41 protein-coding genes, 1 tRNA gene and 1 pseudogene are annotated in these 44,790 nt (G+C 73.0%); 28 read left to right on the forward strand and 15 right to left on the reverse strand.

Annotation, left to right across the window (positions count from 1 at the left end; all coding sequences use genetic code 11):
- Positions 1 to 89 precede the first annotated feature (89 nt).
- On the reverse strand, positions 90 to 800 hold the full coding sequence (locus tag ACFWP2_RS26950; RefSeq protein WP_380455961.1) for a helix-turn-helix domain-containing protein: 711 nt from the start codon (positions 798 to 800) through the stop codon (positions 90 to 92).
- Between the two features lie 196 nt (positions 801 to 996).
- Positions 997 to 2,511 (reverse strand): MFS transporter, encoded by a 1,515-nt coding sequence (locus ACFWP2_RS26955; protein ID WP_380455964.1) that lies wholly within the window; start codon positions 2,509 to 2,511, stop codon positions 997 to 999.
- Between the two features lie 281 nt (positions 2,512 to 2,792).
- On the opposite strand from ACFWP2_RS26955, the gene ACFWP2_RS26960 reads away from it, so the two are divergent.
- Entirely contained in the window at positions 2,793 to 3,557 is a 765-nt protein-coding gene (locus ACFWP2_RS26960) for a TetR/AcrR family transcriptional regulator (RefSeq protein WP_380455966.1), read from the forward strand.
- 51 nt (positions 3,558 to 3,608) lie between these two features.
- Here ACFWP2_RS26960 and ACFWP2_RS26965 read toward each other — a convergent pair whose 3' ends face one another.
- Both ACFWP2_RS26965 and ACFWP2_RS26970 read right to left on the reverse strand, forming a co-directional pair.
- Positions 3,609 to 4,382 carry an isocitrate lyase/phosphoenolpyruvate mutase family protein gene (locus tag ACFWP2_RS26965; RefSeq protein WP_380455968.1) on the reverse strand — a complete coding sequence of 258 codons (774 nt, stop codon included), beginning with the start codon at positions 4,380 to 4,382 and terminating at the stop codon, positions 3,609 to 3,611.
- Positions 4,379 to 5,962, reverse strand: coding sequence for a hypothetical protein (locus tag ACFWP2_RS26970; protein ID WP_380455971.1), 1,584 nt, complete (start codon positions 5,960 to 5,962; stop codon positions 4,379 to 4,381). The genes ACFWP2_RS26965 and ACFWP2_RS26970 overlap by 4 nt, the downstream gene beginning before the upstream one ends.
- 187 nt (positions 5,963 to 6,149) lie before the next feature.
- On the opposite strand from ACFWP2_RS26970, the gene ACFWP2_RS26975 reads away from it, so the two are divergent.
- On the forward strand, positions 6,150 to 6,845 hold the full coding sequence (locus ACFWP2_RS26975; protein ID WP_380455973.1) for an ArsR/SmtB family transcription factor: 696 nt from the start codon (positions 6,150 to 6,152) through the stop codon (positions 6,843 to 6,845).
- Positions 6,846 to 6,911: 66 nt separating this feature from the next.
- On the opposite strand, the gene ACFWP2_RS26980 is transcribed toward ACFWP2_RS26975, so the two are convergent.
- The 4 genes from ACFWP2_RS26980 to ACFWP2_RS26995 all read right to left on the reverse strand — a co-directional run bounded on the left by ACFWP2_RS26980 (position 6,912) and on the right by ACFWP2_RS26995 (position 11,417).
- Positions 6,912 to 7,421, reverse strand: coding sequence for a DinB family protein (locus ACFWP2_RS26980; RefSeq protein ID WP_380455976.1), 510 nt, complete (start codon positions 7,419 to 7,421; stop codon positions 6,912 to 6,914).
- A 51-nt stretch (positions 7,422 to 7,472) separates the two neighbouring features.
- Entirely contained in the window at positions 7,473 to 8,270 is a 798-nt protein-coding gene (locus tag ACFWP2_RS26985) for a VOC family protein (protein ID WP_380455978.1), read from the reverse strand.
- A gap of 153 nt (positions 8,271 to 8,423) precedes the next feature.
- Entirely contained in the window at positions 8,424 to 10,886 is a 2,463-nt protein-coding gene (locus ACFWP2_RS26990; protein ID WP_380455981.1) for a germacradienol/geosmin synthase, read from the reverse strand.
- A 183-nt stretch (positions 10,887 to 11,069) separates the two neighbouring features.
- Positions 11,070 to 11,417: a DoxX family protein gene (locus ACFWP2_RS26995; RefSeq protein ID WP_380455983.1), complete on the reverse strand. Its 348-nt coding sequence runs from the start codon at positions 11,415 to 11,417 to the stop codon at positions 11,070 to 11,072.
- A gap of 263 nt (positions 11,418 to 11,680) precedes the next feature.
- Between ACFWP2_RS26995 and ACFWP2_RS27000 the strand changes: the two genes are divergently transcribed.
- The gene (locus ACFWP2_RS27000) at positions 11,681 to 12,325 is read left to right on the forward strand and encodes an HhH-GPD-type base excision DNA repair protein (protein ID WP_380455986.1); all 645 of its coding nucleotides are present in this window, start codon (positions 11,681 to 11,683) and stop codon (positions 12,323 to 12,325) included.
- 247 nt (positions 12,326 to 12,572) lie between these two features.
- Here the strand turns inward: ACFWP2_RS27000 and ACFWP2_RS27005 are convergent, their stop codons facing one another.
- Positions 12,573 to 14,051, reverse strand: coding sequence for an MFS transporter (locus ACFWP2_RS27005; RefSeq protein ID WP_380455988.1), 1,479 nt, complete (start codon positions 14,049 to 14,051; stop codon positions 12,573 to 12,575).
- Positions 14,052 to 14,147: 96 nt separating this feature from the next.
- Between ACFWP2_RS27005 and ACFWP2_RS27010 the strand changes: the two genes are divergently transcribed.
- Positions 14,148 to 15,113 carry a helix-turn-helix transcriptional regulator gene (locus tag ACFWP2_RS27010; RefSeq protein WP_380455990.1) on the forward strand — a complete coding sequence of 322 codons (966 nt, stop codon included), beginning with the start codon at positions 14,148 to 14,150 and terminating at the stop codon, positions 15,111 to 15,113.
- On the opposite strand, the gene ACFWP2_RS27015 is transcribed toward ACFWP2_RS27010, so the two are convergent.
- On the reverse strand, positions 15,110 to 16,000 hold the full coding sequence (locus ACFWP2_RS27015) for a hypothetical protein (protein WP_380455992.1): 891 nt from the start codon (positions 15,998 to 16,000) through the stop codon (positions 15,110 to 15,112). The two genes, ACFWP2_RS27010 and ACFWP2_RS27015, sit on opposite strands and share 4 nt — an antisense overlap.
- Before the next feature lie 3 nt (positions 16,001 to 16,003).
- On the reverse strand, positions 16,004 to 16,522 hold the full coding sequence (locus ACFWP2_RS27020; protein ID WP_380455994.1) for a YbhB/YbcL family Raf kinase inhibitor-like protein: 519 nt from the start codon (positions 16,520 to 16,522) through the stop codon (positions 16,004 to 16,006).
- A gap of 85 nt (positions 16,523 to 16,607) precedes the next feature.
- On the opposite strand from ACFWP2_RS27020, the gene ACFWP2_RS27025 reads away from it, so the two are divergent.
- Together ACFWP2_RS27025 and ACFWP2_RS27030 are read left to right on the forward strand one after the other, a co-directional pair.
- Positions 16,608 to 17,279 (forward strand): rhomboid family intramembrane serine protease, encoded by a 672-nt coding sequence (locus ACFWP2_RS27025; RefSeq protein WP_380455996.1) that lies wholly within the window; start codon positions 16,608 to 16,610, stop codon positions 17,277 to 17,279.
- Between the two features lie 100 nt (positions 17,280 to 17,379).
- The gene (locus ACFWP2_RS27030) at positions 17,380 to 18,546 is read left to right on the forward strand and encodes a hypothetical protein (protein ID WP_380456000.1); all 1,167 of its coding nucleotides are present in this window, start codon (positions 17,380 to 17,382) and stop codon (positions 18,544 to 18,546) included.
- Positions 18,547 to 18,645: 99 nt separating this feature from the next.
- Here the strand turns inward: ACFWP2_RS27030 and ACFWP2_RS27035 are convergent, their stop codons facing one another.
- Positions 18,646 to 20,238, reverse strand: a complete 1,593-nt coding sequence (locus ACFWP2_RS27035; RefSeq protein WP_380456003.1) for a helicase HerA-like domain-containing protein — start codon at positions 20,236 to 20,238, stop codon at positions 18,646 to 18,648.
- Positions 20,239 to 20,430: 192 nt separating this feature from the next.
- Between ACFWP2_RS27035 and ACFWP2_RS27040 the strand changes: the two genes are divergently transcribed.
- Positions 20,431 to 20,727 (forward strand): type II toxin-antitoxin system VapB family antitoxin, encoded by a 297-nt coding sequence (locus ACFWP2_RS27040; protein ID WP_030061387.1) that lies wholly within the window; start codon positions 20,431 to 20,433, stop codon positions 20,725 to 20,727.
- A 289-nt stretch (positions 20,728 to 21,016) separates the two neighbouring features.
- A complete protein-coding gene (locus ACFWP2_RS27045) occupies positions 21,017 to 21,697 on the forward strand; it encodes a LytR C-terminal domain-containing protein (protein WP_380456219.1) in 681 nt (226 codons plus the stop codon).
- Positions 21,698 to 21,773: 76 nt separating this feature from the next.
- Here the strand turns inward: ACFWP2_RS27045 and upp are convergent, their stop codons facing one another.
- Positions 21,774 to 22,409, reverse strand: a complete 636-nt coding sequence (gene upp, locus ACFWP2_RS27050; protein WP_049650159.1) for a uracil phosphoribosyltransferase — start codon at positions 22,407 to 22,409, stop codon at positions 21,774 to 21,776.
- Between the two features lie 196 nt (positions 22,410 to 22,605).
- Here upp and ACFWP2_RS27055 point away from each other — a divergent pair, with 196 nt between their 5' ends.
- The 16 genes and pseudogenes from ACFWP2_RS27055 to ACFWP2_RS27130 all read left to right on the forward strand — a co-directional run bounded on the left by ACFWP2_RS27055 (position 22,606) and on the right by ACFWP2_RS27130 (position 38,766).
- A complete protein-coding gene (locus ACFWP2_RS27055) occupies positions 22,606 to 22,809 on the forward strand; it encodes a hypothetical protein (RefSeq protein ID WP_359913963.1) in 204 nt (67 codons plus the stop codon).
- 399 nt (positions 22,810 to 23,208) lie between these two features.
- Entirely contained in the window at positions 23,209 to 23,766 is a 558-nt protein-coding gene (locus tag ACFWP2_RS27060; protein ID WP_380456007.1) for a tRNA adenosine deaminase-associated protein, read from the forward strand.
- A 50-nt stretch (positions 23,767 to 23,816) separates the two neighbouring features.
- Positions 23,817 to 24,344, forward strand: coding sequence for a tRNA adenosine(34) deaminase TadA (tadA, locus tag ACFWP2_RS27065; protein ID WP_380456010.1), 528 nt, complete (start codon positions 23,817 to 23,819; stop codon positions 24,342 to 24,344).
- 67 nt (positions 24,345 to 24,411) lie between these two features.
- Positions 24,412 to 24,498 (forward strand) — tRNA-Ser (locus tag ACFWP2_RS27070).
- Between the two features lie 468 nt (positions 24,499 to 24,966).
- The gene (locus tag ACFWP2_RS27075; RefSeq protein WP_360351613.1) at positions 24,967 to 25,167 is read left to right on the forward strand and encodes a hypothetical protein; all 201 of its coding nucleotides are present in this window, start codon (positions 24,967 to 24,969) and stop codon (positions 25,165 to 25,167) included.
- 94 nt (positions 25,168 to 25,261) lie between these two features.
- Positions 25,262 to 25,555: a Dabb family protein gene (locus ACFWP2_RS27080; RefSeq protein ID WP_360351558.1), complete on the forward strand. Its 294-nt coding sequence runs from the start codon at positions 25,262 to 25,264 to the stop codon at positions 25,553 to 25,555.
- A gap of 354 nt (positions 25,556 to 25,909) precedes the next feature.
- Positions 25,910 to 26,749, forward strand: a complete 840-nt coding sequence (locus ACFWP2_RS27085) for an RNA polymerase sigma factor SigF (RefSeq protein ID WP_079272046.1) — start codon at positions 25,910 to 25,912, stop codon at positions 26,747 to 26,749.
- A gap of 145 nt (positions 26,750 to 26,894) precedes the next feature.
- Positions 26,895 to 27,800, forward strand: coding sequence for an RNA polymerase sigma factor SigF (locus ACFWP2_RS27090; protein ID WP_380456015.1), 906 nt, complete (start codon positions 26,895 to 26,897; stop codon positions 27,798 to 27,800).
- A 777-nt stretch (positions 27,801 to 28,577) separates the two neighbouring features.
- Positions 28,578 to 30,944 (forward strand): hypothetical protein, encoded by a 2,367-nt coding sequence (locus ACFWP2_RS27095; protein ID WP_380456018.1) that lies wholly within the window; start codon positions 28,578 to 28,580, stop codon positions 30,942 to 30,944.
- Positions 30,945 to 31,057: 113 nt separating this feature from the next.
- Positions 31,058 to 32,572, forward strand: coding sequence for a GT4 family glycosyltransferase PelF (pelF, locus tag ACFWP2_RS27100; RefSeq protein ID WP_380456021.1), 1,515 nt, complete (start codon positions 31,058 to 31,060; stop codon positions 32,570 to 32,572).
- Positions 32,569 to 34,089: a hypothetical protein gene (locus tag ACFWP2_RS27105; protein WP_380456024.1), complete on the forward strand. Its 1,521-nt coding sequence runs from the start codon at positions 32,569 to 32,571 to the stop codon at positions 34,087 to 34,089. Before pelF ends, ACFWP2_RS27105 begins: the two co-directional genes overlap by 4 nt.
- A gap of 136 nt (positions 34,090 to 34,225) precedes the next feature.
- Entirely contained in the window at positions 34,226 to 35,218 is a 993-nt protein-coding gene (locus ACFWP2_RS27110) for an SDR family NAD(P)-dependent oxidoreductase (RefSeq protein WP_380456027.1), read from the forward strand.
- 75 nt (positions 35,219 to 35,293) lie between these two features.
- A pseudogene (locus ACFWP2_RS27115) lies at positions 35,294 to 35,995 on the forward strand (NDP-sugar synthase); the annotation flags it as partial.
- A 125-nt stretch (positions 35,996 to 36,120) separates the two neighbouring features.
- Positions 36,121 to 37,038, forward strand: coding sequence for an NAD-dependent epimerase/dehydratase family protein (locus ACFWP2_RS27120; protein WP_380456030.1), 918 nt, complete (start codon positions 36,121 to 36,123; stop codon positions 37,036 to 37,038).
- On the forward strand, positions 37,035 to 37,730 hold the full coding sequence (locus ACFWP2_RS27125; protein WP_380456034.1) for a spherulation-specific family 4 protein: 696 nt from the start codon (positions 37,035 to 37,037) through the stop codon (positions 37,728 to 37,730). Before ACFWP2_RS27120 ends, ACFWP2_RS27125 begins: the two co-directional genes overlap by 4 nt.
- Before the next feature lie 22 nt (positions 37,731 to 37,752).
- Positions 37,753 to 38,766 carry an endo alpha-1,4 polygalactosaminidase gene (locus ACFWP2_RS27130; RefSeq protein ID WP_380456037.1) on the forward strand — a complete coding sequence of 338 codons (1,014 nt, stop codon included), beginning with the start codon at positions 37,753 to 37,755 and terminating at the stop codon, positions 38,764 to 38,766.
- A 54-nt stretch (positions 38,767 to 38,820) separates the two neighbouring features.
- Here ACFWP2_RS27130 and ACFWP2_RS27135 read toward each other — a convergent pair whose 3' ends face one another.
- Complete coding sequence (locus ACFWP2_RS27135; protein WP_380456040.1) at positions 38,821 to 39,021, reverse strand: hypothetical protein; 201 nt, start codon at positions 39,019 to 39,021, stop codon at positions 38,821 to 38,823.
- A 153-nt stretch (positions 39,022 to 39,174) separates the two neighbouring features.
- Here ACFWP2_RS27135 and ACFWP2_RS27140 point away from each other — a divergent pair, with 153 nt between their 5' ends.
- The 4 genes from ACFWP2_RS27140 (at position 39,175) to ACFWP2_RS27155 (ending at position 43,986) form a co-directional block, all read left to right on the forward strand.
- Positions 39,175 to 40,128: an aldo/keto reductase gene (locus tag ACFWP2_RS27140; RefSeq protein WP_380456043.1), complete on the forward strand. Its 954-nt coding sequence runs from the start codon at positions 39,175 to 39,177 to the stop codon at positions 40,126 to 40,128.
- 186 nt (positions 40,129 to 40,314) lie between these two features.
- Positions 40,315 to 40,722 carry a WXG100 family type VII secretion target gene (locus ACFWP2_RS27145; protein WP_380456046.1) on the forward strand — a complete coding sequence of 136 codons (408 nt, stop codon included), beginning with the start codon at positions 40,315 to 40,317 and terminating at the stop codon, positions 40,720 to 40,722.
- 13 nt (positions 40,723 to 40,735) lie between these two features.
- Positions 40,736 to 42,949: a WXG100 family type VII secretion target gene (locus ACFWP2_RS27150; protein WP_380456049.1), complete on the forward strand. Its 2,214-nt coding sequence runs from the start codon at positions 40,736 to 40,738 to the stop codon at positions 42,947 to 42,949.
- Positions 42,946 to 43,986, forward strand: coding sequence for a hypothetical protein (locus ACFWP2_RS27155; protein ID WP_380456052.1), 1,041 nt, complete (start codon positions 42,946 to 42,948; stop codon positions 43,984 to 43,986). Before ACFWP2_RS27150 ends, ACFWP2_RS27155 begins: the two co-directional genes overlap by 4 nt.
- Before the next feature lie 63 nt (positions 43,987 to 44,049).
- On the opposite strand, the gene ACFWP2_RS27160 is transcribed toward ACFWP2_RS27155, so the two are convergent.
- Positions 44,050 to 44,790: C40 family peptidase (locus ACFWP2_RS27160; protein WP_380456055.1), on the reverse strand; the 741-nt coding region annotated here is incomplete at its 5' end.

The following is a 44,790-nucleotide window of genomic DNA, read 5'->3' on the forward strand; positions in this document are numbered from 1 at the left end:
TCGGCACGCCAGGCTCAACGACCGGCACCCCATCGGGATACCGGTCGCATCACCACATCATCCGAACTCGTTATGTGCGAAGGACGGGTCTAGGCGGAGAGCAGGGCGGTCACCGGCACGCCCGCCAACTCCCGTACGTCGCGCGCGAGGTGGGGCTGGTCCGCGTAGCCGGTCCGGGCCGCCGCATCGGCCAGCGGGACGCCGGTGCGGGCGAGCGCCAGGGCGCGTTGCATGCGCAGGATCCGGGCGAGGGTCTTGGGGCCGTAGCCGAAGGCGGCCAGGGAGCGGCGGTGGAGCTGGCGGGCGCCGAGGCCGACCGTCCCGGCCGTCGCGGCGACGGACCGCCCGGCGGCGAGCGAGTCGGCCACCGCGCGGATCAGCGGGTCCTCGGGTTGTGCCTCGGCCGCCAGGCGCAGGGCCAGGGCTTCCAGGGCGGCGGCCGGGTCGGCGGCCGCGTCGATCCGCTCGGTGAGGCGACGGACCTCGGCGGCGGGCCGCAGGTCGGCCAACTCGACGCGGCGGTCCAGCAGTTCGTGGGCGGGGACGCCGATCAGGGCGGGGGCGGCGCCGGGGCGGAAGCGCACGCCGGCCCACGGGCCGCGCAGTCCGGGGCCGGGGCGGAAGGCACGGGTGTCCGGTCCGGCGACCAGCAGCCGGCCTTCCGTCCACAGCAGGTCCATGCAGCCGTCGGGGAGGACCGGCCCGGCGTCGCTCATGGGCCGCAGGGCCCGCTTCGTCCACACGACCGCACCGGGCAGCCGGGACGCGCGTTCCAGGTACGCGGAGGACGACGACTCCATGACGTGAGGTTACGCGGCCCGGGAGGAGTGGGCACGGACGCCGATGGTCCCGGGAGGAGTGGGCACGGACGCCGATGGCCCCCGGGAGGAGTGAGCACGGACGCCGATGGCCCCCGGGAGGAGTGAGCACGGACGCCGATGGCCCCGACCGCGTGGAACGGTCGGGGCCATCGGGCCGGACGGGGGAGGGCCGGGCTCAGCCGACCGGCTCGACCTCCGGCTCCTCCGGAGCGTCGGCCCCCGCGCCGGCGGCCTTCCGGCCGTCGCGCATCAGCACCAGGGTGAGCGCCGCGGCCGCGACGACCGCGATGCCGCCCACCGTGAAGGTGGTGGAGGTGGCGGTGTTGAACGCCTCCCGGGCCGTCGCGACCAGTCCGCCGTCCCCGGTGGAGCCAGCCGTCGCGAGCGCGCCGGTGATGTCGTGGCGGGCGGCGGCGGGGGCGGCGGCGGGCATCGCCCCGGTGTAGGTGCTGGAGAGCACGGTGCCGAGGATGGCCACGCCGAGCGCCGCGCCGGACTGCTGGATGGTGTCGTTGAGCGCGGAGCCGACGCCGGCGTGCTCGCTCGGGATGGCGCCCATCAGCGCGTTGGCGGCGGCCGGCATGCCGAGGCCGGAGCCGATGCCGAGGACCAGCATGGCCAGGGCGACCTTGGTGAAGCCGTCGCCGACCGAGAGGGTGGCCAGCAGCCCGAAGCCGCCCGCGATGATCAGCATGCCGATCGAGGTGAGTACCCGCGCCGGGACCTTCTTGCCGAGCACCGCGCCGAGCGCGTTGAACACCAGCGAGGCGATGGCCAGCGGGATGAAGGCGAGGCCGGTGTCGGTGGGCGAGAACTCCAGCACGAACTGGAGGTGCTGGGTGAGGACCAGCATCAGCCCGCCGGTGGCGAAGGTGAGCAGGACGAGCGAGAAGCTGGCGCCGGTGAAGACCCGGTTGCGGAACAGGTTGAGCGGGACCATCGGCGAGTCGGTGCGGACCTGCCGGACGGCGAAGCCGGTCAGCGAGGCCACCGCGAGCAGGATCGCGCCGAGGGTGCTCGCACTGGTGATGCCGTCCCTGGGCAGCACGATGATCGACCAGACCAGCGCCGTCATGCCGACCATCGACAGCGCCATGCCCGGCAGGTCGGGGCGGCGCCACGGTCCCTTGGACTCCGGCATCAGCAGCAGTGCGGCGATGATGGCGACCGCCGCGATCGGCACGTTGAGCAGGAAGACCGCGCCCCACCAGAAGTGCGCGATCAGCGCGCCGCCGAGCACCGGACCGCCGACCAGGCCGATCATGGCCACCGCGGTCCAGGCGGCGATCGCCTTCGGGCGCTCCTCGTCGTCGAAGACGGTGATCAGGATGGAGAGCGTGCTCGGCATGACCAGCGCGCCGCCGACGCCCATCAGGACGCGCCCGGCGATCAGCTCCCCGGGGCTGTCGGCGTACGCCGCGACCAGTGAGGCCGCGCCGAACAGCGCCAGTCCGACGATCATCACCTTCCGCCGTCCGAAGCGGTCGGAGAGGCTGCCCGAGGTGAGCAGCAGGCCGGCGAAGACCAGGATGTAGGAGTCGATGATCCACTGGATGTCCTGCGCCCCGGCCTTGAGGTCCTCCGCGATCGGCGGGATGGACACCGTGAGCACCATGTTGTCGATCACCAGCACCAGGCTGCTGAGGCAGAGCACGATCAGAATGAGCCAGCGCTGCGGATGACGTTGCACGGCGTTTTTCCCCCTCTGGACTTCTCGCTCCGAGCCTCGGGCTTCGGGCCCCGGGCTTCGGACTGCGGGCTTTGGCGCGGGCACACCGTCCTCCGTCCCCAGGGGTACGGTGTGCGCCGCTCCGAACACTGTACGGACAGCCGCACACTGTTCGCAACGCCGTACACCGTTCGATCTCCGCACGCTGTTCGTTGCGCCGTACACTGTTCGAAGCAAAATGTGACAAGCAGCGCCGGACCGGATCGGATCCGGGCCGGTCGGCGAATGGCGAGGAGGGCCCGATGGCGGCCAAATCAGAGGACGGCACGACCCCGGGCATCCCCATGCCGTGGAACCGCCCCCAGCGACGGCGGGAACAGCCCCCCCTCAGCCGCGAGCAGATCGTCGCCGAGGCCCTCGCGCTGCTCGACTCCGACGGCATCGAGGCGCTGAGCATGCGCAAGCTCGCCGCCCGGCTGAACGCCGGCGCGACCTCGCTCTACACCCACGTCGCCAACAAGGACGAACTGCTCGCGCTGGTCGTCGACCAGGTCTTCGGCACCCTCCCGCAGCCCGAGGCCGAGGGCTCCGAGGACCCGAAGGTCTGGCGCGCGAAGGTCATGGAGTGCGCCGAGAGCATGCGCGCGACCATCATGCGCTACCCGTGGATGGTCTCGGTGGTCGGCGACGTCGGGATGATCTACTTCGGCCCCAACTGGATGCGGCTCTCCGAGTCCCTGCTGGCCGTACTGGACACGGCCGGTTTCGAGCTCGGCGAGGCCAACGACGCGATGAGCGCGGTGATGGGCTACACGATCGGGACCGCCTGCGTGGAGGCCTCCTGGGTGACCGCGCTGGCCCGCAGCGGCCACGACGAGCAGGAGTGGATGAACCAACTCCTGCCCGTCGTCATCGAGTCCACCAAGGAGTTCCCGCTGCTGCACCGGCTGTACACGTCCGAGGTTCCGGACGAGGTCGCGGCGGGCCGGGACAGCAGCTTCGCCCGGGGCGTCAACGTCATCCTGGACGGGATCGAGGCGGCCCAGGCCGGCCGCCGCCGGAGCTGATGCGGCCCGGGTGGGCCGCCGCCAGAACCGAGGCGGCTCACCCGGAGGTGCTCAACTCCCGCTGAGCGCCTGCACCTCCGCGTACCCTGGCACCGGACCGACCGGCTCGCCCGCCGCGACGGCCGCCGCCGTGGCCACCGCCGCCGCCAGTGCCGCGCGGTACAGCAGCGAGCCCAGGCTGACCCGGGCCACCCCGAGCCCGGCCAGCTCGGCCAGGCCCGGGCCGCCCGGCGTGAAGAGGATGTTGAGCGGGACGGCGAGCGCGCCGACCAGCCGCCCGATGACCGCCGGATCGGACAACCCGGGGACGAACACGCCGTCCGCGCCCGCCTGCTGGTAGGCGTCCAGGCGCCGGAGCGCCTCCGACTCGGGGTCGTCCTGCCCGCACCAGTAGGTGTCGGTGCGGGCGTTGACGAACAGCTCCGGCACGGCCGCCTTCACCGCCGCGACCTTCGCGGCGTGGCGGTCGGCCGGGGCCAGCACGCCGTCCACCCGGCCGTCCTCCAGGTTGATGCCGACCACTCCGGCCTTCGCCAACTCCACGGCCAGCTCGGCGACTTCGTCCGGGTCGTCACTGAACCCGGACTCCACGTCGACGCTGAGCAGGAAGCCTCCACGTCCGAGCCGGTGCGCCAGCCGTACGGTCTCCGCGCGGGTGGCGGCGGCACCGTCGGGCAGGCCGGCGACGGCCGCCACGCCCAGACTGGTGGTGCCGATCGCGGAGTGGCCCTGGGCGGCGAGGGCGACGGCCGAGGCGTGGTCCCAGGCGTTGGGGAGCAGCAGCGGGTGGCCGGGGCGGTGGTGCAGGGCGGCGAAGGGGGTCATCGGGCGTTCTCCATCGGGTCGTTGGTGAGGTTTCCGGTCGTGTTCGCCGGGCCGGCGGTCGGGTCGGCCGGGCTGGTGGTCGGGTCGGCCGGACCGGTGGCCGTGTTCGCCAGGTCGGCGGTCGGGTCGGCCGGGCCGTGGGCCGTGTTCGCCGGGCCGTCGGCCACGTCCGCAGGGCTCCCGGCCGGATCCGCCGGGTTCCCGACCGAGTCCGCGTAGTAGTACCCGGCCCCGGAGACGTGGTGGACGATCCGCCGGAAGCTCCAGCCCGTCCCCGGCGAGTCGTCCAGCCGTTCGTCCGGCAGTGCGGCGACCCGCCGGGACCAGATCCCGGCCAGCCGGGTCAGTCGGCTGCGGGCCTCGTCCAGGTCGGCGGCGGTGAACGGGGCGAGGTCGGCCGGGGTGGTGACGTTGGAGGCGTGCCAGCGGTCGGGCTCGGTCGGCTCGCCGGCCACCCGGGCCTCCAACTCGGCCAGGTGGTCGAGGAGATGGTCGGCAATACGGCGAACCGCCTTGTGCGGCGTGTAGGTTCGGCCGTCGGCGTTGACGATCGGGTGACCGCCCCAGGCCGTCCAGCCGGCCGCCAGGGCGAGCACGTGATCGACCATCTCGGGTACCAGGGCGGCGAGTTCGAACTTTCCGAGCTCCGGCCCGGGCGGACCGGGCGGACCGGGCGGACCGGAATCCGCATCCGACGTACCCGCGTCCGGCGCGCCCGCGTCCGCCGGATCGGAGGCGCCGTACAGGATGCCCTCGGCGATGACCAGCGCCTGCGCGCGGCCCGGGCAGCTCCGGGGCGGGGCGCCGAAGGTGAGCGCGACGCCCTCCGGCGCCCCGGACTGGGCCGCCGCGATGTCGAGCAGGATCCGCGTCCCGGCCGGTACGGCAAGGCCGCCGACCTCGGTCGCCCGGGCGGCGAGCCGACGCATCGTCCGGACCGGCGGGTCCTCGCGCACCACGCCGGGAAGACCGTCCGCGTGCCGGCGGGCGCCCTCGACCAGCGCGGCCGTGGCGTCGCAGGCCTGGACGAGCAGGCCGATCCGGTTCGCGGCCGTCTCCTCGTCCCGGTCCCCCATCGCGGGCAGCAGCCGGGCCACCGCCGCGTCCGCCGCCGGATCGTGCGGCGCGTCGGCGAAGTACGCCCGGGACACCGTCGCGACGTCCCGCGCCACGGTCTCCGGGTCGGCCAGGCCGAGCTCCGCCGCGAGCACCCGGACCACCCGCAGCCGCACGTCGGGCTCGAAGCCGCCGGCCGCGGCCACCCGCAGTCGGTCCTGGTCCAGCCGCTCCAGGTCGGCCAGCACCAGCGCCCGGCGGCGGGCGTGCGGTTCGCCGAAGCTGAACCGGGCGACGGCGGACCGCAGCCAGGCCACGGTGCCGGGGGCGGCGCCGGTCGGCCCGGACGGACCGGTCGGCCCGGTCGGACCGGGCGGACCGGGCGCCACCGGCCCGGTGGCCGGCCCGGGGAGCGGCCCGGCGGGCAACGGGACCAACGCCGGGTCGGCCAGCGCCGCCGTCACGTCGTCGTAGCGGGAGAAGGTCATCGTCGCGGGGCCGGAGACCACCGTGGTTTCGGTCATGCCGTCATCGTGGCCCCGGGTCGTTTCGGCCCCGGCCGAAACGTGCGGGCGCGACCCTGGAGGCATGTCCCCGGCTCCGCTCCCCCAGGCGGTCCCGCCGCTGCGGCCGCCCCGGCCCCCGTACGCGGCCCCGCCCCCGCACCCGACCCTGCGCCGGTACGCACCCCCGTGCCCCGACCATGGAGGCATGACGCTCGCCGCCCTCGCCGCCCTGCTCGCCGACCCCACCCGCGCCGCCATCTGCACGGCGCTGCTCGACGGCCGCGCCTGGACCTCCGGCGAGCTGGCCCGCCACGCGCGCGTGGCGCCGTCCACGGCCAGCGAGCACCTGTCCCGGCTGATCGCGGGCGGGCTGCTGGCCGAGGAGCGGCAGGGCCGGCACCGGTACGTCCGGCTGGCCACGCCCACGGTGGCCACGCTGATCGAGGACCTCACCGTCTTCGCCGAGTCCGGCCCCGGCGCCGCGACCGCGCCCCGCAACCTGGCCGAGGCCACCCGGCTGAGTGCCGAGGCCCGTGCCCGTACCTGCTACGACCACCTGGCCGGACGCCTCGGCGTGGCCGTGTCGGACGCGCTGCTCGCCCGCGGCCTGGTCACCGAGGAGGCCGGGCTGGCCGTCACCGAACGCGGCCGGGAGTGGCTGGCCGCGCAGTCGATCGAGCTGCCGCCGCGCGCGGGCCGCCGGGGCGGGCGCCCGGTGGTGCGCGGCTGCCTGGACTGGACGGAGCGCCGCACCCACCTGGGCGGGGCGCTGGGCGCGGCGCTCTGCCGGGCTGCCCTGGACCGCGCCTGGGTGGAGCGGATCGGCTCAGGCCGGGCCCTTCGGGTCACCCCGGACGGCGGCCGGGCGCTGCGCGAACTCCTCGGCGTGGAGCTGCCCTGACCGGCGATCCCGGCAGCCCATCGACCGCGCTCAGCCCAACGAGTCCGCTCAGCCCGACGACTCCGCTCAGCCCATCGACTTCGCCCCGTCCAGCGACTCCCGGATGATGTCCGCGTGCCCGGCGTGCTGCGCGGTCTCGGCGATGACGTGCAGCAGCACCCGCCGGACCGACCAGGCCGTGCCCGGCGGGAACCAGGGCGCCGGCGGCAGCTCATGGGCGAGGTCGAGGTCGGGCAGGGTCCGGATCAGCTCGTCCGTCCCGCGCGCCACCCGCTCGTACTCGGCGAGCAGCCCGGCCAGCGTGTCGCCCTCCACCATCCGGAACTGGGCCGCCCAGGCGTCCGCGTCGTCGGGCCCGTGCTGCCCCTGCCGGCCCCGCATGGCCTCCGCGCCGCCGGTCATGAACCGCGCCCAGCGCGCCTCGACCGCCGCCACGTGCTTGATCAGGCCGCCGAGGCACAGCTCGCTGACCGTGGTCCGCTCGGCCGCCTGCGCGTCGGTGAGGTCCTGGACGGTACGCCGCAGCAGGCCGCGGTGCTTGTCCAGCGTCTCGACGAGATCCTCGCGCTCACCCATGGGCTTGCCTCGCCCGGTCCGGCCCCGCAGCCCCTTGCGCCCAGCACGCCATCAGACGTCCTCCGTCTTCGGTTGCTCTCCGACCGTCCGCCCGAGGTCGATCAGCCCGAAGGCCGCACCCTGCGGGTCGCCGACCGCCGCGAACCGGCCGAACGGGCTGTCCATCGGCCCGAAGTACACCTTGCCGCCGCGCGCCGTCAGCCGGCCGATCGCGGCGTCGGTGTCGTCCACCGCGAAGTAGACGCTGATGTACGAGGGCGCCTCGGGCGGCAGGAAGTCGCCCTCCGCTCCCATCCGGCCCAGCACGATCCGCTCGCCGACCTGGAACATCCGGTAGTCGAACTCCCCGCCCTCCATCTTCTTCACCCCGTACGGGAAGACCGCGGGGAAGAAGGCGTCGGCCTTCGCGGGCTCGCGGGTCACCAGCTCGGCCCAGGTGTAGGCGCCGGGCTCGCCCTGCTTCTCGAAGCCTTCGTGCCGGTCGGCCTGCCAGACGCCGAACACCACCCCGCCGGGGTCCTTGGCGATCACCATCGTGCCGAAGTCGCCGATCTGCATCGGCCCCATGACCACCTCGCCGCCGTTGGCGCGGATCCGCTCCGCGGTGGCGGCGGCGTCCGGTGAGGCCAGGTACAGGCACCAGGCGGACTGGGCCTCCGCGCCCGGCATCGGCGGCACGATCGCGGCGACGGCCTTCCCGCCCGAGTACGCCTGGGTGTAGTTGCCGAACTGCGACGAGCTCTCGCCGAAGGTCCAGCCCAACACGTCGCCGTAGAAGGCCTTGGCGCCCTCCAGGTCGGTGAACATCGCGTCGGCCCAGCAGGGTGTGCCCTCAGGTAGCGCAGCCATCTCTCTGCCCTCGTGTGTGGCGAAGTGCGCGCGCCGGAGGGCGCACGCCGGCCCCCGGTTCGCCAGCCTAGCCACGACGCGGCGCACCCGCACGGGATGGCCCGCGCGGGTGCGCCCCTTCGACGCCAGCCACCTGACATCAGGCGCCCGGCATCAGCCGCCCGACGTCAGGCGCAGCGAGGCCGTCCCCAGGCCGGTCGGGCCGGTCGGCACCGTACCGGTCGGCACCGTACCGACCGGTGCCGCGGCGGCCACGGGTGCCGGCGCCTCGGCAGCCGCCGCCGTGGCCGCCCGCCGGGCCTGCGAGGCCTCCGCCAGGTCCCGTTCGGCACCGAAGTGCCGCTCCAGGTCGGCCGGGCCGTACCGGAGACAGCCCTCGTGCCAGCCCAGGATGCCCGCGAGCCAGTTCTCCAGCTCCACCACGTACCCGTCGAGCAGTTCCCTGGCCGCCTGTTCCAGCCCGAAGTCCTCGTACATGACCGGGAGTTCCTTCTGCGCGACGTGCTGGAACTGGTCCAGTCGCGAGTGCATCAGGTCGTCGACGATCCGGACCGCCGCGTCGTAGCCGCAGTTGAAGAAGTTCTGCACCACCAGGACGGCGTTGTGCAGCTCACCCTCGTACTCGATCTCCTTCTGGTACGAGAAGAGGTCGTTCATCATGCACGCGTAGTCCATCGCGGAGTTCTCCAGCGCGCGCATCGAGCCGTGGCCGTACACCTCCTGCGGCACGGTCTTCCCGTGGCCGAGGCGGGAGAGGCTCGTGGTGAGCTCGGAGCCGAAGGTGGAACGGCGCATCTCCAGGTAGTCCACCGGGTCCGGGATCCGGTTCTGGATCTGGTTGCTCAGCTCCCAGATCCAGCTGTCCAGCATCGTCTCGACCGCCACCCGGAAACGGCCCTTGGCCTCGACGTCCATCGGACGGGTGGTGCGCTCCCAGATGTCGGCGAGGCCGCGCTCCAGTGCGTTGGCGGGCTCCGGCACGGGGGCGCCGTCCACCGGCATGAAGAGCGACAGCCGGGCGTTGGCGGCCTTGGCGCCGCCCAGGTCACGGGTGTGCCCGAAGGCCCGGGGGTAGTAGTCGTCGGCCCAGGTGCCCCAGGCCAACCAGGCGGAGGCGATGTCGAGTTGGTCGGCGGTGGCGTCCGGATGGATGCCGGCCGCGCAGAGCGGGAGGTCGTAGTCGCGCATCGACTCGGCGTCCCAGATGCCGGATGCGAGGACGCCGGGCTCCTGCGCCAGCAGTCCCATCCGTTCCGCCCACTCGATCACCCGTTCCCGGGCCCCGTCCAGGTGCGGGCTCAGCCTGCGGTCGTACGGCAGCCGGAACTCGGGCAGCAGGGAGGGCCCGACGGCCTGGTACGGCACGTGGCCGTGCGACCGCGCCCGCCGCGCGGCCGGGCTCACCGCCCCCTCGGCCTCCGGTGGCGCGGTCGGCTCCGCACCGACCGCTCCCTTGCGCAGGATGTCGAGTGCCGAGGTGCCGATGCCGCCGATCGCGTACTGGTCCCACCAGTTGCCGCCCCCGGACGCACCCGACAGCCCCGGCAGGCCCGCCGCTTCACCGCCCGAGCCCGGCGCCACCGTGCCGCCCGTGCCGCCCGCGCGGCCCGAACCCGCCGCCGCGCCACCACCGTTCATGTACCGGCTGGACCGCAGGTGCCACTCGTGCCCGCCGGCCTGCCAGTCCTGCAGTCCCTTGACGTACGCCATGACCCGGGCGCGGCCCGCCGGGTCGAGCCCGGTCTCCGCGAACAGCACCGGCAGTTCGGTGAACACGGTGTTCTCGAACTGCTGGAGCCGCGAGGTGAGCAGGTCGTTGACCGCCTCCGCGGCCTCCTGGGTGGAGCACTCCAGGAACCGCTCCAACACCAGGATGCCGTTGCTCAGTTCGCCCTCGTCCTCCACCTCCCGCTGGTACGAGAAGATGTCGTTGCGCAGGTGCACCCCGTCGGAGAAGGCGTCCATCAGCACCCGCAGCGCCCGCGAGCCCGACACCTCCTTCGGCACCTCGGCGTCGGCCGCGTACTCGACCAGCTGCGCGGACCAGGGCGCGCCGCCGACCTTGCGGCGCATCTCGATGTACTCGACCGGGTTGGCCACCCGGCCCTCGTTGATGTTGGCGAGTTCCCACAGCGACTCGTCGAGCAGGTTCCGGGTGCTCGCGGCGAACCGGATCCGCCAGTCCTCGCCCATCGCCGGCACGGTGCGCCGCCACAGGTCGGCCAGGCCCGCCTCGACCGGGTTCTCCGGCTCGGGCGGCTCGGCGGCCGGGTCGGCGGGCATGAACAGCGGCAGCCGGTCGAGGTGGGCCTTGCCCGCCTCGCGGTCGTTGGTGCGCTTGAACATGTCGAGGAAGTGGTCGTCGAAGAAGAAGACCCACACGTACCAGTCGGTGACCAGCGACAGCGCCTCGGCGGAGGCGTCGGGGTGGGTGTACGCGCAGAGCAGTCCGTAGTCGTGGGCTTCCAGGTCGGCCTGATCCCAGATTCCGGAACCCTCCAGCATCCCCATCTCCCGGGCCCATTCGGTGGAATGGGCCCGTGCCTGGTCCAGATGGGGGTTGAGGCGCGCCGGGTGCGGCACGTAGAAGGACGGCAGTTCGAACGGCTGGGTCACGGCGGGCGAGCCTTTCTGGACGCGTCGATTGGACCAAGAATGACCCGTCGTCAGCTCACCGCACCGGCACAACCACAACAGTCATATGAAATGACTCGCCATCCCCATTCGAAACCACCCACCCGACCGAGCGCCCTCCCCCACCCCGCACGCCCCCGCCCGCGCCCCGCGAGCGGCCCGGGGTCAGGCCGCGAGGCCGAGGGCGAGGGAGGCGGCGGCGGGCGCCAGGTAGACGAGGGGGAAGGGGACGTGGGCGTAGGCGCGGGCACGGAGGACGGTGATCACGGCGCCGAGGAAGTAGAGGATCACGCCGACCGCGGCCGCGTAGCCGACGGCCGGGACGGCGAGGCCGGCCAGCAGGCCGAGGGCGCCGGCCGCCTTGGCGGCGCCGAGCCAGGTCCACCAGCCGCGGGGGACGCCGTAGTCGGCGAGCGGCTTCACGACGTACTCGGCGCCGGCGAAGACGGAGTAGGCCGAGAAGCCGACCATGAGGGCGCCGAGGACGGTGACGACGGTGTGGGCGACGGACATTGGAGTGCTCCCATTCGACGGCTGTTCGGTTCGACACTCCCCTGACCCGGGGCGCCCGCCGGATGTGACCGGCGCGGGCAAAAAATTGTCCGTACGGCCCAGTCGCCACGCCCGGAAACCGCTCCGCCGACGAACAATGCAGCTCTGCCAAGGCCTTGAACAGACACGACTTCCCCGGCTACGGGCGTGTTGTCCGCCTGCGCCCACGCCCCGTCCACCAGACTGGGCGCCGACCAGACGTCAACTCCGAGGAGGGCAAGCCCGTGAACGTCACCGTTCGGCTCGCACAACAGCCCGAGGCCGACGAACTGCTCGGACGGAGTGCGCTCGCCGCGCTCGTCGGCATGCTGCTGGACCAGCAGGTCCCGATGGAGTGGGCGTTCACCGGCCCGCTGACCATCGCCCAGCGCCTCGGCCACGACGACCTGGACGCCCACGAGATCGCCACCTACAACCCGGAGGAGTTCGTCGCGCTCCTCTCCGCGAAGCCCGCGGTCCACCGCTACCCGGCCGCGATGGCCAAACGGGTGCAGCAGCTCTGCCAGTTCCTCGTCGCGCAGTACGACGGCGACGCCGCCGCGCTCTGGAAGAACGTCCGCACCGGCAAGGAGCTGCTCAGCCGGCTCAACGCCCTGCCCGGCTTCGGCAAGCAGAAGTCGCAGATCTTCCTGGCCCTGCTCGGCAAGCAGTACGGGGTACGGCCGGAGGGCTGGCGCGAGGCGGCCGGGGTGTACGGCGAGGAGGGCGCGCACCGCTCGGTCGCCGACATCACCGGCCCCGAATCCCTCACCCTCGTGCGGGAGTTCAAGCAGGAGGCGAAGCGCGTCGCGAAGGAGGCCAAGGCCGCCGCCAAGCCGCGCACCACCACCCGTACGGCCGCCGCCCCCACCCCGAGCGGCGCCCGCTGACCGACGGCCGACCGGCCCCTGACATCCGGCCGCCCCAGCCTCCGGCAGACGGCCGACCCACCCGGCCTCCCCCCAGCGGGGCCGGGCCTCCCCAGAGCGCGACGCGGGCCCCGGCCGCGCCGCGCGACCGGGGCCCGCGCACGGGACCCGCAAGGGGGCCCGCGAAGCAGGACCCACGTACAGGGCTCACGAACAGGCCCCCACGTACAGGACCCACCACCAGGCCCCCGCGAACGGGAGCGCTCCGTCAGATCAGGACCGGCTCCCGCTCCTCCGTGGTGGAGCCGGCCACGGCTCCGGCCGCCTTGCGCCGCCGCGGCAGCGCGAACATCAGCAGGAAGACCGCGCACAGCACCCCGGTCACCCACCACAGCGCGTGCACGAAGGCCCCGCCGAACGCCGTCCCGACCGCCTCCGGCGCGACGACGTCGTCCATCGCCCCGAAGAAGGCCACCGACACCAGGCCGAGCCCGAGCGCGTTGCCCACCTGCTGCACGGTGTTGATCAGCCCGGACGCCGAACCGGCGTGCTCGCGCGGCACCTCCGCCAGCACCGCGTCGGTGATCGGCGCGACTATCAGCCCCATCCCGAGGCCCATCACCACCAGCGGCAGCGCCATCTGCCAGGCCGTGATCGCCGTCCCGTACCGGTCCGCCTCCCAGATGTAGACGAGCACGCCCGCCGCCATCACCAGCGCGCCGGTCTGCAGCACCTTCCGTCCGAACCGCGGCACCAGCTTCTGCACCGACAGTCCGGCGGCCGTGGAGACCGCGATCGAGAACGGGATGCCGGTCGTGCCGGCCTTGAGCGGGCTCCAGCCCAGCCCCACCTGCATGTAGAGGGTCCAGACCAGGAAGAAGATGCCGAGCGCCACGCCGAAGGCCAGCTGCACGCAGATCCCGGCCGCGAAGGACTTCACCCGGAACAGCGACAGCTCCACCAGCGGCGAGCCGTCCCGCCGCATCTTGACCCGCTCGTACGCCACGAACAGCGCGAACACCGGCAGGCTCCCGGCCATCGACAGGTAGCCCCAGAGCGGCCAGCCGGCCTCCCGGCCGTGCGTCAGCGGGTAGATCAGCATCAGCAGGCCGAGACTGGCCAGCGCCACGCCCACCAGGTCCAGCTTCAGCGCCTGGTCGGCCTTCGACTCGTCGATGAAGCGGCGGCCGAGCAGCAGCCCGGCGATGCCGACCGGCAGGTTGATCAGGAAGATCGGCCGCCAGGCCAGGCCGAACAGGTCCCACTCGGTGAGCAGCGCACCGATCATCGGACCGGAGACCGCGCCCAGCCCGACCACCGCGCCGAACAGGCCGAACACCTTGCCGCGCTCCTCCGCCGGGAAGGTCGCGTGGATGATCGACAGCACCTGCGGCACCATCAGCGCCGCCGTCCCGCCCTGGAGCAGCCGGGTCGCGACCAGCATCTCCGGGCCGGAGGCCAGCCCGCACAGCGCCGAGGCCAGGGTGAAGCCGCCGATCCCGATCAGGAACACCCGCTTGCGGCCGTGGATGTCGCCCAGCCGGCCGCCGGTGATCAGCCCGATCGCGAAGGCCAGCGCGTAGCCGCCGGTGACCCACTGGATGGCGCTGAAGGAGGCGCCAGTGTCCTGCTGGATGCTCGGGATGGCGATGTTGACGATGGTGACGTCCACCAGGTCCATGAAGGAGGCCACCATCACGATCGTCAGCGCGATCCACCTCCGCCGGTCCGCTGCCGCGGCGCTCATTGCCGTACTCCTCGACTTCTCTTCCGTCTGCACAGCAGGACGGTAACCGCCATGTAGGTCAGGAACTGTCCCAGTTGGTCGGGCATGCTGGAGGGCATGAGTGACACCCCGGCCCGGTTGCTGAGCCTCCTGTCCCTGCTGCAGACCCCGCGCGAGTGGCCCGGCAGCGAGCTCGCCGAGCGGCTCGGCGTCAGCCCCCGCACCATCCGGCGCGACATCGACCGGCTGCGCGAGCTCGGCTACCCGGTGCGGGCCAGCATGGGCGCGGACGGCGGGTACCGGCTGGTCGCGGGCACGGCGATGCCCCCGCTGCTGCTGGACGACGAGGAGGCGGTGGCCATCGCGGTCGGGCTGCGCGCCGCGGCCGGGCACGCCGTGGTCGGCATCGAGGAGGCCTCGGTACGGGCGCTCGGCAAGCTGCTCCAGGTGCTGCCGAGCCGGCTGCGGCAGCGGGTCGGGACGCTCAACTCCGCCACCGTGCCGCTGCTCACCGGGGACGGCCCGACCGTCGACCCGGAGGACCTCACGGTGCTCGCCCGCGCCGTCACCGCCCGGGAGTGGCTGCGCTTCGGCTACCGCGCGTACGACGGCGCCGAGACCAGGCGGCGGGTCGAGCCCGAGCGGCTGGTCTCGGTCGGCCGCCGCTGGTACCTGGTGGGCTACGACCTGGACCGCGAGGACTGGCGGCTCTTCCGGGTCGACCGGGTGAACGGCCCGGCCGCCACCGGCGTCCGCTTCACCCCGCGCCCGCTCCCCGCCGAGGACGCCGCCGCGTACGTGGCGGGCAAGCTGCGCCGCCCGTCACCGAGCGGCACCGTGGTCGCCACCGTGCACGCCCCGGCCGAGCGGGTCCGCCACAGCCTCCGGCCGGGCGACTGCGAGGTCGAGCCGATCGACGGGCACAGCTGCCGGCTCCGCTCCCGCACCGACTCCCTGGAGTGGACGGCGATGCGGCTGCTCTCGCTGGGCTGCGCCTTCGAGGTGCACGAGCCGCCCGCGCTGCGCGAGCACCTGCGCGGACTGGCGGCCCGCGCCGCCCACGCGGCGGGACAGGACGCCTAGACCCCGACCCGGTACCAGCCGTTGCCGAAGCGGAACCAGAGCACGCCGTCCCGGCCGTACGCGCGGCGGCGGTCGAGCTCGCCGAGGCCGCTCACCCGCTCGCGGCGCACCTCCCGCCAGCCCTTCCGGCTCTCCCGCTCACAGCGCAGCAGCTCGCCGCCGGACTGGAGGAACACGGCGCGCTCCCCGGCGATCGCGAAGCCCACCGGCTGCCGGGCCGGCAGCCGCATGACGACGGGCTTGCCCTCGGCGGGGTCGATACCGGTGAGGTGGCTGCGCTCCCCGTACCAGGCCAGCCAGGTCCGCCGTCCCTCCGTGGCGGCAGCGAGGCCCTCCAGCGGTTCGTCGCCCAGCTCCCTGAAGTCCGGCCGCCAGATGATCCGCCCGGCGGTGTCCAGCCCGAGCAGGCCGCACTGGGCCAGCGGGTTGTCGCCGCAGTTGCCCTCGTCCCCGAAGGCCAGCCAGATCCGGCCGTCCCGGTCGGTGGTCAACGCCTGGACGTCGTCGCCGAGTTGCAGCTCCCGGGCCGGGCTGCCGTCCGGCCCGAACACCAGGCCGTTGCGCTCCCAGCCGTCCGCCGACTCCTCGGCCCGGCACCCGGCCAGCAGCACCCGCCCGCCCGGCAGCAGCGCCAGGAGGTCGGGCGGGACCCCGACCCCGGACAGCGGCACCCGCCACTCGCCCTGCGGGCCGCGCACGACCACCTCGGCGTCGTACGGGAGCCCGGCCTCCGGCCACGACCCGGCCGGTGCCGCGAACTGCTCCGGCACCACCAGGACGGCCAGCTCGCCGTCCGGCCCGACCGTCCAGGTCAGGGCCCGGCGGCCGGCCTTCCGGTCCTCCTCGGGCAGCCGCCAGACCTCGACCGGACGATCGGGTATCGCCATCGCTCAGACCCCGTACTCGGCGGTCAGCAGCGCCCGGCCCAGGGTGTGGAAGGTGAGGTGGAAGCCCACCTGGGCGGGCGGGGTGTCGGCGGCGACGTCCAGCTTCTCGACGTCCAGCGCGTGCACCGCGAAGACGTAGCGGTGCGGCGCGCCGGGCGGCGGGGCGGCGCCGTCGTACCGGTTGTCCGGGAAGTCGTTGCGGCCGTGGAAGGAGGCGTCGCCGGGCAGGGTGGCGTCCGAGGAGCCGGCGCCGCGCGGCAGTTCGGTGGTGTCGGCGGGCAGGCCGAGGGCGAGCCAGTGCCACCAGCCGGAGCCGGTCGGCGCGTCCGGGTCGTAGCAGGTGACCGCGATGCTCCGAGTGCCCTCCGGCAGGTCCGACCAGGCCAGCTGCGGCGACAGGTTGCCGCCGCCGTGGATGAACTCCCGGCCCAGCGTGCCGCCTTCGGTGATGTCCTGGCTGCTCAGCGGGAACGACGGCACCTGCGGCAGGAACTCGTACGGCAGCGGAGCGCGCTTGCTCATGGGGTGACCACCTCTCACGGACGGGATGACACGGGTCACTGTAATGGGGTGCATGCACGCTCCCCGCGCCCCTACAGTCGGGGGCATGGCCGCCAAATTCGCCCAGCTGTTCGCCGACTCCCGCCGCGCGCTGTTCACCATGCTCGGCCTCCAGGTCGTCATCTGGTCCGTGCAGGTGCTCAACTGGCTGGACGACTACGGGCTGTCGCGGGAGTTCGGCCTGCGCTCGGAGCAGGTCGGTGACCTGCCGGAGATGTTCACCTCGCCGTTCCTGCACTTCAGCTGGGGCCACATCGAGGCCAACTCCTGGCCGCTGTTCGTGCTCGGTTTCCTGTCCGCCTACCGCGGCATGAGGAAGTTCCTGCTGGCCAGCCTGGTGATCGCGGTGTCCGGCGGGCTGCTGGTCTGGCTGCTGGAGAGCCCGAACACCGTGACGGCCGGCGCGAGCGGCATGGTCTACGGCTATCTGGGCTACGTGGTGCTGCGCGGGGTCCTGGACCGCAACGTGCTGGACGCGGTGGTCGGCATCGCCGTCGCGGTGGTCTACTCGACCATCCTGATCGGGGTGCTGCCGGTCACCCCGGGCGTCAGCTGGCTGGGCCACCTCGGCGGGCTGATCGGCGGACTGGCCGCCGCCGTCCTGCTGCGCGACCGACCGGACGCCGGGCAGGGCCCGCGGTCGGCCGCGAAGCGGCAGGCGGCCCCGGACAGCCCCGGATCCGCCCTGCTCAAGCAGCTGGACGAGCTCGGCCTGTGAACCCACCGAGGGAGCGCCACCCGGGGCATCAGGTATAGACCAATTCCACCCCTCCGGCTAGCGTGGACGGCTCACCCTCCCCCAGCTCCGGAGCCGCACTGTGGAGTCGTCCGTCCTCGCCTTCGCCACCGACCTGCTCGACGAGGGCGCCGACACCTTCTTCGGCAACCTCACCGACCGCGCCGGGGTCGGCGGCGTCACCCTCGCCTCGGTCTACCACCAGGCCCGCGACGTCTTCCCGCACAACCCCCGCCGGGTGGTCCGCTACCTGGAGCCGGGCGCGGCCTACTTCCGCCCCGACCCGGTCCGCTGGCTGGGCCGCCGCCTCGCCCCCGTCCCGTCCACCGCGCTGGGCGAGCGCGACCCCTTCGCGGAGGCCGCCGAGGAGGCCCACCGCCGCGACCTGAAGCTGCACGCCTGGACGGTCTTCTGCCACAACGACCGGCTCGGCTTCGCCCACCCCGACTGCGCCCCGGCCAACGCCTTCGGCGACCGCCACCTCACCGAACTCTGCCCGGCGAACCCGGAGGTCCGGGAGTACGCGCTGACCCTGGTCGCCGAACTGGCCCGGTACGGCGTGGACGCGATCCGCGCCGAGTCCCTGCACTTCCACGGCCTGCGCCACGGCTACCACCACGAGCGCTACTTCGAGGAGCTGGGCCCGACCGCCGAGGCCCTGCTCGGGGTCTGCTTCTGCCCGCACTGCCGCGCCGCCGCCACCGGCGCCGGCGTCCCCGCCGAGGAGGTGGCCGAGGCGGTCCGCGCCGAGCTGCGCCGCCGGCTGGCCGACGAGTCCGCGGCCGCCGAGCCCGCCGACCTGAGCGCCCTCGCCGACGGCGCCTTCGCCGCCTACGTGGACGCCTCCGCCGCCACCGTCACCTCGCTGGCCGCCGAACTCACCGAGCAGGCCCGCCGGCACGGCATGCGGCTGAGCTTCATGGACGGCGGCGGCCCGGGCCGGGGTTGGCTCGCCGGCATCGACCTCCCGGCCCTCGCGCAGGTCACCGACCAGATCGAGACCCTCGGCTACGCGCGGACCCCGGAGGCGGTCCGGGAGAGGATCGCCGCCTTCGCCCTGCACGGCGTCCGCCCGACGTCCATGGCGGTGGTCCTGCGCCCGATGTCCTCCGACTGCGACGGCCCGGAGAACCTCGCCGCCAAGATCGCCACCCTGCGCGAACTCGGCGTCCCCGAGGTGGAGTTCTACCACTACGGCCTGATGCGGCTGTCCTCCCTGGACCGGATCGGCGCCGCGCTCTCCGACTGACCGGCCGACGGGCTGACCGACTGACCGGCCGACGGGCTGACCGGCCGGCCCGGCACCGATCCGGCCGGCCGGCCCGCGCCGTACCCGCCGGCCGGCCGCTCAGCGCCGCCGCTTGGACGTCCCGAACAGGCTGCGCGAGATCTCCTGCCCGAGCTGCTTCCCGGCCGAGCGCGCGAAGGACTTCACGGTCGGGTTGCTCAGCAGCGACCCGAGCAGCCCGCCCGCGCCCTGGGGCTCCTCCCGCCGCGACGGGGACGGCGCGGGCCGCTCCGCCGGCACCCGCTCGGCGGGCGCCGGAGCCGGCGCGGGACGCCCGGTGGGCGCCGCCTCCGGCCGGGGGGCGCGCGCCGCCAGCTTCTCGTACGCCGACTCCCGGTCGACCGCGTCCCGGTAGCGCGCCGTCAGCGGCGAGGCGTCCACCGCCGCCCGCAGGGCCGTCGCCTCGATCGGCCCCATCAGCGACCGCGGCGCCCGCAGCCTGGTCGCGGCGACCGGCGTCGGCGCGCCCTTCTCGGAGAGGACGGTGACCACGGCCTCGCCGGTGCCCAGCGAGGTCAGCACCTCCCCGAGGTCGTACGGGGAGCGCGGGAAGGTCGAGACGGTGGCCTTGAGCGCCTTGGCGTCGTCCGGGGTGAAGGCGCGCAGCGCGTGCTGCACCCGGTTGCCCAGCTGCGCCAGCACGTCGGACGGGACGTCCCGCGGCGTCTGGGTCACGAAGAAGATGCCGACGCCCTTGGAGCGGATCAGCCGCACGGTCTGGGTGATCGCCTCCAGGAAGGCCTTGGAGGCGCCCTTGAACAGCAGGTGCGCCTCGTCGAAGAAGAACACCAGTTTGGGCTTGTCGAGGTCGCCCACCTCGGGCAGCTCCTGGTAGAGGTCGGCGAGCAGCCACATCAGGAAGGTGGAGAACAGCCGCGGCCGGTCCTGCACCGCGGGCAGCTCCAGCACCGAGACCACCCCCTTCCCGTCCGCGGTGGTCCGCAGCAGCTCGGCGGTGTCGAACTCGGGCTCGCCGAAGAACGCTCCGGCGCCCTCGTTCGCCAGCACGGTGAGCGCGCGCAGGATCACCCCGGCGGTGGCCGCCGAGAGCCCGCCGATGGTCCGCAGCTCCTCCTTGCCCTCGGGCGAGGCGAGGAAGGCGATCACCGCGGTGAGGTCCTTGAGGTCGTAGAGCTCCAGGCCCTTGCCGTCGGCGTAGTGGAACACCAGGCTGAGCGAGGACTCCTGGGTCTCGTTCAGGTCGAGCACCTTGGCCAGCAGCAGCGGTCCGAAGCTGGTGACGGTGGCCCGGATCGGGATGCCGACGCCCTGACCGCCGAGCGCGTAGAACTCGGCCGGGCAGCCCTGCGGCGCCCACTGCTGCCCCACCTCGGCGGCCCGGGCGGCGGTCCGCTCGCTCGGTGCCCCGGGCGCGGCGACGCCGGAGACGTCCCCCTTGATGTCGGCCAGGAACACCGGCACGCCCTGCCCGGAGAGCTGTTCGGCGATCAGCTGGAGGGTCTTGGTCTTCCCGGTGCCGGTGGCCCCGGCGACCAGCCCGTGCCGGTTGAGCACGCCCAGCGGGATGCGCACCGGGGCGTCCGGGTACGCGGTGCCGTCCAGCAGCACGGCGCCGAGGTCGAGGGCGGGACCGGTGAAGGCGTACCCGTCGGCGATCTCCCGTACGGCCGGCGGGGTGAGGTCGGAGGACATCGGTGCACACTCCTGAGCGGATCGGAACGCTTCGGAACGCTTCGGCATCGACGCGGAACCCGATCGGAATCGAGCGATGTTCGCGACATTTCCCATCAAACAGCCGCATTCGTCCATGCGCAGTTCACACCGGCGCGCGTGGCGGCGCCGCGGCTGCTGCGCCATCCGCCGCCCAAACGGTAGGCTTTCCGTGTGATCTTCAAGCGCATCGGCAATGGGCGGCCGTACCCGGATCACGGCCGGACGAGCACCCGCCAGTGGGCTGACGTCGCCCCGCGCCCGGTGCGGCTCGACCAGCTGGTGACCACCAAGGGTCAACTCGACCTCGAAACCCTTCTGGCCGAGGACTCCACGTTCTACGGGGACCTCTTCGCCCACGTGGTGAAGTGGCACGGCGACCTCTACCTGGAGGACGGCCTGCACCGGGCCGTCCGGGCCGCGTTGCAGCAGCGCCAGGTGCTGCACGCCCGCGTCCTCGAGATGGAGTGACGGACCCCCGCCGCAGGGACCCCTCCGCACAGGGCCGTCGGACCACCACGGGCTTTCCGGACCGCCCCCTCGCCACCCGGCGGAGGGCGGTCCGCGCGTACCCCGGTACCCCCTTTCGGGTACCGGGGTACGCCAGATGATGATCGTTTAGTACCTTCGACGCCGTACGGCACTACGCTGCTGACTACGGCCACGACCAGGGGATTCCGCCCGCACCGGGGGAGGCCCCCACCCGGCCGATCCGTCATCCCGACCCCGCCCTGGTACGAGGGGGAGACAAACCGTGAGCATGTTGACTCCCCGAGGTCTCAAGGGGAAGCAGTACCGCGTCACCGGCACCACCTACCCGCGGTTGGGCCGGCCCCCGAAGAAGAGCCGCAAGGTGATCGCCGGGCTCGCCGGCCTGCTCGCCCTGGCCCTGATCGCGCTCGGCGGCGTGCAGCTGTACGACATCTTCACCGGCAGGAACAAGAACGCCTCGGCCCAGGCCTGCGCGACCCCGTCCGGCAAGGCACTGGCCGCCCCGACGCCGGGGGCCACCCCGGGCGCCCCCGCCGCCGACGCGCCCGCCGCCGCCCAGGGCGACCCGCACGCCGTCCCGCAGGCCTCGGCCGTCACCGTGAACATCTACAACGCCACCACCAAGGCCGGTCTGGCCGGCCGGACGGCCGAGGAGTTCAAGAAGCGCGGCTTCGTCATCGGCAAGGTCGGCAACGCCCCGGCCGAGCTGGACAAGAAGGTGCCCGGCACCGCCCAGGTGATCGCCGGTCCGGCCGGCGCCGGCGCGGGCACCCTGGTCGGCTCGCAGATCGCCGGTGCCGCCGTCACCGCCGACGCCCGCGCCGACGCCACCGTGGACTTCGTCATCGGCGACAGCTACAACGCCCTGCTGGACGAGACCCAGGCGGCCGCCGCCCTCGCCCTGGCCACCAAGCCCTCCCCCACCCCGACCGCCACCGGCAGCTGCTGAGCCGCCGGACACCGAGAGCCCCCGGCAGACGCGCTGCCGGGGGCTCTCGGTGTTCGGTGGTTCGGGCGGGGAGGGCTCAGCCGGCCGTGCCGTACAGCCGGTCGCCCGCGTCCCCCAGGCCGGGGACGATGTAGCCGTTCTCGTTGAGCCGCTCGTCCACGGCGGCGGTGACCACGGTGACCGGCAGGCCCGCCAGCTCCCGCTCCATCACCTCGACGCCCTCGGGGGCGGCCAGCAGCACCACGGCGGTGACGTCGGTGGCGCCGCGCTCGATCAGCATCCTGATCGCGGCGACCAGGGTGCCGCCGGTGGCCAGCATCGGGTCGAGCACGTAGACCTGGCGGCCGGAGAGGTCGTCCGGCATCCGGGTGGCGTAGGTGGAGGCCTCCAGGGTCTCCTCGTTGCGGACCATGCCGAGGAAGCCCACCTCGGCGGTCGGCAGCAGGCGGGTCATCCCGTCCAGCATGCCGAGGCCGGCCCGCAGGATCGGGACCACCAGCGGGCGCGGGTAGCTGAGCCGGGTACCCAGCGTGACCGCGACGGGCGTGGTGATCTCCACCTCGTCGGTGCGGACGTCGCGGGTGGCCTCGTAGGCGAGGAGGGTCACCAGCTCGTCGGTCAGGCGACGGAAGGTCGGCGAGTCGGTGCGCTCGTCGCGCAGGGTGGAGAGCTTGTGGGCGACCAGGGGGTGGTCGACGACGTGGAGACGCATGTACCGAGGTTAGCCCGGTCCTGGACGGGTGTACGACCCGCCGTGCCCCAGCCGGGCGTCGGTCCGGGTGATGTTTCCGTGGCACGCCGTGACCTGCCGCGAATGTCCGGACGGATGTGCCTCCTGTGGTATCAACCGGACCGTTCTGGGAATGTCACGTCTTATGACGAGCAACCCGAACGCCGGGGACGGCTCGATGGACGAGCCCGTCGACGGGTCGGGCCGCAGCCCGGGCCCGCCATACGACCACCCGGAGACCGAGGCGGAGCGCCGCAGGCGGCGGGCCGTCTTCCTGCGCGAGCTCACCGAGGCCCGCGAGCTGCGGGAGCGGGTCCAGCCCCGGCGGACCAAGGAGCGGCGGATGCGCGAGGCGATGCGGATGCGAACCTTCCGGATCTGACCCGGCCCGGCGAAGATCCGCCGGGCGAGGCCCGCCCGCCCCTCGCCGCCCCGCACCACCCCTCGCCGCCCCTCGCCGCCCTGACAGGATCCTGACGCGCGCCCCTCGGACGCCCCTCGGACGCCCCTCGGGCACTCCGGCGGTGCCGGAAACGGCCCGGCGCGGCTCCCTCGGGCGTTCGGAGCAAATTTCGACCGGCCTCGGACCGCCGCGGCCCGACTTCACCGTCCGCCACCCCGGTCCTTCCGACACGACCTGCAAAGACGCGCTGCCGAACACCCCCCGCGAGGGCGGGCTTTCTGTCACGATTCCGATGGGACGGTCCGAACAAGCGGACCGCCTCTGGCGCGGGGGCGGCCAGATTTCCGCGTTGCCCGTGCGCGCCGACAGCCGAGACCGATGATCTTGGGAGTGTCCCTGGTGGCGTACTTCGCTGCAGTGCTTGCTCGCACCGAGGACGGGTGGGATGTGAGCGAGACGGAGCTCGACGACGTCGAAACCCTGGCCGATCTGGCCGACCTGGCCCGCGACTGCGCCCAGGACGACGACAGCGTCCTGATCTTCATCGAACAGGAGGACGCCTGGTTCGCCATCGTCCGCGTGGACGGCGAGGAGGACCCGCGGATCTTCGTGTCGGACGGCGCCGCGGCCGCCCGCAGCTCCTACGGCTCCGTCCTCACCGACGAGCTGGTCGACCAGGCCGGCGAGAGCGAGTTCGGCGACCTGGACCACCTGCTGGACGAGACCGAGGAGGCCGAGGAGCAGGACGAGGAGGACGCCGACGCCCGCGGCGGCGTCCCGGTCGGCCCGCTGGGCGACGCCCACCTGCTCACCGAGTTCGGCCTCGCCTCCGACGAGCTGCTCGCGCTCAGCGGCGAGGGCGCCGTCCCGGGCGACGCCCTGGAGGAGATCGCCGAGGCCCTCGGCTGCGGCGAGGTCCTGGAGGCCGTCCGGTAGCGGGGTCGGTCATGCCGGTGTCCACCACCGGATACCCGACACTGGATCCCATGCAGCCCGTATCCACCCAGCTGACCGTCCCGCACGTCCCCCCGCTGCCGGCCCCCGTCCGCCCCGATCCGGTCCGCGACCGCTGGGCGGCGCCGATGCGCCTCGCGATGGCCGAGGCCGCGCTGGCGCCGGCCACCGGGGACGTGCCGGTCGGGGCGCTCGTCCTGGACCCGGACGGCGAGGTGATCGGACGCGGCCACAACGAGCGCGAGGCGGTCGGCGACCCGACCGCGCACGCCGAGGTGGTCGCGATCCGGCAGGCCGCCGAGAAGACCGGGGCGTGGCGGCTGAACGGCTGCACGCTGGTCGTCACGCTGGAGCCGTGCACCATGTGCGCGGGCGCCATCGTGCTGTCCCGGATCGACCGGGTGGTCTACGGCGCCCTCGACGAGAAGGCCGGCGCGGCCGGCTCGCTCTTCGACGTGATGCGCGACCGCCGGCTCAACCACCGCCCCGAGGTGATCTGGGGCGTCCTCGCCGAGGAGTGCGGTGAGCAGCTGCGCGCCTTCTTCGACACCCACCGCTGAAGGCCCGCCGGCCGCCGCGGCGATACGGATTTCGTGACTGCGCCACCCCTCCGGTAGAGTTCCTCTCGGTAGCGTGTCCGAGCGGCCAAAGGAGCACGCCTCGAAAGCGTGTGTGGGGGCAACTCCACCGTGGGTTCGAATCCCACCGCTACCGCTCGAAAGCCCGAGGGCCCGTCCGATCCGGACGGGCCCTCGGCGTTTGTCCCGGCTCGCGGCCGTCGCGGCTCACGGTCGTCCTGGTTCGGCGCAGGGGCCGGCGCCGGAAGGGAAAAGAGAACGGCTCCGCACCCCGGGCCGATGACCACCGGTGCCCGGTCCGTACGGAGCCTGGAGGGGGAGCGGCTCGGGGGGACTGACCGCTCCCCCGGCGGAGTCCCACAACCGGCGCCGCGTCGGGGGGAAGCCGCGGCGACCGGTCCCACAGCGGGGAGCTCCGGATCCACGCACCGGGGATTCCTGCCAGATCCTCGGTACGTCTTCCATCCTGCCGCCCGGCCCGCGACGGGGCACCCGGAGAAAGGCCCCACTGACGGGGACCTTCGTCCCGCCGGCCGAACGCGTCGCACACTTGATAGCCCGTCCGGGTGGATAAGCTGCCACCTGCAGGCCGCTCGGGGACCGGATGACGGCGGCCCACGGCTGGGAGGCAGGTCACCCGATGGCGCAGGCGAAGAAGATCGGCATGGCCCTCCTGCTCATCTTCGTGCTCTACTCGATCATCACCTCGCCCTCCCGGTCCGCCGAGCTGGTCCAGCTCGGGTTCGAGGGGATCTCGAACGCCGCCAAGGCGGTCGGCACCTTCATGACCGGTCTGATCAAGTGACGGACGGCTCCCACCCCTTCCGGTGGCGGTCGGCCCCCGTGCACCGGCTACGGTGAGCGGGACCCTCTGTCCCCGTCCGCGAGGAGCGGCAATCGTGATCCGCCACCTGGTCCTGTTCAAGCTCAACGAAGGCGTCAGCAAGGACGAAGAGCGCGTGCTCGCCGGCGCCAAGGCCTTCGACGCGCTCGGCGCGGTGATCCCCGAGCTGCGCGAGTGGGAGTGCGGCTGGAACACCACCGAGCGCGACATCGCGTACGACTACGCGATCAACAGCCTGGTCGAGGACCGGGACGCGCTCCAGGCCTACCTCACCCACCCGGACCACCAGGCCGCCGCCGGCCTCTGGCGCGAGTTCGCCACCTGGGTGATCGCCGACATCGAGGTCTGAGCACCCGTCGGACCCCGTCGGACTCCCGTCCGAACCCCCTCCGAACCCCCGTCCGTCCGACCCGGCCCGTCCGGAACGCACCCCGGGCCCTTCCCCCGGACGGACCGCGGCGCCCCGCCCGACCTCCGGGCGGGGCGCTTCGCTCTGCCCCGGAACGACCCTTGCGGCGCTTCGCCGGCCGGCCCGGGAAAGGTTGAACAGCCCACCAACACACCTCCGCCGGGTGCTTGCCCGACCTGTGCCCACCTTGTGATGCTATGACCGGTTTTGCCGGACATGGCGAGGTACTGAGCCAGCCGCGACACCCGATCCGCAGGGCCCGCCGTTGACGACTTTGGGAGGGGTGAGGTGTCCGTGGACGAAGTGCTGGCTGCGATCACCAGCCCGGCCGGCGAGCTCCGCCCGGACCGGCTGCGCGGCCCCGGCGGCCGCCCCGCCGTGGACGTCCGGACGCTGACCCGGGTGCTGTTCGAGCGGCTCGCCGAACTGCCCCCCGACGCCCCCGAGCGGGAGCGGGTGCGGGCCGCCCTGATCGAGGTCAACATCCCGCTGGTCCGCTACGCGGCCACCCGCTTCCGCAGCCGCAGCGAGCCGATGGAGGACGTCGTCCAGGTCGGCACCATCGGCCTGATCAACGCGATCGACCGCTTCGACCCCGGCCGCGGGGTCCAGTTCCCCACCTACGCGCTGCCGACCATCCTGGGCGAGATCAAGCGCTACTTCCGGGACAACGTCCGCACCATGCACGTCCCGCGCCGGCTCCAGGAGCTGTGGGTCCAGGTCAGCGGCGCGATGGAGGAACTGACGGTGCTGCACGGACGGGTTCCCAAGGTGCCCGAGATCGCCGCCAGCCTGCGGATCCCCGAGGAGGACGTGCGGGCCTGCCTGGACGCCGGGCGGGCCTACAACGCCGCCTCCCTGGAGGCCGCGCAGGAGCACGAGGGCGGGCTCGCCCTGCTCGACCGGCTCGGCTACGAGGACTCCGCGCTGGCCGAGGTCGAGCACCGGGACATGGTCCGCCACCTGCTGGTCCAGCTCCCCGAGCGGGAGCGGCGGATCGTGATGCTGCGGTTCTTCGCCAACCTGACCCAGTCCCAGATCAGCACCGAGCTGGGGATGTCCCAGATGCACGTCTCCCGGCTGCTCTCCCGGATCCTGACCAGGCTTCGGACCGGCAACTCCTGGGAAGAGTGAGATTGCAGCCAGTTACCCCGGCGTGACATCTTGCGACGTTCGGGTTTGCCGTGGACCGTGTTCCGGTATGGAGGGGGAAGGCCCTCGCCCGGGAACCACCGCGCGACGGTCCCCGTTCAACCGACAGTCACAAGGGGGTGGGTGCATGTCCGGAGAGCTGGGCACTGCGGAGATCCACGCCGGCCGGGCCAACGGCACGGCCGTCGCCGAGGACCTGGTCCCGCGGCAGCGGGTCGAACCGGTCCGGCCGCCCGGCCCCGGCGCGGGATCGGAGACGCCGCCCGGCTCCGGGCTGGACACCCGGACGCTGTCCCGCTCGCTGTTCCTGCGGCTGGCCGCGCTGGACCCGGGCAGCGCCGAGCACACGTACGTCCGCGACACCCTGATCGAGCTCAACCTGCCGCTGGTCCGGTACGCCTCGGCGCGCTTCCGCAGCCGCAACGAGCCGATGGAGGACATCGTCCAGGTCGGCACCATCGGCCTGATCAAGGCGATCGACCGGTTCGACCCGGAGCGCGGGGTGGAGTTCCCCACCTTCGCGATGCCCACCGTGGTGGGCGAGATCAAGCGCTTCTTCCGGGACACCAGCTGGTCGGTCCGGGTGCCGCGGCGGCTCCAGGAGCTGCGGCTGGCGCTCACCAAGGCCGGCGACGACCTCTCCCAGCGGCTGGACCGCTCCCCCACCGTCGCCGAGCTGGCGGCCTGCCTGGGGGTCAGCGAGGAGGACGTGGTCGAGGGCCTCGCGGTCGGGAACGCGTACACCGCCAGCTCGCTCGACTCCAGCACCGGCGAGGAGGACAGCGACGGGCCGCTGGCCGACCGGCTCGGCTACGAGGACCTCGCGCTGGAGGGCGTCGAGTACCGGGAGTCGCTCAAGCCGCTGCTGGCCAAGCTGCCGCCGCGCGAGCGCCGGATCATCATGCTGCGGTTCTTCGGCAACCTGACCCAGTCTCAGATCGGCGAGGAGATCGGGATCTCCCAGATGCACGTCTCCCGGCTGCTCACCCGCACGCTCACCCAGCTGCGCGAGGGACTGATCAACGAGGGCTGAGCCCGCCGCCGGAGACGGGGGCCGGGCTCCGCTCGACCCCCGGGCCGCCCGGCGCCCCGCGGGACCCGCGTCGCGGACCGGCGCGGCGGAACGGAACTCCGCTTTCCCCGACCGTGCATGACGGTCCGTCACACACCGCCGAGCGGCCGAGGCCCTCGGCGGTGACGCGGTTTCAGGCCATCGCCGCGCGACGCCGCCCCGCGCCGCGGAATCCGCCCCTCAGCCGCGCGACTCCCGCCCGGATCCCGGGCATTCGGCGCGCCGCGCAAAGCGTGACCGCGTCCGACCAGCGGCGTTCTACCGGGCTCCGGTGACGCATTCCGTACGCCCGGGAATCCCGCCGGCTCGGTATGCTGATCTACCACGTGAGCACCCCATTGCATATTCGGACTGTCACATGGCACAGCGCTGCCCGATATTGCATGAACCTGCCCAACCGGGCGACGGGATGTGCAAGAGTGTCATGCGCAACGACGACAGTGCAGGTGCCCCGCCCACCCCACTGAGCACACCCTCGGTAACCACGTGTAGCAGCCAGCTTCCGGTTTTTCATTTTCAATTCATTATTTGCGCCGCCGGTACGGTTCCGGTCACAATCAGCGCCTTCGTGGCTTCGCCATGAACGTTGGTAACAGGTTCGCTGCACTCTCGCCCAATTGGTCCCTCGCACCGCCGTCCCTCGACCAGGATGGGCCCGGGCAGCCTGCTGCCCGCGAACAGCTACACGGGCAGGCGAGCGTCGAGGAGCGCCGCGCCTGCCCCAAGGGGAGGAACACCATGGGTCGAGCGACCCGAAGAGTCGCCGCGTGCGCGGCGGCAGTCCTACTGGCCAGCGGCTTGCAGACCACCCTGGCCCATGGCGAGACCACACCGCCCAGGATCGACCTCACCGTCCTGGTCGTCGACGACGGCGGCCCGTCCGTCGCCGCCATCACCGCGGAGCTGAAGAGCCAGGGCACGCCCTACAAGGTCGTCAGCCTCAATGACACCAACCGTCCCGTGATCAACTCCGCTTTCCTGAGCGACACGGTGAACGGTCTGCCCCGGGGGAAGTTCCAGGGCATCGTGCTGCCCAATGAAAACCCCTTCCCCAACAGTGCCGCCGAGATGGCGGCGATCGCGAGCTACGAAGCCGCATTCAACGTCCGCCAGATCGACGCGTACACGTGGGCCAACCCGGCGGTGGGTCTGAACTACGCGCAGAATCCCGGATTCGTCGGCACTCTCGACGGATTCCAGGGCGCCACCACCGCGGCCGGAACTTCGGGCCCGTTCGGGTACCTCAAGGGCAGCGTCCCGTTCGAGGACAACGACTCGACCGTCAGCGAGAGCTACGGCTACCTGGCCACTCCGCTCGCCAGCCTGCCGGCCGGCGCCTCGTTCGTCCCGCTGGTCGACGCGCCGATACCCAACACGACCGCCCGCGGTTCGCTGGTCGGCGAGTACACCCACGACGGCCGCAAGGAACTGGTCGTCACGTTCGTCTACAACCAGTACCAGCAGCAGTACCGGCTGCTGGCCCGCGGCATGGTCGACTGGCTCACCCAGGGCGTCCACCTCGGCTACGACCGCAACTACTTCGCCACCCACGTGGACGACGTGTTCCTGGCCGACGACCGCTGGGACACCACGCTCAAGTGCACCCCCGGCGACGTCACCTGCCCGCCCGGCACCCCGGACACCGCCAACCCGATCCGGATGACGGTCGACGACGCCAACCACCTCAAGCAGTGGCAGGCCGCCAACAACTTCACCCTGGACATGGTGTTCAACGGTGGCGGCAGCGAGGACTGGAAGGCCGATCACGAGACCACCGCCGACCCCACGGTGGACCAGATGATCGCCGACCAGAGCAGCTACCGGTGGGTCAACCACACCTACACCCACCCGTACCTGGGCTGCGTCCAGAACGTCACCGTGGTGCCGTGGGTCTGCTCCAAGAACTCCGCGGGCGGCACGGTCTGGGTCGACCAGAACACCATCAACACCCAGATCAGGAACAACGCCGACTGGGCCACCGCGCGCGGCCTCCAGTTCGACCCGCAGACCCTGGTCACCGGTGAGCACTCCGGGCTGCTGACCGCCCCGCAGGAGACCAGCGACAACCCGAACCTGGCACCGGTGCTGGCCGCCAACGGCATCAAGTTCACCGCCAGCGACGCCTCCCGCGAGACCGGCCAGCGGGCCGTCGGCACGTCCACGCTGACCGTGCCGCGGTACCCGATGAACGTCTTCTACAACGCCGCCACGGCGAAGGAGGAGACCGACGAGTACAACTGGATCTACACCAGCAAGGCCAACGGCGGCAGCGGCGTCTGCGAGAACAACGCCAACTCGACCTGCCTGTCGCAGCCGCTGGACGTCAACACCGGCTACCAGTCGTACATCGTGCCGCTGGAGGCCCGGATCGACCTCGGCCACGTGCTGAACAACGACCCGCGGCCGCACTTCGTGCACCAGTCGAACCTGTCCGAGGACCGCATCCTGTACCCGGTGCTGGAGAAGATCCTCGGCACCTACCGCTCGCTGCACGCGGACAGCGCCCCGATCGTGAACCTGAGCCAGCGCGAGATCGGCCAGGAGTTCCAGCGCCGCGCGGCCTGGAACAACGCGATCGCCGCCGGTCAGGTCACCGCCTACCGGGTCGGCAACACCGTCACCGTGAACGCGCCGTCCGGCGTTCAGGTCCAGGCCACCATGCCGACCGGAACTGCTCAGAAGCTCGCCATCGGAACGGGCGGGTTCGGTTCGTCCTACGCCGGTACGCTCTCGGGTTGGGTGTCCCCGGGCGCGCTGCAGAGCAGCATCACCCTGCAGCTGCCGTCCGCGCCGGCCGCCCCGGCCGCCGTCGCGCCGAGCGTCGCGGCCAAGTCCGTCCCGGCCCCGGTGCCGACGGACAAGAAGGTCGTGCCCCAGGGCGTCGCCACCCCCGTCCCGGTGGGCCCGAGCGACACCACGCGCAAGCCCGCTCCGTCCCTGGTCCCGGGTAGCGGAACCCCGGTGCCGGGCAAGGACGTCGCCGCTGGCACCATCGGTCAGGGCGGCAACGGCCACCACGGCGACACCGCTGCGACGAAGAACGGCAAGTCGTCTGGGGGGACGACCACGCCGAGCAGCACCACCGGACGCTCCGGCAACCGGTAACGGAACCACCCGCCGTCGGCGGGGTCGGGCCGGTCGCCCGGCCCGGCCCCGCCACGGCTCCCGTTCCGGCCATCCAGGCCGGAACCGACGCAAGAACAGGAGGGGGGACAGGAATGCGCGTCACCCTGCTCACCGAGGGGACGTATCCGCACCAGCACGGCGGCGTGAGCGTCTGGTGCGACCAGCTCGTTCAAGGCATGCCGGACGTCGAGTTCGACGTCATCGCCGTCACCGGAACCGGGCACGAACCACTGGCCTGGGAGCTGCCCGCCAACGTGCGGTCGGTCACCACCGCACCGCTGTGGGGGCCGGCCTCGGAAGGCCGGCCGCCCCGCGGCAAGGAGATGCGGCGCTTCCTCAACGCGTACGAGCGCTTCCTGCACTCCATCCTCGATCCCGTCTACACCACCCACTTCGGCACCGAGCTGTACAACTTCGCCGACCTCGCCCGGCGCGGGCTGCTCAGCCCGGCGCTGCGCAGCGAGCGCGCGCTGCGCACCCTCCAGCAGGTCTGGACCCGCGACTACCTGCCGACCGCCGTCTCCCGGCCCACCCTGCACGACGCCCTGAACGCCACCGACCTGCTGGAGCACGCCCTGCGGCCGCTCTCGGCCGAGCCGCCGAAGGACGGCGTCGCGCACGCGGCCAGCGGCGGGCTCGCCACCCTGCCCGGGCTGATCGCCGCCCAGCAGTACGGCGTACCGTTTCTGCTCACCGAGCACGGCATCTACCTGCGCGAGCGCTACCTCGGCTACCGCACCGGCCCGTACCGCTGGCCGGTCAAGGCACTGCTGCTCGGCTTCTACCGGATGCTCGCCGAGGAGAGCTACCGGCAGGCCGCGCTGGTCACCCCCGGCAACCGGTACAACCGGCGCTGGGAGGAGCGCGGCGGCACGCCGTCCTCGCACATCCGCACCGTCTACAACGGAGTGGACCCGGCGGCCTTCCCGCCGGCCGGCCCCGAACCCGAGACGCCGACCCTCAGCTGGGCCGGCCGGGTCGACCCGATCAAGGACCTGGAGACGCTGATCCAGGCCTTCGCCATCGTCCAGCGAGAGATCCCCGAGGCGCGGCTGCGGCTCTTCGGCGGCACTCCCAAGGGCGGCGAGGCGTACCGGGACCGCTGCATAGCCCTGGCCGCCGAACTCGGCATAGCCGATTCGGTGGCCTTCGAGGGCCGCGTCGCCGACATCACCGACGCGTACGCGGCGGGCAACGTGGTCATGCTCTCCAGCATCAGCGAGGGCTTCCCGTTCACCCTGATCGAAGCGATGTCCTGCGGCCGCGCGACCGTCTCCACCGACGTCGGCGGCGTGCGCGAGGCCGTCGGCGACACCGGACTGGTCGTCCCGCCGCGCGAGCCCGAGCCGATGGCGGCCGCCGCGATCGAGCTGCTGCGCGACGCCGAACGGCGCGCCCGGCTCGGCGAGGGCGCCCGGCTGCGGGTGATCGAGCAGTTCACCCTCCGCCAGAACATCGACGGATTCCGCGGCATCTACACCGAACTCCTGGGCACCGCCCGCTGGATGCCCGGCGGCGTGGTCGCCGTCACCGACCAGGTCCCCAGCCCCGACTGGGACCAGCAGCTGGCCGCCGCCCGCCCCGAGCACAGCGAGGTCGGAGCATGAGTGGTCCACTCCGTCTGGTTCCGGACGAGGCCGGATCCGAGCACACCGTGCAGCTGCGCACCCTGCCGCTCAAGCGCCGTCGCCCCGCCGCGCCGGAGTCGGAGCCCGAGGAATCGCTCTACCTCTCCGCGGACCCGCTGGACGAACTCGCCGAGCGCCTGCGCGACGTCTGCGCCGACGCCGTCCACCCGTACGAGATCGCGGCCTTCCTGGAGTCCGACGGCCTCTCGGACGAGCAGGCCGCCCTGCTGTACGGCCGCCCCGACGCCTTCACCGTCGCCGAGGAGCTGTTCGAGAAGGTCCAGCGCCGCTACCCCGGCCCGAGCTCCGAGTTCGCCAACCCCTGGCGGGCCGACCCCTGGCGCTGCGTGGTGCGCGGCCTGGTGTTCGCCCTGCCGGGGCTCGGCTACCTGCTCGGCGCCAGTCTGTTCGCGACCACCCGGACGCGCTTCGGCCTGCCCTCGGGCATGCTCGCGCTGTCCGTCGCCACGCTGGTCAGCTGGGGCTTCAACCAGGCGCTGGCGCACCGCGCCTACCGCTGGCTGGGCCGGCTGCGCCGCCGCGAGGCCGCGGTCTGCCTGGCCGTCGGCGCCCCGGTCGGCGCGCTGGTCGCGGCCGCCTCCGCGTACGTGGTCGGCGGGCCGCTCGGCGCGCTGGGCTTCGCCGCCGGGCAGTCCTGCTACCTGGGCGCGGCCACCGTGCTGCTGGTGCTCGGGCGGGAGAAGTTCCTGCTGCTGTCGCTGGCCCCGGCCTCGGTCGGCGCGGGCGTGGTGCTGGCGGTGGACGTCCCGCAGCTGGTCCGTACGGTCGTGCTGCTCGCCTCGGTGGCCCTGGCGGTCGGACTGGCCGTCCGGGAGCTGCTGGTCTGCGTCCGCGGCGGCGAGCGCGACTCCGTCGAGCTGAGGCTGCCGGTCCGCCAGGAGGTCCCGCACCTGCTGTTCGGCCTGGCCTGCGGCGCGCTCACGCTGATCGCCGGCCTCGGCGGGACCATCCACCAGGCCGTGCAGAGCGGCGGCCACCCCGCGCAGGCCACGTCGACCACCCCGACCGGCCCGGCCATGATCGCGCTGACGCTCAGCCTGGGCCTCGCCGAGTGGCTGCTCTTCCGCTACCGGGCGCTGGCGGTCGCCGCGCTGCGCACCAGCCACACCAGCGGCCAGTTCTCCCGCCGCACCGGCGCGATCCTGCTCGGCTGCCTGTTCATCTACCTCACCACCGTGGCCGCGCTTGACGCCGCCGCGACCGTGCTGTGGCCCGGCGCCCCCGCGCTCGGCGTGCCGCAGCTCGGCGCGATGCTGCTCCTCGGCGGCTCGCTCTGGCTGGCGCTGCTGCTGAACGCCTTCGGGTTCAGCTGGAGCACCGCCCTCGTCTGTCTGGCCGCCGCGGTCGCCGAGAGCGCCGGGCTGCTGGCAGGTGCGGACCCGATCGTCCTGCAGCTGATCGGCTGCGGGGCGGCCGCCGTCGTCCTCACCGCACTCGCCGGGCCCGCGCTCGGCCGCACCACCCAGCACCGCTGAACACATCGAATATCCCGCACGCCTCCGTTCGCGTGCACCGCCGTACCCGTTTCACCTGAGACACCCACCGGGCCTACGGCGGCCGGCCTCCGCAGGGCGTCCGGCCGCCCCGGCAGATCGAGAAAGCGAAATCCGCATGAGCAGCGTCGCGGTTACCGGAGCCGAGGGCTTCATCGGCTCCCACCTCGTCGAGACCCTGGTCGCCGACGGGCACCACGTCCGCGCGATGGTCCAGTACAACTCGTTCTCGTCCTTCGGCTGGCTGGAGACCCTGTCCGAGGAGGTGCTGGACTCGGTCGAGATCATCCTCGGCGACGTCCGGGATCCGGGCTCGGTCAACGGCCTGGTCAAGGGCACCGAGGCGGTCTACCACCTGGCCGCCCTGATCGCGATCCCCTACTCCTACCGAGCCCCCCACTCGTACGTGGACACCAACGTCACCGGCACCCTGAACGTGCTGGAGGCGGTGCGCCACCTGGAGATCCCCCGCCTGGTGCACACCTCCACCAGCGAGACCTACGGCACCGCGCAGACCGTGCCGATCACCGAGGACCACCCGATCAACACCCAGTCCCCGTACGCCGCCTCCAAGGCCGGCGGGGACCGGCTGGCCGACAGCTACCACGCCAGTTTCGAGACCCCGGTCGTCACCCTGCGCCCGTTCAACACCTACGGGCCGCGCCAGTCGATGCGCGCCGTCATCCCCACGGTGATCGCCCAGGTCGCGGCCGGCCAGACCGAGATCACCCTCGGCGACCTGCGCCCGACCCGCGACTTCATGTTCGTCAAGGACACCGCGAACGCCTTCCGCACGGTGGGCACCGCGCCCGCCGAGACGGTGGTCGGCCGGACCTTCAACGCCGGCACCGGCGGCGAGATCTCGGTCGGCGACCTGGTCACCCTGGTCGGCAAGCTGATGGGCGTGGACCTGGTGGTGAAGGAGGACGAGCAGCGCATCCGTCCGACCAACTCCGAGGTCATGCGCCTGGTCGCGGACGCGACCCGGCTGCGCGGGGCCACCGGCTGGGCCCCGAACTTCAGCCTGGAGCAGGGCCTGGAGCAGACCATCGAGTTCTTCCGCGACCCGGCCAACCTGGCCCGCTACAAGACCGACATCTACAACGTCTGATCCGCCGCAACCGATCTTGCTCGTCCTGGTAACCAAGGTTCGTGTCCTGCACATCCTTTCCGTGGGGGAAACACCATGCACGCAGTGATCCTGGCCGGCGGTAAGGGCGTCCGTCTCCGCCCGTACACCACCGCGCTTCCCAAGCCGCTCGTTCCGATCGGCGACCAGCACGCGATCCTGGAGATCGTGATGCGCCAGCTCGCCGCCGCGGGCTTCCAGAGCGTCACTCTGGCCATCGGCCACCTCGGCCACATCATCCGCGCCTACGTCGGCAACGGCTCCCAGTGGGGCCTGCGGGTCGGCTACGCCGTCGAGGACAGCCCGCTCGGCACCATGGGCCCGCTGCTCACCATGCAGGAGCGCCTGCCCGAGCACTTCCTGGTGATGAACGGCGACATCCTGACCGACCTGGACTTCGCCGGGGTGCTCAAGCACCACGAGGCGTCCGGCGCCCCGCTGACCATCGCCACCTACGCCCGCCAAGTCAAGATCGACTTCGGTGTGCTGACCGCCGACGAGGGCACCATCACCGGCTTCCAGGAGAAGCCCAGCATCGACTACCGCGTCTCGATGGGCGTGTACGGCGTCTCCCGCGCGGCGCTCGCCAAGTACACCCCCGGCCTGCCGCTGGGCTTCGACGAGCTGGTGCTGGACCTGCTGGCCGCCGGCACCCCGCCGTCCGCGTACGAGTTCGGCGGCTACTGGCTGGACATCGGCCGGCCCGACGACTACGACCGGGCCAACGCCGAGTTCTCCACCATCCGCCCGGTGCTGATGCCCTTCGAGTCGACCCCGCTCACGCCGAGCGTGGCGGAGCTGCCGATCCCGGCCGCCCGCACCGCCCCGGACGACGAGCCCGCCGAGCCCGCCACCGCGGGCGTCGAGAGCGACGGACGGGCCGCGTGAGAATTCTGCTCCTCGGCGGCGACGGCTTCCTCGGCCGTCACGCCACCGCCGTCCTGCGGTCACTGCCCGGTGCCACCGTGCTGACCGCGGGCCGGCGGCCCGCCCACGATCTCCGGCTGGACCTGGCCACAGCCCAGGCCGGCCCGCTCGGCGAGGAACTGTCCGCGCTGGCCCCCGACGCGGTGGTCAACTTCGCCGGCGCGGTGGCCGGCAGCGCGGTCAAGCTCGCCGAGGTGAACGCCCGCGGCCCGGCGGTGCTCTGCGAGGCGCTCTCCCTCGGCGCCCCGAAGGCCCGTCTGGTGCACATCGGTTCGGCCGGCGAGTACGGCGTCTGCGCGCGGGGCGAGTCGCTCGCCGAGGACGCCGACGCCCGTCCGGTCGGCGTGTACGGCGCGACCAAGCTGGCCGGTTCCCTCGCGGTGGCCGGCTCGCCGCTGGACGCCGTGGTGCTGCGGGTGTTCAACCCGGTCGGCCCCGGCGCGCCGGCGGGCTCGCTGCCCGGACGGCTGGCCGCCGAGCTGCGCCGGGTGGCGCCCGAGGGCACCGACGGCGTGATCACGGTCGGCGACCTCTCCGCCTACCGCGACTTCGTCGACGCCCGGGACGTGGCCGCGGCGGTCGGCCTGGCCGTCACCGCCGACGGTCCGCTCCCCCGGGTGCTCAACCTGGCCTCCGGGCGGGCCCGGCAGGTCCGGGCGATCGCCGACGGGCTGGTCGCCGCGGCCGGCTTCACCGGCCGGATCGACGAGAGCGGGGCGGGTTCCGAGCGCTCGGCCGCGGTCTCCTGGCAGCAGGCCGACGTGTCGGCCGCCGCCCGGGAGCTCGGCTGGCAGCCGGAGACGGACCTCGCCGACACCCTGCGCGACCTGTGGCTCGGCACCGCCGCGCCCACGTCCGACCCGGTGGTCGCATGACCACCGGGCACACCCCCGACGGCCGCCTGCTGGTGCCGCTGTACGTCCACCCCGCGGTGGACCCGGCGGCCTGGCAGGCGGTCGCCGCCGCCGACCCGGCCCGGATCGCGGCCGTCGTGCTCAACCTCGCCGACGGCCCGGGTGACGTCCCGGACCACGTCTTCACCGAGGCGGCCGACCGACTCCGTTCCGCCGGACTGCCGTTGGTCGGCTACGCCGACACCGACTACGGCCGCCGCCCGCACGCGGCGGTGGTGGCCGACATCCTGACGTACCGTCAGCGACACGGCATCACCGGCGTCTACCTCGACCAGGTCACCACCCACCCGGGCGCACTCGCGCACTACCGGCGGCTGGCCACGGCCGCCCGCGCGGCCGGCTGCGGCACCGTGGTGTTCGGCCACGGCGAGCACCCGGACCCGGGCTACGCCGAAGTCGGCCTGGCCGACCTGCTGGTGACCTTCGAGGGCGACTGGGACGCCTACCGCGACATGACACTGCCGTTGTGGACCGGCCGGCACGCGGCCTCCCGCTTCTGCCACCTGGTCTACGACGTCCCCGCCGAACACGCCCAGGACGCCGCCGCCCTGATCGCCGCCCGGCGAGCCGGCGTCGGCTGCGCCGTACCGGGAGCCGGGGAGAACCCCTGGCGCACCCTGCCGTACGGCCTGAACGCCGCTGAACTGACCTGACCCGATCCGGAGTCCGACTACCGTGAACCGTCGCAACCGGCTGCTTCCGGCCGCCCTGGCCCTCGCCACCGCCACCGCCCTGCTGGTCAGTTCGTGCAGCAGCTCGGGATCGGAGGACGACCAGGACTCGGCCGAAGGCACCCCGAGCAACTCCCCCGCGGCCACCGCGCCGAGCGTCCCCGGCACCCCCGACGCGACCACCGCCGCCCCGGGCACCCCCGGGGCCACCACCCCCGGCACCACCGCGCTGGCCCCGGGCACCCCGGCCGGCAGCCCGCCGCCCGCCACCACGCCGGGCACCGGCACCCCGCCGGGCAACCCGGCGCCCCCGGCCGGCGCCCGCTGGCAGCCCACCCCGGGCCTGGCCTGGCAGTGGCAACTCGGCGGCGGCGTCGACCAGTCGGTGGACGTCCCGGTCTACGACATCGACGGCTTCGAGAACGACGCCTCGGTGGTGGCCGCGCTGCACGCCAAGGGCCGCAAGGCGATCTGCTACATCAACGCCGGCTCCTGGGAGGACTTCCGCCCCGACTCCGCCGCCTTCGCCAAGTCCCTCCAGGGCTCGGACACCGGCTGGAAGGGCGAGAAGTGGTTCGACATCCGCAAGCTCGACCAGCTGAGGCCGCTGATGGCCGCCCGCTTCGACATGTGCCGGAGCAAGGGCTTCGACGCCGTCGAGCCGGACACCATCGAGGCCTACAACCAGAACAGCGGCTTCCCGCTGACGGCCGACGACCAGCTCAGGTACAACCGGATGCTGGCGCAGCTCGCCCACGAACGCGGCCTGGCCATCGGCTTGAAGAACGACCTGGACCAGATCCCGGCGCTGCTCCCGGACTTCGACTTCGCGGTCAACGAGGAGTGCGCGCAGTTCGACGAGTGCGACCGGGTCGCCCCCTTCGTCAAGGCGGGCAAGGCGGTCTTCCACGTCGAGTACAAGCTCGACACGGACCGGTTCTGCGGCAAGGCCAAGTCGCTGGGCTTCAGCTCGATGCGCAAGAAGCTCGAACTGGACGCCTGGCGCAAGCCCTGCTGACGCGTTCCTCTCCCGTCGCGCGGGTGACCCGGACGAGGGTCACCCGCGCGAGGGTCACTTGACCGCCAGCCAGATCACGCCGCCCAGGACGACCAGCGCGACGACGGCGATCAGCGCGATCACGCCGGTGCGGCTGCCGCTCTTGCTGCTGCCGTAGGTGGAAACGTTGCCCGGGGCCTGGGCCGCCGGGGTCTCGTCGACGAACGCCCGGAACATCTGGGTGCTGCCGGCGGGGTCGTAGTCGTTGTCAGCCATGGCACGGACTCTAACGAATCGGCCCACCTCGGGCACACCCCGGACCCCCGTCGCACGGAACACACCACCCCCACGTGCGACAGCGGCACGACGGCTCCGTGAACACCGCGCGGTTCCGGAATGACCGGCCGCGCGATCCGGTTGACTTCCCCCATGACCGGAAACCACGACCGGGTGCGACTCGGTACCTCCGACCTGTCCGTCTTCCCGCTCTCCCTCGGCGGCAACGTCTTCGGCTGGACGGCCGACGAGCAGCAGTCCTTCGCCGTCCTGGACGCCTACACGGCCGCCGGCGGCAACTTCGTCGACACCGCCGACGTCTACTCCTCCTGGGCCCCGGGCAACACCGGCGGCGAGTCGGAGACCGTCCTCGGCAACTGGCTGCGCAGCCGTGGCAACCGCGACGACATCGTGATCGCCACCAAGGTCGGCATGCACGCCGAGCGCAGCGGCCTGGGCGCCGCCAACGTCAAGGCCGCGGCCGAGGACTCGCTGCGCCGCCTGGGCGTCGAGCGGATCGACCTCTACTACACCCACCGGGACGACGACACCCCGGTCGAGGAGTTCGTCACCGCGCTGGACGAACTGGTCCGCGAGGGCAAGGTCCGGGCGGTCGCCGCCTCCAACATCTCCGCCGAGCGGCTCACCGAGGCGCTGGCCTTCGCCGAGCGCGAGGGCCTGGCGAAGTACGTCGCCGTCCAGCCGCACTACAACCTGGTCTCGCGCGGCACCTTCGAGGGCGCGCTGGCCGACGTGGTCGCCGATCACGGCCTGGCCACCGTCCCGTACTACGCGCTGGCCTCCGGCTTCCTGACCGGCAAGTACCGTCCGGGCGTCGGCGGCGTGGACAGCGCCCGCGCCGAGGGCGCGGCCCGCTACCTGGCCGAGCCGCGCGGCCCCGAGGTGTTGAAGGCGCTGGACACCGTCGCCGCCGAGCTGGAGGTGGAGCCCGCCTCCGTCGCCCTGGCCTGGCTCGCCGCCCGGCCGACGGTCGCCGCGCCGATCGCCAGCGCCCGCACCGTCGAGCAGCTCCCGCCGCTGCTGGCCGGGGCCACCCTGAAGCTCACCCCGGAGCAGACCGCCCTGCTGGACGCCGCCTCCGCCTGAGCCCGGAACCGCACCGCTCCCCCGCAGGCCGCGAACTCGCCCCGTCCCGGGCGCCGTTCGCGGCCTGCGGCGTTCCGGATCGTCCGTTGGTCCGGGAACCATCGGCGGGGCTGACAAGTCATGGTCAATGAACCATCAAGCACGCATCAAGACTTCACTCATGCCACGCCAATACGGGGGAACGCTTTGGCCGACAATCCTGCCTGGGACGGTCTGTTCGACGACGAGGACCGGAAGAAGTACGCGAGCATGCGGCTCAACTCCGCCGGGGGCGGCGGGAGCGGGGGCGGTGGCGGCGGCAAGGTGACCGTCACCCCCGCCGACCTGAAGGCGCGGGCCGGCACCGTCGACGAGATCAGGGGCAACTTCCACACCGTCGACGACAACGCCCAGGAGAAGACCACCAACGCCTATGCGTCGCTGACCAGTTGGCAGACCGGCCCGGAGCTGCGCAACCGCTCCATCCGCTGGGACAGCCAGGTCTCCACGCTCGGCAACCTCCTCTACGACCTCGCCCAGCGGCTGCGGAAGACCGCCGACCAGTACACGGCGACCGAGAACGCCAACAAGCAGAACCTGTCCGGCGGGAACTGAGGGGGCCACCACCGTGCTGACCTACGAGATCGTCCGCAACGCCAAGTTCGACGCGCTGCACGCGGCCGCCGAGGAGTGGAAGACCCTCCAGGCCCGCTACAGCGGCCTGAAGGACCGGCTGACCAACGAGGTCGCCAACAAGCTGGCCGCCGGCTGGGAGGGCGAGGCCGCCACCCAGGCCCGCGCGCAGATCCAGAAGGCCGCCGAGCAGATCGAGGCCGCCGGCAAGGAGTCCGCCGACATCAGCGGGCTGCTCGCCGACGCCGCCCAGCAGTTCGCCGCCGCCCAGGCCCGGCTGAAGAAGATCGCCGACGAGGACGGCCCGGCCAACCACCTCCAGGTGGACGGCACCGGGAAGGTCACCGACGTCCATCCGCTGCTGAAGGACAAGACCGCCCAGAACGACCCGGACTACGAGCGGGTCTTCCTGCCGCAGCGCAAGCGCGCGGTGGAGGACCTGGTCCACAGCCTCGAAGCGGCGCTCCAGCAGGCCGCCGACGCGGACCAGGCCGCCGCCTGGGCGCTGCGCTCGGACCCGAACGGCGCGAACGACTACTCGTTCAACGCCAACGGCTACAAGAGCATCGCCGAGGCCACCGAAGCCCGCAAGGACCTCGACGACGCGCTCACCCTGGCCGGGAAGGGCGGCGGCAACCTCTCGGTCGAGGAGCTGACCAGGCTCAACGCCCTGCTGGAGAAGCGCAGGAACGACCCGGCGTTCGCCGAGCAGTTCGCCACCACGCTCGGCCCGCGCGGCACCCTGGAGTTCTGGCGCGACGCCAACGACCCGGCCAAGTTCGGGGCGTACAGCAAGGAACGCAACGAGGCCGTGAAGAAGCTCCAGGCCTCGCTGGGCGCGACCCTGGGCACCGCCACCCAGAGCCACTCCAAGCCCATGCAGGACTGGGAGAACGAGATGCTCAAGCTCGGCCCCCAGGTCATCAACCACCCGGGCGGCGGACCGCAGCCCCGGGGCTACCAGCTGATGAGCAGCCTGATGCGCTCCGGCGAGTACGACAGCGACTTCCTCAACTCCTACGGCGACAGCCTGCTCAAGTTCGAACGCGCCACCAAGACCGACCCGCAGCTCATCTGGTCGCCCGACTCGACCCAGCCGAGCTGGGACCACCTCGGCGACGGGCGCGGCGGCGACGCGATGGTCGGCTTCATGGAGTCGCTCAGCCACAACCCGCAGGCCTCCACCCGCTTCCTGGACCCGGGCGACCCGCGGACCAACGACCACCTCAAGTACCTGGTGGACGACCGCCGTTGGCCCTCCGAGATGGGCCGCGGCGGCGGCTACGTGCACGGCCAGCACTCGCTCGGCCTGGCCATCGAGGCCGCCGCCACCGGCGACCGGGCCGGGCAGGAGGACGGCGTCCGGCACCACACCGAGGCCCAGGCCCGGGTCATGCGCGACACCGTCAACCTGCTGGACGGCGGCGTCAAGCACGAGGGGCTCCCGTCCGGCATGCAGCGCCCGATCGCCAACGCGCTGGCCGACTACGCCGCCGACACCCACGACATCCTCTCCGGCAGCAACCGCGCCTCCAAGGACCACGCGGGCGAGGACGCCAGCGGCGTCTGGGTCGACCCGGTCACCGGGGAGACCAGGATGGCCACCGACAAGGGCTCGCTGATCCGGGTCCTGCGCGGCATCGCCGACGACCCCGAGTCCCACCACATCGTCCAGCAGGCCGAGATGGTGCACGTCGCCCAGCAGCTCGCCGAACTCCCGCCGAACGTGGGCGAGAAGGAGTGGAAGGGCGTGATGGCCAACTCCTCGGTCGCCCTCGGCGTGTACGACGCCGTCCAGGCCGACGCCATCCTCGACCAGCGCGACGACGACACCAAGGTCGCGGCCTGGCGGGCCAAGGGCATGTACCAGGGCATCGGCACCCCGCTGAAGCTGGTCCCGATCCCCGGGGTGGCGGACGTGGCCCAGAGCCTGCTCGGCAGTGGGATCATGGGCTGGCAGATGAACGCCACCGAGGAGATCAACGCGGCCGCGGCCGGCAAGATCGAGGCGAACACCCTCACCGGCGCCAACGGCCGCAGCGGACACGAGGGGATCAGCGCCATGGTCGAGAAGTGGCAGCAGCAGCGGGCCGGCCTCAACCCCGACTCCCCGGCCGTCGACTGGGACGAGCAGCAGATGCGGACGATCTACAACACCGGTCGCAGCGACGCCGCCACCGCCCTCGGCCGCGGGGGCGAGAACAAGTGACGCCCGGGCCCGCGGAACCGCGCGGGGCACGTCGGCGGTGGCGGCTTCCGGTCGCCGCCGCCGTCGGGCTGGTCCTCGCCGCCGGCGCCGTGTTCTACCTGGGCGGCGGGTACGACCGCTGGCAGGACGGCCGCTCGCTGGCCGGGCTCTGCCACGGCAGCGTGGACACCGCCGAGGTCAAGGCCCTGCTCGGGGGCGACCGGGTGCGCGGCAAGGAGGCCGAGGCCCCGGAGGGCCTGGCATCCTGCACCGTGGTCGCCGCCGGGAAGCCCTCCGGCGGCTTCCTCGACGTCCGGGTCGGCCGGGCACCCGAGGAGGCCGGCAGGGCGCTGCACGATCTCCAGCGGGACCGTCCGAACCTCGCCACCACCATGGTGATGCCGTTCGGCCAGGGCCGCCGGGGCGTCCTGGACCTGGAGGGCCGGCTCCGCACGACCGCCGTCCTCCCCCTGGACTGCCCGAACTCCGCGGGCCTGCTGGTCACCGTCGAGAGCGTCGCCCTCAAGGGCGACGACCCGGCCCAGCGGGCCCGGTTCGCCCGGATCGCCGCCCGGGCCGCGGACGGCGCGGCCCGGGTCTGGGGCTGCACCGCGCCCTCCGGGGCGGAGATCACCGAGGTCCCCGCGGACACCCGGTACGCCAAGGTCCCGGACGGCGCGGCGAACGGCACCTGCGCCGGACTGCCCGGCCTCACCGGCGAGGCGCCCGCGGACCCGAACGCCCCGATCGAGGACTGCTTCCTCTACGCCGGCCAGGACACCCCGCGCTTCCGCCTGGGGGCGTACTACCCGCCGTTCGCGGACGTCCTCCCCTCCGTCGCCGATTACCCGGTCACCGGCCCGGCCGGCGCCAGGGACGACCTGGCCTGGGCCACCGCCACCTGCCCGGGCGGCGCCACCGCCCTCTTCACGGTGGACGCCGTGTTCGACGGCAGCCGGGCCGGCGCCCCCGACCCGGCCCTGGAGAAGGCGGCCCTGCGCACCTTCGCCACCCGCTCCGCCCAGCGTCACGGCTGCTCGGCGCCGCAACTGCCCTGAGGAGCAAGGAAACGGGCCCCCGGCAGCGCGATGCCGCCGGGGGCCCGTTTCCGTGCTCCGCGGCTACGGCCGCCCGAAGTGGGTCGGGTAGTAGCCCGAGTTGAGGGTGGAGACCCGGACGGTCTTGCCCGGCCGCGGTGCCTCCACGAAGGTGCCGCCGCCCAGGTAGATCCCCACGTGGTGGATCCCCGAGGCCCGGCCGCTGTCGGACCAGAACACCAGGTCGCCGCGGCGCAGCTGCCCGGCGGTGATCGGCGTGGTCGCCGCGTACTGGTCGTCGGCCACCCGCGGCAGGCTGATCCCCGCGCGCCGGTAGGCCTGCTGGACCAGCCCCGAACAGTCGTAGCCGGACGGGCCGTTGCCACCCCAGACGTACGGCTTGCCGAGCTGGGCGAGCGCGTAGTCGATGGCCGCCTCCATGCTCCCGGAGGCCGGCGCGGGGTTCGCCGAGGGGCGGCTCGCGGGGGGTGCGGGCTGGGCGGGGGCCTGGGCCGGACCGCCGCCGGACGTCCCGGTGCGGCTCGCGTAGACGTCGTAGTGACTGGTCCAGCGCCACTCGCCGCTGCCGTTCTTGAACCAGTACTTCGACCCGTCCCAGCCCTGGCGCATCCCGGCGGAGGAGGCCGAGCCGTTGGAGGCGGTCCGGGCGGCGGTGCCGGCCGAGCCGCCGCCGGACGTCCCGGTGCGGCTCGCGTAGACGTCGTGGTGGCTGGTCCAGCGCCACTCGCCGCTGCCGTTCTTGAACCAGTACTTCGACCCGTCCCAGCCCTGGCGCATCCCGGCGGAGGAGGCCGAGCCGTTGGA

The organism is Kitasatospora sp. NPDC058444 (assembly GCF_042721415.1).
In the GTDB taxonomy this organism is placed as follows: domain Bacteria; phylum Actinomycetota; class Actinomycetes; order Streptomycetales; family Streptomycetaceae; genus Kitasatospora.

Excerpts from the sequence above, each read along its gene's own strand:
- ACFWP2_RS26950 (WP_380455961.1), bottom strand. The coding sequence starts at position 800 with ATGGAGTCGTCGTCCTCCGCGTACCTGGAACGCGCGTCCCGGCTGCCC.
- ACFWP2_RS26960 (WP_380455966.1), top strand. The coding sequence starts at position 2,793 with ATGGCGGCCAAATCAGAGGACGGCACGACCCCGGGCATCCCCATGCCG.
- ACFWP2_RS26965 (WP_380455968.1), bottom strand. The coding sequence starts at position 4,382 with ATGACCCCCTTCGCCGCCCTGCACCACCGCCCCGGCCACCCGCTGCTG.
- ACFWP2_RS26970 (WP_380455971.1), bottom strand. The coding sequence starts at position 5,962 with ATGACCGAAACCACGGTGGTCTCCGGCCCCGCGACGATGACCTTCTCC.
- ACFWP2_RS26975 (WP_380455973.1), top strand. The coding sequence starts at position 6,150 with ATGACGCTCGCCGCCCTCGCCGCCCTGCTCGCCGACCCCACCCGCGCC.
- ACFWP2_RS26980 (WP_380455976.1), bottom strand. The coding sequence starts at position 7,421 with ATGGGTGAGCGCGAGGATCTCGTCGAGACGCTGGACAAGCACCGCGGC.
- ACFWP2_RS26985 (WP_380455978.1), bottom strand. The coding sequence starts at position 8,270 with ATGGCTGCGCTACCTGAGGGCACACCCTGCTGGGCCGACGCGATGTTC.
- ACFWP2_RS26995 (WP_380455983.1), bottom strand. The coding sequence starts at position 11,417 with ATGTCCGTCGCCCACACCGTCGTCACCGTCCTCGGCGCCCTCATGGTC.
- ACFWP2_RS27005 (WP_380455988.1), bottom strand. The coding sequence starts at position 14,051 with ATGAGCGCCGCGGCAGCGGACCGGCGGAGGTGGATCGCGCTGACGATC.
- ACFWP2_RS27010 (WP_380455990.1), top strand. The coding sequence starts at position 14,148 with ATGAGTGACACCCCGGCCCGGTTGCTGAGCCTCCTGTCCCTGCTGCAG.
- ACFWP2_RS27015 (WP_380455992.1), bottom strand. The coding sequence starts at position 16,000 with ATGGCGATACCCGATCGTCCGGTCGAGGTCTGGCGGCTGCCCGAGGAG.
- ACFWP2_RS27020 (WP_380455994.1), bottom strand. The coding sequence starts at position 16,522 with ATGAGCAAGCGCGCTCCGCTGCCGTACGAGTTCCTGCCGCAGGTGCCG.
- ACFWP2_RS27025 (WP_380455996.1), top strand. The coding sequence starts at position 16,608 with ATGGCCGCCAAATTCGCCCAGCTGTTCGCCGACTCCCGCCGCGCGCTG.
- ACFWP2_RS27035 (WP_380456003.1), bottom strand. The coding sequence starts at position 20,238 with ATGTCCTCCGACCTCACCCCGCCGGCCGTACGGGAGATCGCCGACGGG.
- ACFWP2_RS27045 (WP_380456219.1), top strand. The coding sequence starts at position 21,017 with ATGTTGACTCCCCGAGGTCTCAAGGGGAAGCAGTACCGCGTCACCGGC.
- upp (WP_049650159.1), bottom strand. The coding sequence starts at position 22,409 with ATGCGTCTCCACGTCGTCGACCACCCCCTGGTCGCCCACAAGCTCTCC.
- ACFWP2_RS27055 (WP_359913963.1), top strand. The coding sequence starts at position 22,606 with ATGGACGAGCCCGTCGACGGGTCGGGCCGCAGCCCGGGCCCGCCATAC.
- ACFWP2_RS27060 (WP_380456007.1), top strand. The coding sequence starts at position 23,209 with ATGATCTTGGGAGTGTCCCTGGTGGCGTACTTCGCTGCAGTGCTTGCT.
- tadA (WP_380456010.1), top strand. The coding sequence starts at position 23,817 with ATGCAGCCCGTATCCACCCAGCTGACCGTCCCGCACGTCCCCCCGCTG.
- ACFWP2_RS27075 (WP_360351613.1), top strand. The coding sequence starts at position 24,967 with ATGACGGCGGCCCACGGCTGGGAGGCAGGTCACCCGATGGCGCAGGCG.
- ACFWP2_RS27090 (WP_380456015.1), top strand. The coding sequence starts at position 26,895 with ATGTCCGGAGAGCTGGGCACTGCGGAGATCCACGCCGGCCGGGCCAAC.
- ACFWP2_RS27095 (WP_380456018.1), top strand. The coding sequence starts at position 28,578 with ATGGGTCGAGCGACCCGAAGAGTCGCCGCGTGCGCGGCGGCAGTCCTA.
- pelF (WP_380456021.1), top strand. The coding sequence starts at position 31,058 with ATGCGCGTCACCCTGCTCACCGAGGGGACGTATCCGCACCAGCACGGC.
- ACFWP2_RS27105 (WP_380456024.1), top strand. The coding sequence starts at position 32,569 with ATGAGTGGTCCACTCCGTCTGGTTCCGGACGAGGCCGGATCCGAGCAC.
- ACFWP2_RS27110 (WP_380456027.1), top strand. The coding sequence starts at position 34,226 with ATGAGCAGCGTCGCGGTTACCGGAGCCGAGGGCTTCATCGGCTCCCAC.
- ACFWP2_RS27125 (WP_380456034.1), top strand. The coding sequence starts at position 37,035 with ATGACCACCGGGCACACCCCCGACGGCCGCCTGCTGGTGCCGCTGTAC.
- ACFWP2_RS27135 (WP_380456040.1), bottom strand. The coding sequence starts at position 39,021 with ATGGCTGACAACGACTACGACCCCGCCGGCAGCACCCAGATGTTCCGG.
- ACFWP2_RS27140 (WP_380456043.1), top strand. The coding sequence starts at position 39,175 with ATGACCGGAAACCACGACCGGGTGCGACTCGGTACCTCCGACCTGTCC.